We start from the raw sequence: 57,281 nt of genomic DNA, 5'->3' as shown, positions 1-57,281 counted from the left end.
GCTGCCATCCGGTCGCGATTGCCTTGGAGACGTTGAGTTCGAGCGAGCCGATCAGGCTGTCATGTGTGTCCTGCCGGCCGAGCAGACCGAACAACGTGCCCAGCAATTCGGGCGACATGCCGAACAGCCGCGGGCTTTTGCCGGAGGCTTTCGCCAGGCGCTCGATGAATTCGGGCGTCGAGACTTGCTCCCTGTCGGCCACAAGAAATATATCAAAATTGCTCGCGGGATCCGGATGGGCCAGCCGGCGCAGGATGAAGGACGAGAGATTCTGCACGGCCAGGAAAGCGCGGTGGTTGCGGATCGCGGCAAAGGGCAGCGGCACCCCCAAATTCACCGCGCGCGTCAGCAGCGCGAAATTTCCCTTGGCGCCCGCGCCGTAGACCAGCGGAGGCCTGACCACCGAAATCTTCATGTCGCTGTCGCGCGCCAGTGTCCGCAGGCCCGCCTCGGCCGCCGCCTTGGACATGCCGTAGAGGCCGCGCGGCGTAAGGACGTCGTCCTCGCTGAACGGCGCGCGGCCTTCATTGCTGCGGCCATGCACGAGAACGGTGCTGACGAAGATGAATTGGCCCACGCCGGCGGTCGCCGCAGCGCGTGCCAGATGCAGCGTGCCGGCGATGTTGACGTTGCGATAGAGCTGGACCGCGTGCTCCTCGTGCTTGTGATGCACGCGCGCGGCGAGATGAACAATGGCGTCGACGCCCTCGAGCGCGGCACTCCAATCGGTGTCCGGGCCGATCGTCTCGATGACGACCTCGTCATCGAGACCTTCCGGGCTGCGGACCGCCCGGCGAACCGACCATCCCTCGCGCACCAGGTCAGGCACGAGGTGACGGCCGACAAAACCGCTCGCTCCCGTGACCAGCACCACCCGCTTGTTCTCGCTCATCGTTGCTCCCTGAGGTTAGGGTTGCGCAACAATTCGTCGATCAGGGCGGCATAGGCGTTCATCGCAACGCTGCGATCGAACCTCGATGCCGCCTTCACCGCACGTTCGGCAAAAGCGCCGTCGCGGGACGTGGACGCCGCACGAATCGCCGCGGCGAGCTGATCGGCTCGGCCCGGCGTCACAACCCAGCCGAGCCCGTTCTCCACCACCGTCATGGCAGCCTCGGCCTGAGGCTCGGAGACCAGCACGACCGGGCGGCCGACGGCCAGCAGATTATAGAACCGACTCGGCACCGACACTCCGGCGACGTCCTTTCGGTACGGGATGATCCAGAGGTCGGCGGCAGTCAGGAACGCCTCGAGCTCGGCATCCTCGACCCGCGCCACGAAGGAGACATTGGGCAGGTTCGCATCCGCCTGCAACTGTCTCAGCCGATCAAAGCCGATACCCCAGCCCGAGAGCAGGAAGTGAGTGTCCGGCTCGTCCTTGAGCAGGCGTGCCGCTTCGAACACGATCTCGGGATCGTGGGTGAAACCGAGATTGCCTGATAGCCCGACGACGAAGCGCGCTGCGATGGTCTTGCGGAACGGATTGTCCGATGTCACCGGCCGAGCCGCGGGCACCAGTGTCGCATAGTTCGGGATGAAGCGGATCTTGTTTCGTGTCATGCCGGAATAGCTGAGCAGCGGCGGCTCGGCATCGCGGCCGATGGTAACAACGGCATTGAGCGCGCGGAACATCAGGCTGTTGGCAGCGCGCATCACGCGCGTCACGATCGAGCGCGGCTTCAGCAGGCCTGCCGTCACCAGCACGTCGGGGAACAGATCGTGCATGATCAGCGCCGAGCGCGCGCCCTTTAGCCACGCTGCGGCCGCCACTGCATAAGGCAGCACGAACGGCGCCGTAACGGTGAGCACGACGTCACCACGCCGCAAGCGCCGCAACAGTGCGACGAAGATGCGCAGCACGAACAGCAACTCGGAGAGGCCGCGCTGGACCAGCGCAGCCTTTCCCGCCATGCGGTTCTTGATGGAGATTACGCGCGGTTTGTCGGGTCCAATCTGCGAGGCCGGCAACGCGCCTGGTGAGCCCGACAGCACCATGACCTCATGTTCCCTGGCCAGACGGCAGGCGATCTCGGCCATGATCGCGGCGGTCGTGCTCGGGTCCGGCGGGTAATGCTGGCTCGCGACGACGATCTTGCCTCGAGGCTGCATGGTCAGGCCGCAGTCGACCCAAACTCAGGGACCGCATCTTTCAGGATGGTCCTGATGGTCGCCCGGTCGTCGCGCGCGATAGCCTGATCGAGCGCCGTGATCCATTTGCGCAGCGTTTGCATCGGGGGCTCGTTCGGCTGGGCGGCCATGATGCCGGCAACGCCGATCTCGCGAGTCGGCTCTTCGGAAGCAAACAGGATTTCGTGCAGGCGCTCGCCCGGCCGCATCCCCGTGAACACGATTTCGATGTCGTAGCCGGGTTGCAGGCCCGAGAGACGGATCATGCGCTCGGCGAGATCGACGATCTTTACCGGCTGGCCCATGTTGAGCACGTAGACGGAGACGTCAGGACGCTGCGTTCCCAGCGCATGCGTCGCAGCCGTGATCACGAGGTCGCAGGCCTCACGGATGGTCATGAAGTAGCGGACCATGTCGGGATGCGTCACCGTCACCGGGCCGCCGGCCTCGATCTGGGCCTTGAACTTCGGCACCACCGAGCCGTTCGAGGCCAGCACATTGCCGAACCGGACCGAAATCAGCCGCATCGGCGGCTTGCCGGCGCCGCCCCCTGCCGCAAGGTCATGGTCGAGCGCCTGGCAGTACATCTCGGCGAAACGCTTGGTCAGACCCAGCATCGACACCGGTTCGATCGCCTTGTCCGTGGAGATCATCACCATGGCTTCCGCGCCGGCGGCCAACGCCGCATCGGCGACATTGATTGAGCCGAAGATGTTGGTCTTGACGCCCTCACTCCAGTCGCGCTCGAGGATCGGCACGTGCTTGAGCGCCGCCGCGTGAAACACGATGTCGGGCTTGAACTCGGCCATCAGGCGCATGACGCGCTCGCGATCGCGGATGTCGGCGATCCGGCCCTCGATCGTGGCCCCCGTATCCCGCGCGGAGAGCACCTCGGTGACGGCGTAGAGTGCCGGCTCGGAATTCTCCAGGATCAGCACGCGCGCGGCGCCGAAGGCCACAACACGCTCGCAGATCTCAGCGCCGATCGAACCGCCGCCGCCGGTTACGATCACTGCCTTGCCCTTGATGAGAGTCTCGAGGCGCGCATAGTCGATCTTCTCGCTCGGCCGCAGCAGGAGATCTTCGACCGCGACGGCCGTCAACCGCGGCGTATCGCCGCTCTCGAGCGAGGGCATCCGGTTGACGATCACACCCAGCTTACGCGCCCGCATCAGGATCTGCTCAGGATGGACCTCCGGCTCGAACGCGGACGGCGTCATCACCACGCGCACGATCGCCTTGCCGCGCTTGGCGAAGTCGGCGACGACGTCCTCGATGTCGTCGATGCCGCCCAGCACCGGCACGTTGCGGATCGACTGGCCACGATCGGAGCCCGACGGCGACAGCACGCCGACCGGCCAGATTCGCTTGATGGCGCCGCTCTCGATGCCGCGCAGCAGCACCTCGGCATCCGCGGCGCGACCGATCAGCAGCGTCGGGGCGGCATCCTCGGTGCGGGCATGGCGTCGCACCCGCGTGTAGCGGAAGTAGCGATAGGCGACCCGCAAGGCGCTGAGCGCGAATATCTCGAGGAACCAGTAGAGGACGATCGTCACCTTGCCGAGGAAGAAGGCTCCGCGGACATTGGGGGCGACAAAAATGTAGTCAAGTGCCAACAACGCAACTGTAAGCACGGTCGCGACGCGGATGATGTTCATCGCGTCAGGCAGCGAGATGAAGCGCCATTTCGTCGTGGTCAGATTGAAGATGAAGAACACGACCACGCTGAAGGCGAGGAAATAAGGCAGGATCTGATACAACAGCGGCAGGCGGTCGTAGAAGCCGTCGCCACCCTCGAAACGCAGATAGAAAGCCACGAACAGCGCCGCTGTCGTCGCCAGCAGGTCGTGGAGCGCAATCATGAAATTACGCAAAGTGAGATGCGAAAGACGCGTCATCCGCCGACCGATAAAAGCCCCGTGAGTGCAATCTGTCCGCGCTGATAGCCCATCTCAATCAGACATGCCAGCCACGCGGCCGTTCAGGAACCGACTTCCCCCACCTTCGCCTCGGCCCGTTGTGCCCGGATCACGATGCCGCCGGCGACGCCAACGCCGATCACATACATCCAGCCCTCGTGGAAGTCGAACAGATGGGAGTTGAACATCGAGGTGAAGACGTTCTGTACCACCACCAGGAGGCCGATCCATTTCGCAAATCCTTCGCCGCGAAACATCAGAAAATGAGAGATCCAGATCGCATAGAGAACGACGATGCCGACGATGCCCCACTGGATGGCGACATGCAGCGTCTGGTTATGCGGATTCGGAAACACCCTGACGCCCGGAACCCATGAGGGGTCCTTCGCGGCTTTCTCGAACAGCGCTTGCGAGGAGCCGGTACCATGCCCCACAAGCGGTGCTTGCACAAAAAACCGAACGGCGTGCCGCCAATATTCGAGACGTTCGCCCATGGACGTCGGGACGTTCTCCTGAGTGTAAAGCTGGTAGTCCCGCGAAAACGTGTTGGCGGTCTTGCGCAATTGCGGCGACGCCTGCCAGGCGATGGCGGCGCAGGCAATCAGCGCGGCGGAGATGATCGCGATACTGCGCCACTGCAAATGAAGCAGCGCGAAGACGCCGAGCATGATGGGTACCGTGACCAGCGCGGTGCGCGACACCACCACAAAGGCCATGTTAACCAGAAAGCTAAGCGCGAGCGCGGACAGCAGCCCGGCGAACAGATAGCGCTTCTCGCGCAACAGCATCATCACGGGATAGGCAAGCGCGACCGCGCATAGCGCGAATTCCTGGCTCTGGTCGATGTAGTTCTTGACGAAGATGCCGCGTTCGAGCGGATCATAAGGCTTCAGCGACAGGCCGGGATAAAAAGCAACCAGCCACGACATCACCGACAGCAGCGCGCACGACACCAGGAAGGCGATGAACATCCAGTGCCCGCGCGGCGAGCGCTCGAAATGGTAGAGCAGTACGGGAAGCACGAGCAGCTTGACGGTGGGACTGAGCGCATAGAGGCGCGCGCCCCAGGCCGCGTCCGACCACAATGTCCCCACCACCGCGAGCAGCACGAGCGCGATCGGTGCCGCGCAGATCGGACGCGTCAGCGATTGCAGGAATGCCCTGATGTCGAGGAACGGCACCATGCAGACCAGGAGGATGGCGTTGAAGATCGCCGTGAGCGACGTGGACCACGGCAGCGAGGCCACCGTGAGGATCGCGAACAGGTCGACCGTCTCGCCCCAGGCTGTCGGGCTGCGGAAACGCCGCCACAGCATCTGCGCAGTCGTCTCCTGCGCAAGTGCCGTCACTTGATCTCCCCCCGCGCGCGATGAACCAGCGCCGTCGTGCTGAAGCCCTTGAGGATGTCGATCAGCACGACCACCCCGCCCGCGGCCTCGACGATCTCGTGGCCGACCACCTGCTCGCGGGTGTAATCGCCTCCCTTCACCAGCACGCTCGGCGTGATGCGCGTGATCAGGTTGATCGGCGTATCCTCCTCGAAGATGACGACGAGATCGACGGCTTCGAGCGCGGCCAGCACCTCCGCGCGCGCCCGTTCATCCTGAACCGGGCGGTCCGCGCCCTTCAGCCGCCGCACCGAGGCGTCGCTGTTCAACCCGACGATCAGGCGGTCACAGGCCGCACGCGCCGCGGTCAGCACCTTGACGTGACCGGGATGCAGGATGTCGAAGCAGCCATTGGTGAAGCCGACGCGCAACCCTTCCCGCTTCCATTCGGCGAGTTGGGCCTCGAGCGCGTCGGGCGCGTTCACAACCTTCTCCTCGGCCGCAAGAGTGGCATGCGGCAGGATTTTTCGACGCAGCTCATCCGCGCTCACGCTGGCGGTGCCCTGCTTGCCGACGGCGACCGCGGCGGCCGCGCTTGCCATGCGCAACGCCGTGTCCCAATCCGCACCCGCCGCGAGCGACACCGCGAGCGCGGCGGCGACCGTATCACCGGCGCCGGAGACGTCGCGCACCTTCACGGGGAAGGCGGGAACATGGACGGGCTCGCCCTTGCGCGGCACCAGCGTCATGCCGTGCTCGCCTTGCGTCACCAAAATAGCTTCGCAATCGGCGAGCCGCAGCACGTCCTCGCTGGCATCGACGATGCTCTGCGGCGTGTCGGCGCGGCTGCGGGTCGCTTCCGCAAATTCCTTGCGATTGGGCGTGAGCAGCGTCGCGCCGCGATAGATCGCCCAGTTCAGGCTCTTGGGATCGACGATCACGGGCTTGCCGAGCTTTCGCACGGCATCGATGGTGTGGCGGATCACGCGGGCCGTCAGCACGCCCTTGGCGTAGTCGGACAGCAGCACGATATCGGCGCGCGCGATCTGCGGCAGGATCGCCTCGATCAGCCTGGTCTCGACCTCGTCGGACGCCGCTACCGCCTGCTCCCAATCCGCGCGCAGCATATGCGTGGAGAAATGCTCGGAGACGAAGCGGACTTTTCGCGTGGTAGGGCGCGACGGGTCGCACACCAGCGCGCTTTCGATGCCGGGATGGTCCGCCAGCGCGGCCTTGAGCCGCGCGCCTGCATCGTCTTCGCCGACAAGGCCGACGAAGACGCAGCGCGCACCGAGCGAAGCGATGTTGCGCGCGACGTTGCCGGCGCCGCCGATATGGATCTCGCTGCGCCGGGCCGCGATGACCGGGGTCGGCGCCTCGGGCGAGATCCGCGACACCTCGCCATAGACGAACTCGTCCAGCATGATGTCGCCGACGCAGAGCACCGTGCGGCCGGAGATGGTTTGCGCGAGAGCGTCGAAATCGAGAATGGGCGTCGGCATGGTGTTGTGGCCTTAGCGGAAGCGGTCGGGCCGGTCGAGATAATCCCCGACATAGGCCTTCACCGCGTCCTCGAGCGTCGTGAAGCCCCCGTTATAGCCAGCGCTGTGGAGACGATCGACCTTGCTCTCGGTGAAATACTGGTAACTGCCGCGGATCTGCTCGGGCATGTCGATGTATTCGACGTTGGATTTCGTGCCGAGCGCGGCATAGGCAGCCAGCATCAGTTCCCGGAAGCTCCGCGCCTTGCCGGTGCCGACGTTGAACAGGCCGGACACCGCGGGCGTCGCCAGCAGCCAGGTGATGACGCGCACGACGTCGTCGACATAGATGAAATCACGGCGCTGATCCCCGTCGGCGATGCCGTCGCGATGCGACTTGAACAGCTGCACGACCCGGCCCGCCTTGACGTCGTCGAAGCGGCGCGCCAGCACGCTCATCATCGTGCCCTTGTGGTATTCGTTCGGGCCGAACACGTTGAAGAATTTCAACCCAGCCCATTGCGGCGGCAGCGGATCGCCGTTCGCTGCGCGCCCGGCGACCGCGAGATCGAACAGCTGCTTGCTCCAGCCGTAGAGATTCATCGGCCGCAGCTTCTTCAGCGCCGTCAGCGAGGCATCGTCGTCAAAACCTTCCGCGCCGTCGCCATAGGTCGCGGCCGAGGACGCGTAGATCAGCGGCGCGGCGTTGGCCGTGCACCAGTCGAGCAGGCGCATCGAAAAGCGGAAGTTGGTCTCGATCACGAGATCGCCATCGGTTGCGGTGGTCTCGGAAATCGCCCCGAGATGGATCACGGCGTCGAGCTTGCGGCCCTTCAGCCAGCCGGGCAGCTCAGCCGGCGGGACGATATCCACAAGTTGACGCTTGGCGAGATTGCGCCATTTGCCGTCGCTGCCGAGCAGGTCGCAGACCACGACGTCGCTCCGGCCCGAATCATTGAGCGCGGCGACGACATTCGATCCGATAAAACCGGCCCCGCCGGTCACCAGCAACATTCCAACCACCCTGCCCGATTTTTGCGGCCCAATACCTGCCGTAGCGCATCATTTGCCAAAGTGTAAGCGGTTTTGGCCCCTGCGCGCGTCTCCCCATCTCATTGGTGGAACTTAGAGGTACCGCCATTCACCAGAGCGTGTATTGTCGAGTGATGTTTATTATTCAGACCGGGCGAGCGAAGCGGCTTCGCAAATACTCGATCGCTTCTGCGATTATCCTGGCGCTGTCCGGGGCCTTCTCAGCTCTTCTAACGCTGCATTGGTACGTGGCCCCGCCTAAGAGATAACTCTCCCTGAGGTGCTGGCCCTCCGTCGCCGCTTTTGAGAGAGCTTCTGCCAGCTTTACCTATGGGCCGAGAGCGGCTAACCGAACCGCCAGATCAGCACGCTCCGGTCCCATTGACGAATGAATCAAGATTCACAATCTAGCGGAAGCCAGGACCGGGACGATACGCGCCCGATCCTGATCGTTCCCTATATGTGGATCGGCGATTTCGTCCGGAATCACACCGTTGTGCGGGTCCTGAAGGAGCGCTGGCCGAATCGGCCGGTCGATCTCCTGACGACATCCCTCTGCGCTCCGCTTGTCGATTACATGCCGGGGGTGCGGGAAGGCATCGTCTGGGACCTGCCCCGCGGCCGTCTCGCCGTGGGCCGCCAGTTCGGCCTGGCGAAGCTCCTGCGCGCGCGGAACTACGGCACGGCGCTGGTGCTGCCCCGGACCTGGAAGGCCGCCATTGCGCCCGCGCTGGCCGGCATCCCCGAACGGGTCGGCTTCGTCGGCGAGTTCCGCTTCGGCCTGCTCAATCGCTGGCGCTGGGGCGAGAAGAAACTGCCCCGCTTCATCGACAAGAACGCCGCGCTGGCCCAACCCGATGGCGCCCCCCTTCCCCCGGAATGGCCAGTGCCGCAATTGCGCGTCCCGGCCGACGAGATCGCCCGCTGGCGCAAGGCCAACGGGCTGAGCGCCGGCGCCGCCGTGGCGCTCGCCCCCGGCTCGGTCGGGGCGTCGAAGCGCTGGACCTACTATCCCGAGGCCGCCCGCCTGCTGGCCGAGCGCGGGCTCGAGGTGTGGGTGGTCGGCGGCCCCGCGGAAAAAGGCCTCGCCCAGGAGATCGTCGCCGCCGGTGGCCCCGGGGTGCGGGACCTCACCGGCAACGATCTGCGCAACGGCGTCCTCGCCATGGCTGCAGCCGGCGTCGCGATCTCGAACGACTCAGGCCTGATGCACATCGCGGCCGCACTGGGCACGCCCACCATGGGCATCTTCGGCCCGACCAGCCCCTATCTCTGGGCCCCCCTCAACGGCCTCGCCGCGACCGTGGTCCAGACCAAGAGCGTGCTCTCCTGCCAGCCCTGCCAGAGCACGATCTGCAAGATGAACGACCACCGCTGCATGCGGGATATCGCGGCACAGGACGTGGTCGAGATCGCAAGAGATGTGCTCGCCAGGACGCAGGGGCTCGCAAATGTCTGACGGCCGTGCGGCCAAGCCCGCGGCATTCCTCGATCGCGACGGCGTCATCAATCACGACGACAGCTATATCGGCACGCGCGACCGCATCCGCTGGATGCCCAACGTCGCCAGCGCCATTCGCCGCCTCAACGAGGCAGGCTATTTCGTGTTCGTCTTCACCAACCAGTCCGGCGTCGCGCGCGGCCTCTTCACCGAGGACGATGTGAACACGCTGCACGGCTGGATGCGCGAGGAACTCGCCCGCGACGGCGCGCGGATCGATGACGTCCGCTTCTGTCCGTATCATCCGCAGGGAACGGTCGCCGGCTACATCGGGGAGCATGACTGGCGCAAGCCCGCGCCCGGCATGTTGCGCGATCTCATCCAGCACTGGCCCGTGCAGCTCGAGGGCAGCTTCGTGATCGGGGATCAGGCCAGGGACATCGAGGCCGGCAAGGCGCTCGGGCTGCCGGGCTTTCTCTTTTCAGGCGGCGACCTCGACGCGTTCGTGACCGAGGTGCTGGCGCAGATCAGGCGACGGTAGGGGCTGCGATCCGAAAACGCGAAAACAACCCCATGCACAGTAGCCCGCGGCAGTGAAATCAAGGGCTTGGCGGAGACAACGCGCATTCAGAGCAGCGGACGATAGACCTCGCCGATTCGCGCCGCCTCGGCATCAAGACTGAATTTTTCAAGCACGCGCTCGCGACCGCGCTGGCCCATCGCAGTCGCCGCAGAGACATCGCGCATCAGCGGCTCGAGCGCGGCCGCCAGCGCCTCCGCATCACCGGTCGGGATCAGCACGCCGGACACGCCGTCCTCGACTACGAGCTCGGCCGCGCCCGCTCGCGCGGCAACCAATGCGCTGCCGGCGGCCATCGCCTCGATCAGCGTCAGGCCAAAGCCCTCGTTGCGCGAGGTGAAGGCATAGATGGTCAGCCGCTGATACCAGCGCTGCACCTGCTCGATCGGGAGTTCGCCGGTGATGACGATGCGCGATTGCAGGCCCGCGGCGTCGATGCGCTTCTTCAGCTCGTTCGCAAACGGCGTCTGCTCGGCCGTGACCTGTCCGACGATGACGGCGGTGAAATCCGGATAGCGCGGCAGCAGGCGGCACATCGCATCGACGAACACGTCAGTGCCCTTCTGTGCGCGCACGCGGCCGAAGCAACCGATCGCATAACGGCCCGGCAAGCCGCTTTCCGCGAAGGCCGCGGCGCGATCGAGCGGCGGCGCATAGACGTCGGTGTCGACGCCATGCGGGATCACCGTCGCTTTCACTTTCAGGAACGAGGCCGAGATGTCCGATGTCGCGATGATCGCGTCCATCTGCCGGATCAGCCAGCGCGTGATCCAGCTGTGATGGCGTTGCGCCGCAGAGGTGAACACGAGCTTGAGCGGCCAGCCGAGCGCGCGCAGCAGCACGCCTGCGATCATCTCGTTGTTGCGGCGCGCATGCCAGATCAAGGGTGTCTTGCGGCGCCATAATTTCAGGACATCGGCGACGCCGAGCCCTGCGATCCCCTCCGGCGCGTCCGAACCAAACCACGCGGCGCGATAGAGCTTTGCCAGCCGTGGCGCCACCATCCGGTTGGTCGCGGTGACCCCGGAATAGCGCCTGTGCAGATTTGGCACGATCACTTCGAGATCGCCGCGGGAATTCGCCACGTCATGCTCCGTTTCGAAAACCCCCTATACGCAACATTAAGCATAGTGACCAGTTCAGCCGCGCCGATACCCCCTCTTCACCACGCAAACGTTAGCTTGGTGCGTTGATCGAAGACGGGTGAGATCATGACTGTGCTAGTCACCGGCGGCGCCGGCTATATCGGAAGTCACACGGTTCTGGCGCTGGCGGAAGCCGGCGAGGACGTCGTCGTGATCGACGATCTCTCCACTGGTTTCTCGGCTTATCTGCCCGAGGGCGTGCCGCTGTTCATTGGCGACGCCGGCGACGAGAACCTGCTCGAAGGCGTGATCGCCCAGCACAACATCGAAAGCATCATCCATTTTGCCGGCTCCGTCGTCGTGCCGGATTCGATGCGCGATCCGCTCGGCTATTATCGCAATAATTTCACGACCGCCCGCAACCTGCTCAACGTCGCCGTGAAGCGCGGCATCAGCCGCTTCATCTTCTCCTCGACCGCCGCCGTCTACGGCAATCCGGACCAGGTGCCGGTGCCCGAGCACGCGCCGACGCGGCCGCTGTCGCCTTACGGCTCGTCGAAGCTGATGACCGAGATCATGCTGCACGACGTCGCCGCCGCCTATGGCATGCAGTACGTGACGCTCCGCTATTTCAACGTCGCCGGTGCAGACCCGCAGGCGCGCATCGGCCTCGCCACCGTTGGCGCCACGCATCTGCTCAAGATCGCGGTGGAAGCAGCGACCGGCCAACGTGCCAAGATCGACGTGTTCGGCACTGATTACCCGACCCAGGACGGCAGCTGCATCCGCGACTTCATCCACGTCACGGATCTCTCGCAGGCGCATCGCTCGGCCCTCGCTTACCTCCGCAATGGCGGCGCCTCGACGACGCTGAATTGCGGCTATGGCCGCGGCTATTCGGTGCTGGAAACCATCGATGCCGTGCGCCGGGTCTCCGGCCGCAGCTTCGCCGTGCAGTACGCCCCGCGACGGCCCGGCGACATCATGACCATGGTCGCCGACACCAGCCGCATCCGCGGCCTGCTCGACTGGAAGCCGCAATACGAGGACCTCGAGACCATCGCGGCGCACGCGCTGGCCTGGGAGGACAAGCTGTTCCGCGAGCGCCACGGCGAGCTTCGCCACGCCGCCTCGGCCTAGATTCCATCCGGACGCAAGCCCTTAATTGGGCTTGAAAAGCCTCGCTTTAGCGGGCACAGAGGCCCTTCGATCCCTGACGCGCGGGCAGGCTTTTCCCTGTGCCGTCAATGGACTACGGATGGCCCAGTTTCCAAAGAAAATCACCGACGATCCCTATGCGGCAATGGTCCTCATTCGCCGCCTGGTCCTGGAACAGGGCGTCGTCTACTGGCGGCGCTACCTCGTTGCCTTCGCGCTGATGGCGGCCGCTGCAGGCTCAACCGCAGGCGCCACCTACGTGCTCGGCCAGGTCATCAACCAGGCCTATGTCGACAAGAACATCCCGGGCATCGCGATGTTCTCCGGCATCACGGTGATTCTGCTCTTCATCAAGGGCGTGGCGACCTACGGCCACATGGTGATCCTGACCAAGATCAGCAACGCCATCCTTGCGACCAACCAGCGCCAGCTGTTCGCAAAACTGATGCGCGAGAGCGTCGGCTTTTTCTCCGAGCGGCATTCGTCCGAGTTTTTGGCGCGGCTGACCGCCGGCGCCAAATCCATCACCGACGTCCTCAACATGCTGGTCAACGCCGTCGGGCGCGACCTCATGATGCTGCTCGCCATGATCGGCGTGATGGTGTGGCAGGATCCGCTGATGTCGCTGATCGGCCTCGTCGCGGTACCGCCGGCCATGCTGGTGCTGCGCAAGCTGGTCAAGCGCATCAAGGGTCTCGCCTACAACCAGTTCACCGGCACGGCAGACATCCTGGAGACGATGCAGGAATCGCTGCAAGGCATCCGCACCGTGAAGGCATTCACGCTCGAAGACGCCATGCAGGACCGCATCGACGAGAACATCGCCATCGTCGAGCGCAACGCCAACAAGATGGCCCGCGTCGCCAACCGTTCCAACCCGTTGATGGAAATGCTCGGCGGCTTCGCAGTCGCCGGCTGCCTGATGTACGGCGGCTATGCGGTGGTCGCGCTCAACGCCACGCCCGGCGCGTTCTTCTCCTTCATGACCGCGTTCCTGATGGCGACCGAACCGGCCAAGCGGCTGGCGCGGCTCAACATCGATCTCAACAGCCAGCTCGTCGGCGCACGCATGCTGCTCGAGGTCGTCGACAGTCCGGCTAGCGAGCATTCCGACGACGACAAGCCGGCGCTGAAATTGTCCGACGCACGGATCGAACTGCGCGACGTCAGCTTCTCCTATCGCGCCAATGAGACCGTGCTCAACCGCATGAGCTTCACGGCCGAGCCCGGCAAGGTCACCGCGCTGGTCGGGCCGTCCGGCGGCGGCAAGTCGACCGTGCTGGCGCTGCTGCTGCGCTTCTACGAGGTGACGCAAGGCGACATCGTGATCGACGGCCAGTCGATCGGCGCCATCTCGCGCAAGTCGCTGCGCGCGCAGACCGCCTATGTCGGCCAGGACGTCTATCTGTTCCGCGACACCATCCGCAACAACATCGCCTTCGGCAAGCCGGCTGCGAGCGAGAACGAGATCATCGAGGCGGCGAAAGCGGCCTGCGCGCATGATTTCATCATGAGCTTCCCGCTTGGTTACGACACGCCCGTCGGCGAGCACGGCACGCAGCTTTCCGGCGGCCAGCGCCAGCGCATCGCGGTCGCGCGCGCGCTGATCAAGAACGCGCCGGTCATCCTGCTGGATGAAGCCACCGCCGCGCTGGATTCCGAGTCCGAGCGGCAGGTGCAGGAGGCGATCGAGCATCTCTGCCAGAACCGCACCACCATCGTGATCGCGCATCGCCTGCACACCATCATGCACGCAGACAGCATCCTGGTGGTCGAGGGCGGCGAGATCGTCGAGCAGGGCCGTCATGACGAGCTGCTGCGCCGCGGCGGCCGTTACGCTTCCTTCTTCCGCCTGCAACATTACGACACCGGCGCTCTGGCGCCGATCAGCGCAACCGCATAGAGTTCCGTATCAACCCAAGAGCAGCGAGACCGCTTCATGAACGCCGCCTCCTACGTCATCCCCCTTCCGCCCCAGGCTTCGCTCCCCGTCGTCGGCGAGACCGGCCGCTATCCGGTGCGGCGCATCTGGTGCGTCGGCCGCAACTATCTCGAGCATATCCGGGAGATGGGCAATGACGAGCGCGCGCCGCCGTTCTTCTTCGCCAAGCACGCCGACATGCTGGTGCCCGATGGCGCCACCATTCCCTATCCGCCGCTGACCAAGGATCTGCATCACGAGGTCGAGTTGATCGTCGCGTTGAAGAGCGGCGGCCTCAACATTCCCGCCGAGAAGGCGCTCGACCATGTCTACGGCTATGCCGTCGGCATCGACCTCACCCGCCGCGACCTCCAGATCGCTTCGCGCAAGAAGGAGCGTCCGTGGGAGATCGGCAAGTCGTTCGACGGTTCGGCCCCTGCCTCCGCAATCCAGCCCGCCTCGAAGATCGGCCATCCCTCCAAAGGCAAGATCTGGCTCACGGTCAATGGCAAGGAAGCCCAGACGGGCGACCTCGAGCAGATGATCTGGAACGTGCCCGAGACGATCTGGCAGCTCTCCCAGCAGGTGAAGCTCGCCGCCGGCGACATCATCATGACCGGCACCCCGGCCGGCGTGTCGCAGCTCCAGCCCGGCGACAAGCTCGAATGCGGCGTCGACGGCATCGGCACGCTAAAGGTCTCTATCGGCAAGCCGGAATAGCCGGCTCGGCATCCCGAACATCAAGGCCCCGGACGTAACGTCCGGGGCTTTTTTTGTTGCGAAGACCCGCTCGATCTCACGCCCGCGAGGCGTGCGCATCCACAGCGTTGATGTCCTTGCCGGTGTAGTCGGTCATCAGCGCGGTGGCGACCAGACTGATGATCGAACATGCCGCGATATAGCCCGCGATCGCCGTCGCTGAGTGGAACGTGCCGAACAGCCAGGCCGCAATCAACGGCGCGGGACCACCGGCGATCACGGACGCAAACTGATAGCCCAGCGAAGCACCGCTGTAGCGTAGGCGTCCGGTAAAGCTCTCGGCAATCAATGCGGCTTGTGGCCCATACATCATGTCGTGCGGAATCAGCGACAGGACGATCGCGAGGAAGACGACCACCTCCGATCCGGTGCCGAGCATCGCGTAATAGACGAAGCCGAAGATGCCGGTGAGAAGCGCACCAAGCATGTACATGTTCTTGCGGCCGATCTGGTCGGAGAGATGACCACAAACCGGAATCGTCACGAACGACAGCACCGAGGCCGCCAACACCGCCGTCAGCAGGAAATCGCGCGAGAAGTGCAGCGTGCCGATGCCATAGGAAAAGACAAACGCGGTGAAGATGTAGAATGGGGCCTGCTCGGCCATGCGTGCGAAGGCCGAGAGCAGGATCTCCTTCGGATGCTCCTTGATCACCGTCAGCATCGGCGTGCGATCGAGCCGACGCTCCGCCAGCAGTTTGGAGAAGACCGGCGTTTCGAGGATGCCGAGCCGGATGTAAAGGCCAACGCCGACCAGGATGAGGCTCAGCGCAAACGGGATGCGCCAGCCCCAGGCGAGGAAGCGGTCGCCACCGGCCATCTGGCTGAAGGCCAAGACGGCGAGGTTGGCAAGGAACAGACCACAAGGCACGCCGAATTGCGGCCAGGACGCGATGAATCCGCGCGAGCGGTCATTGCGCGCCCATTCCATCGACATCAGGACCGAGCCGCCCCATTCGCCGCCGACGCCAACGCCCTGGATGAAGCGGAGCACGGTCAGGATCACCGCGCCCCAAATGCCGATGCTCGAATAGGTCGGCACCGCGGCCACCGCCGCAGTCGCCAGTCCCATTAACAGCAACGTCGCGATCAGCGTCGATTTGCGGCCGATGCGATCGCCGTAATGTCCGAAGATCGCGGCGCCGATCGGACGCGCGATGAAGCCGACCGCATAGATGGCGAAGGCCTCGAGCGTACCGACCCACGGATCGGAATGCGGGAAGAACAGCTTTGCGAAGACCAGGCCCGTCACCGTGCTGTAGAGGAAAAAATCATACCATTCGATCGCCGTTCCGATCGTGGAGGCGATGATGGCGCGGCGAAGCTGGAGCTGATGCTCGGACGGGGTCAGTTGAGCGGCGTCGAGGCCGAGCGTTGTCATGGGAGCGTCTCCTTCTGACGCGCCCCCCTGATGGTCGTTTGAGCACAAACAATCCTGCGCGTCCGAGGGTTCCTGCGGACACCTTGAACTATCGTAGGAGTTCCTACCTGGCCTTCACCGGCCGATTGGCGTGACTTGTCTGCGGCACACCGCGGTTGAGCGACATGTGTGAGTGCACACACAGCCAGCCGTCGGCACTTCTCGAAAAGATCATGGTCGCGCGGCCCGGGCGCGGAAACGTGTTGCCATCGGGATGATAGCCCGTGCTCGTCCACGGCGCGATCACGGTTGCCATCGCGCCGTCGGGCGATGCCAGAACCGAGGTCTGGTCGAGCACGAAGCGAAAGTCGGCCGTCCGGGGCCAGACGTTGTCCCATTGGGTGGTGACCCATTGGTCGAGGCCGGGGATGACGTCGTTGTGTGTGCCGAAGGCGAGCACATCAGGATGAAACAGCGGCCGCGCCGAGGCGTAATCGACCTCGCGGACGTAGCCCGAGAAGGTCTCCAGCCACTGGCGGAAGAATTGCACGATCTCGGTGTTTGCAAGGGGCAACGGGGCCATTGCCTGCTCCATGTTTGGCGGCTAAATCGCTGCGAGCTTGTTGCCACGGACCGACGCGTGCAGCAAGATTCGGTCCGCCGCAGAGACTGCGTCAAAAAACGAGAGGATGTCTCGGATGTCGAACACGATCACGGAGCTCGAAGGGCTGCTGATGCAGCGCTCGCTCACCGACCCCCAGCTCGTAGCCGCAGCGGAGAAAGCTTCGGACTTCCGCATCCTGCCGGATGCGACGGTCATCAAGATCGGCGGCCAGAGCATGATCGATCGCGGCCGCGCCGCGGTCTATCCGGTGGTCGAGGAAATCGTCGCCGCCCGCAAGACGAACAAGCTGCTGATCGGGACCGGCGCCGGCACCCGCGCGCGGCACCTCTATTCGATCGCCGCCGGCCTTCGCCTGCCGGCCGGCGTGCTGTCGCAGCTCGGCGCCTCCGTGGCCGACCAGAACGCCGCAATGCTGGGTCAGTTGCTGGCCAAGCACGGCATCTCCGCAGTCAGCAGCGCCGGGCTTCATCCGTGCCGCTGTTCCTCGCCGAGGTGAGCGCAGTGATCTTCAGCGGCATGCCGCCCTATAGCCTGTGGATGCGGCCCGCGGCCGAAGGCGTGATTCCGCCCTATCGCACCGATGCCGGCTGCTTCCTCGTCGCCGAGCAATTCGGCTGCAAGGCGATGATCTATGTGAAGGATGAGAACGGCCTCTACACCGCGAACCCGAAGACGTCGAAGAACGCAACCTTCATCCCGAAAATCTCCGTAGCGGAGATGAAGGCCAAGGGCTTGCAGGACTCGATCCTGGAATTCCCGGTGCTCGATCTGCTCAACGCCGCGCGTCACGTCCGCGAAGTGCAGATCATCAACGGTCTCGTCCCCGGCAATCTCACCCGCGCGCTCGCGGGCGAGCATGTCGGCACCATCATCACCGCGAGCTGAAGAGCATCCCGTCATGGCTGACACCAACCAGATCAAGCACGTCGCCTCGCCGCTCGCACGCCAGACTCTCCTGGACAGCGACCTCACCCGCCCCGTTGCCGGCAACCGCCCGATCAAGCTGCTGCCCTGGCTGCAAGTGATCAAGATCGGCGGCCGCATCATGGATCGCGGCCACGAAGCGATCCTCCCGCTCGTCGATGAATTGCGCGCGCTGCTGCCCGAGCATCGGCTGCTGATCCTGACCGGCGCCGGCATCCGCGCCCGCCATCTCTACAGCGTCGGTCTCGACCTCGGCCTGCCGGTCGGCTCGCTGGCGCCGCTCGCTGCCAGCGAGGCAGGCCAGAACGGCCACATCCTCGCAAGCCTGCTGGCACCGGAAGGCGTCTCCTATATCGAGCACGGCACCATCGCGAGCCAGCTCGCGATCCACCTCCAGGCCGCGCGCGCGGTCGTCGGCAGCGCCTTCCCGCCCTACCACCATCACGAATTCCCGACCTCGCGCATCCCGCTGCATCGCGCCGACACCGGCGCCTTCCTGCTTGCCGATGCACTCGGAGCTGCAGCCCTCACGATCGTTGAGGACGTCGATGGCGTCTACACCACCGATCCCAGCGGCGCCGATGGCAAGAAGGCGGAGCTGCTGAAGGAGACCAGCTTCTCCGACCTTGCGAAGCTGAAGGGCACACTGCCGTTCGATCCCGCGCTGCTCGAGGTGATGGCGAACGCACGGCATCTCGCGCGTGTGCAGGTGGTGAACGGCCTGGTTCCGGGCCGGATCAGCGCGGCGCTGCGCGGGCAGCATGTCGGGTCGATCATCAAGACCGGTGCCAAGCCAGCGTAGCCCTCGGCCGAGTTCACAAACAACAAGCCCCGGAGATCACTCCGGGGCTTTTGACTCTGTGCTCGCAGGGCGGATGAGCGAAGCTAAACCACCCTGCACATTCGCACCTAGCGCAGCGCCGAAAACACGATGAGGCCAAGGATCAGCGCCGTCAGCGAGTACTTCAGCGTGTAGTAGACGTTGCGGTTCCACTCCTTGACCTTGCGGCTGCCGAGATGGATCTCATAGAGCTTGCCGAACACCTTGTTGAGCGCACCGACGTGCTCGCCGTCGACGTTCTGGGTCGCCGATGCCTTGACGATGTGATGGCTGACCCAGCGATTGACCGCGGTCATGAAGCCGTACTTCATGGGACGCTCGACGTCGCAGAACAGGATGATGCGGTTGACGTCAGTCTGATTCTCGGCACTGTGGATGAAGGTCTCGTCGAACATGAAGGCCTCGCCGTCGCGCCAGACGCATTCGACGCCGTCGACGAGGATCCGGCACTTGTTCGAGTTCGGCGTGACCAGGCCGAGGTGATAGCGCAGCGAGCCAGCGAAGGGATCGCGGTGCGCCCCCAGCTTGCCGCCCGGCGGCAGCATCGCGAACATCGCGCCGTGCACGCTCGGGATCGACTTGAGCAGCTCCACCGTCTTCGGACACAGCGTGTTCGCCGAGGGCAGGAAATCGTCGTACCATTTCAGGTAAAAGCGCTTCCAGCCGCTCTTGAAGAACGAGTAGAAGCCCCAGTCGTTATTCTTCGCTGCCGCGCGGATGAAACCTTCGTCGAACAGGCGTACCGCCTCGTCGCGGATGGTCTCCCAGTTCTCGCTCAGCGGCTTCAGCTCCGGAAACTGCTCGACCGAGATCACCGGCCGGTTCGGCACGGCCGAGCCGGCATACATCAGCACGTTGTAGGGTGCGAGATAGGTCGAGTGATCCCCGAGCTGCCGCGCGAAGCGCAGCCGCTGCTTGCCGCGAAAGTGAACGTAAAGCGTCGAGGCCGCGAGCACATACAGAATGACGAGTTGCGGCGCAAAAAGCTGTTTCAGCATTTCCCCAGTCCCAAGTGATCCAGCCGGGCTGTCGTGTAACCCGACACAGGCCCAGCGGCAAGATATTCGCCGGTGGGTTGCAATCAAGTTGGGGCATTGGAACCCGGGGACGAAATTGGCCGAAACGAGCCGAATTGCGTTTTCGGCAGGACTGGAAACCTCCGAAAGGTCAGGCGTTTGGAATCAGCGACACCGGCGAAGGCCCTGACCACCGGGGCAGAATCCGCAACGCACCGCATTGGCAGCCACGCCGTTCAGCGTGCCTTAAGGCTCTTCTTGAGCTGGGCAAAATGCTTCTTCAGCCGCGGCACGGCGAAATCGGTGAAGGCTCGCACCTTGGGCACCGTGAGCCGGCCCTGCGGAGCGATCAGGTGTGCCGGCATCTCCGGATCCTCGTCGCCGGCCAGCACGATCTCGAGCTCGCCGCGCGTGACCTGCTCGGCCACCTGATACGAATACATCCGCGCAACGCCGCGCCCGGCGACGGCCGAGGCTACAGCCGCGTAGGTGCTGTTGGCCGTGAAACGCGGCGTGAACTGGACCGTTCGCGGCACCGACGAGCCCGCCAGTGGCGCAAAGGTCCAGGAATGCGGCAGATGCGCCATCGCCACGATCTGGTGCTTTGCGAGATCGCCGGGTTCGTTGATGCGTGGATGCTGCTTGAGATAACGCGGTGCGGCCACCACGACACGGCTGATCTCGCCGACCCGCATCGCCACCATCGTCGAATCCGCAAGGGGGCCGATGCGAAGCGCGATATCGACGCCCTCCTCGATCAGATTGACGGCGCGGTCGAACAGCAGGAGCTTGGCCGACACCGTCGGATAAGCGTCGAGAAACCCGTCGAGGATCGGCCGGAGCACCATCTCGCCGGAGACCACCGGAGCCGTGATCGTGAGCAGGCCGCGTGGCGCGGTGCGCGGCCCAGCCGCGATGTCGTCGGCTTCTTCCAGCTCGGTCAGGACACGGCGGCAAATCGCGACATAGCGCTCGCCCTCCTCGCTCAGCTTGATCGAGCGCGTGGTCCGGTGCAGCAGTTCGGCCCCGACCCGCTCCTCAAGAAAGGCAATCGCGCGGCTGACGGCCGCAGGCGACCGGCCGAGCTTGCGCCCTGCAGCCGCCAGACTGCCCTCGTCCACCGCAAGGACAAACACCTTCATCGCATCCAGACGATCCATGCCTTCCCGTCGCCCTTTCAAATTCCACTGACAAATTAGGCGCTTGACCGAACCACGACAACTGCCGCCAGGCGCCGATCCGGCATTCATACGCGCGGCGAAAGAGTGTCTGCCGGGCAGCGCGTATTCGCGGCTGCGCCGTCGCGGCGTATTTCAGCGGGCACGCCAGCAAGCGCTGGCACCGATCAACAACGGGAGCCCGCCATGGGTATCGAGCAGAAGGTTGCCATCATCACCGGTGCATCGCAGGGCATTGGCGCGGCGCTGGTCCAGGGTTTTCGCGATCGCAATTATCGCGTGGTCGCCACGGCACGCTCTGTCAAGCCGTCGGGCGATGATGACGTTCTCGCCGTTGCCGGCGACATCGCCGACCGGAAGACTGCCGAGCGCGTGGTCGCGCAGGCCGTCGCCCGCTTCGGCCGTGTCGACACGCTGGTCAACAATGCCGGCATCTTCCTGGCAAAGCCGTTCACGCAATACACGGCCGAGGACTATGCGGCGGTGATGGGCACCAACGTCGCCGGCTTCTTCAACATCACGCAACTCGCCATTGCCGAGATGGAGAAGCAGAGGTCCGGCCACGTCGTCCAGATCACGACCACGCTGGTCGATCAAGCCAACTCGAACGTTCCCTCGGTGCTGGCCTCGTTGAGCAAGGGCGGTCTGAACGCCGCGACCAGGTCGCTCGCGATCGAATATGCAAAGCGCGGCATTCGCGTGAACGCGGTGGCGCCGGGGATCATCAAATCGCCGATGCATCCGGTGTCGACGCATGCCCAACTCGGCGCGATGCACCCGGTCGGCCACATGGGCGAGATGTCCGACATCGTCGATGCCGTACTTTACCTGGAGCAGGCGAGCTTCGTCACCGGCGAGATCCTGCATGTCGATGGCGGCCAGAGCGCCGGCCATTGAGGGCACGCCGGGCAAGGCAAATACGCAGGAGATCGACATGACCGATACGAATGCAGACACCAGGCCTCGAGCCCCGGCCCGGCCGCATCAGCGATCGGGCTCAACATGGCGATACGCCGTGGCGGGACTGTCGGCCTCATTGGTCGGGCTTGGCCTTGCCCGCTTTTCCTACACACCACTGATCCCGGCCTTGATCGCGGCAAAGTGGTTCAGCGCATCCGACGTGGTCTATCTCGGCGCGGCCAACCTCGCCGGCTATCTCGCCGGCGCACTGGCGGCGCGAACCGTCGCCACACGCATCGGCGCGGTCCACGCGCTGCGGGCGATGATGGGGCTTGCCACTCTCTCCTTCTTTGCAAGCTCAGCCCCGGTGTCCTTCATCTGGTTCTTCGCCTGGCGTTTCCTCTCCGGCCTCACCGGCGGTATCATCATGGTGCTGGCCGCTTCGGTCGTTCTTCCGCACACTTCGGCCGCGCGGCGCGGCATCGTCGGCGGCGTGATCTTTGCCGGCGTCGGCCTCGGCGTCGCGGCATCGGGCACGCTGGTGCCGCTGCTGCTGCAACAGGGCTTGCAACAGAGCTGGTATGGCCTCGGTGTGTTCTCGGCCGCGCTGACGCTCGCAAGCTGGTGGAACTGGCCTGCGGAAGCAAAGACTGATGCTGCGCCCTCGCACCAAGCGAAGCCGCATCACGCCTCGCCCGCCACGCTTGCGTTGCTGATTCAGTACGGCCTCAACGCGGTCGCGCTGGTGCCGCACATGGTCTTCATCGTTGATTTCGTGGCGCGAGGTCTCGGCCAGGGGATTGCTGCGGGATCACACTATTGGGTGCTCTATGGTCTCGGTGCGATCGTCGGCCCTCTCGTTACCGGCCATCTGGGCGATCGCTCGGGTTTTGGACCGGCGTTGCGTGCAGCCTTTCTGATCGAGGCTGCTGCCGTGCTGCTTCCCACTGTCAGCACTGCGCCCGCTTCGCTGATCGTGTCGAGCATCGTGGTCGGCGGCTTCACGCCGGGTATCGTGCCGCTGGTGCTCGGGCGTATCCATGAGCTGGTTCCGCACTCGAACGAGCAGCAGCGTGCGACCTGGAGCCACGCCACCACGAGCTTCGCGCTGTTCCAGACAGCAGCCGCTTACGGCTTCTCCTGGATCTACGCGAACACCGGCGGCGATTATCTGGTGCTGTTTGCCCTCGGCGGCGGCGCAGCCGTGCTGGCGCTCGCGATCGACATCGGTCTCTCGCTCACCGCGCGCAAGGCATGACTGCAGACGGCGGCGTGATCAGGAATACCGCATCACCCCGTCATCGATCCGGCCGAAGCGCAGCGAGACGATATCGAAGGCGTAGTTCTGGTACAGCCGCCACGGCTGCTTCGAGCCCTGCTTGGGCATTTTCGCGACCGATCGCTGCACATAGCCCGAGGTGAAATCGAGCGAGGGCTGCGCGGTGATCTCCGGGTCGTCATTGTGCGGCATGCACTGGCGGAAATTGTGCCGGTCCATGCAGTTGATGAGCCGACAGACATATTCGCAGGTGAGATCGCATTTCAGCGTCCAGGACGCATTGGTGTAACCGAAAGCCGACGCCATGTTCGGCACATCGGCATACATCATGCCCTTGTAGGTCAGCGTGTTCGCGAAATCGACGGCGCGGCCGTCGACGCTGACCTCGAGGCCGCCGACGACCTGGAGCACGAGGCCCGTCGCCGTCACGATGATGTCGGCGGGAAGCTCGCTGCCGTCCTTCAGGCGGATGCCGTCGCGGGTAAAGCTGTCGATCTCGCTGGTGACGACGGCGGCGCGCTTTTCGCGGATCGCCTTGAAGAGGTCGCCATCAGGCACGAGGCATAGCCGCTGGTCCCAAGGATTGTAGCGCGGCGTGAAATGGGTGGCGACGTCGTAGTCCGGACCGAGCGCCATCCGCACGCCACCGAGGATCAGGTTCTTCACCTTGTCCGGCCGCCGCCGGCTGAGCTGGAAGAAGAACATTCCCCACATCACGTTGCGCCAGCGGATGACGTGATAGGCCAGCCGCGTCGGCAAATTCCGGCGCAGCTTGTTGGCGACGGGATCCTGCGCCGGTCGCGACACCACGTAGGTCGGCGAACGCTGCAGCATCGTGACCTGCGCCGCGGTCTTGGCGAGTTCCGGCACCAGCGTCACCGCGGTCGCGCCCGAGCCGATCACGACGACGCGTTTTCCAGCGTAGTCGATGTCCTCGGTCCATTTCTGCGGATGCACGATGCGGCCGGCGAAATCAGCCGCGCCATTGAACTCCGGCGTGTAGCCCGCCTCGTATCTGTAATATCCCGCGCACATGAACAGGAAATTGCAGGTGAAGCGCACCAGCTCGGTCGCGCCCTCTCCTGCCGTACGCTCGGCTTCGACGGTCCAGCGCGCGTCGGGCGTCGACCACGCCGCGCGCTTGACGCGATGGCGGAAGCGGATGTGCTTCTCGATGCCGTTCTCGGTCGCGGTCTCGCGCACGTAGTTCAGGATCTGCGGCCCGTCGGCGATCGCCTTCGGATCGGTCCACGGCTTGAAGGAATAGCCGAGCGTGAACATGTCGCTGTCGGAGCGGATGCCTGGATAGCGAAACAGATCCCAGGTGCCGCCGATGCAGTCGCGGCCCTCAAGGATGACGTAGCTTTTGCCCGGGCACTTGGTCTGGAGATGATAGCCCGCGCCGATGCCGGACAAGCCGGCGCCGACGATCAGCACGTCGAAATGTTCTTGTTGCATGGTTTCCTCCGCCGGCGGGGATAGTCCGACCGCAAGCCCGGGCCGTCAATCCGCAACAACCGAACCGGGAAGCGAATTTTTGCACCGGCGCCGCCGCCTCCCGCCGCGCGGACAAAGCAAAAGGCCCCGGATCACCCCGGGGCCTTCGCGCGTTCTGAACGGATCGAACTCAGTAGCGGTAGTGATCCGACTTGTACGGACCTTCCTGCTTCACGCCGATGTAGTCGGCCTGGTCCTTGCGCAGCTCGGTGAGCTTGACGCCGATCTTGGCGAGGTGCAGACGCGCGACCTTCTCGTCGAGCGACTTCGGCAGCACGTAGACTTCCTTCTTGTACTTGCCGTCCTTGTTGTTGGCGTAAAGCTCGATCTGCGCCAGCGTCTGGTTGGTGAAGGACGCCGACATCACGAAGGACGGATGGCCCATCGCGTTGCCGAGGTTCACGAGGCGGCCTTCCGACAGCATGATGATGCGGTGCTTGTCGGGGAATTCGATCTCGTCGACCTGCGGCTTGATGTTGGTCCACTTCAGGTTACGCAGACCCGCGATCTGGATCTCGTTGTCGAAATGGCCGATGTTGCAGACGATGGCACGATCCTTCATCGCGCGCATGTGCTCGATGGTGATGATGTCCTTGTTGCCGGTCGCGGTGACGAAGATGTCGGCGCGGGGCGCGGCATCTTCCATGGTCACGACCTCGTAGCCTTCCATCGCGGCCTGCAGCGCGCAGATCGGATCGACTTCCGACACCATCACGCGGCAGCCGGCCTGGCGCAGCGAGGCGGCCGAACCCTTGCCGACGTCGCCGAAGCCCGCGACCATCGCGACCTTGCCCGACATCATGACGTCGGTGCCGCGGCGGATACCGTCGACCAGCGATTCACGGCAGCCATAGAGGTTGTCGAACTTCGACTTGGTGACGCTGTCGTTGACGTTGATCGCCGGCCACAGCAGCGTGCCGGCCTTCTGCATGTCGTAGAGACGATGCACGCCCGTGGTGGTCTCTTCGGAAACGCCCTTGATGCTCTTGGCGATCCCGGCGAAGTAGCCCTTCGGCTTTTCCTTGAGCTGCTTCTTCAGAAGCGCGAAGAACACTTCCTCTTCTTCCGAACCCGGCTTGTCCAGGAAGGCGGCGTCGCCGTTCTCGGCGCGCAGGCCGAGATGGACGTACATGGTGGCGTCGCCACCATCGTCGAGGATCATGTTCGGGTGACCGCCGCCGTGCCAGTCGAACAGCTTTGCGGTGTAGTCCCAGTATTCAGTCAGGCTCTCGCCCTTGACCGCGAACACCGGAATGCCGGCGGCCGCGATCGCGGCTGCGGCGTGGTCCTGCGTCGAATAGATGTTGCAGGAGACCCAGCGGATGTCGGCGCCGAGCGCTGCCAGCGTCTCGATCAGCACGCCGGTCTGGATCGTCATGTGCAGCGAGCCGGCGATGCGCGCGCCCTTGAGCGGCTGCTTCGGGCCGAACTCCTCGCGGGTGGCCATCAGGCCGGGCATCTCGGTCTCGGCGAGCGAGAGCTCCTTGCGGCCGAAATCGGCGAGCGAAATGTCCTTGACGATGTAATCGGTGAAGCCGGGCTTCGCGTTCATGGCAGGTTCCTGTTTGTTTGGCTCGTCATTCCGGGCGCTCGCGAAACGACCGAACCCGGAATCCAGCAGTTCGAGATTCCGGGGTCGCCGCTGTTGCGGCGCCCCGAAATGACGCAAGAGAATCAGACGGCGCGCTTGAGCGCTTCGACGAGATCGGTCTTCTCCCAGGAGAAGCCGCCCTCGTTGTCCGGCGTGCGACCGAAATGGCCGTAGGCCGAGGTGCGCGCGTAGATCGGGCGGTTGAGGTCGAGATGGCTGCGGATGCCGCGCGGGGTCAGGTCCATCGCCTTGGCGGCGGCCTTCTCGAGCTGATCCTCGGACACCTTTCCGGTGCCGTGGGTGTCGATGTAGATCGACAGCGGACGCGCCACGCCGATGGCGTAGGCGAGCTGCAGCGTACAGCGATCTGCAAGACCGGCGGCAACGATGTTCTTGGCGACGTAGCGCGCAGCATAGGCTGCCGAGCGGTCGACCTTGGTCGGATCCTTGCCGGAGAACGCGCCGCCGCCGTGCGGGGCCGCACCGCCGTAGGTGTCGACGATGATCTTGCGGCCGGTCAGGCCGGAGTCACCATCGGGACCGCCGATGTAGAACTTGCCGGTCGGGTTGATGTGCCAGATCGTCTTCGGCGTGATCCAGTCCTTCGGCAGCGCTTCGCGGACATAGGGCTCGACGATATCGCGGATCTGCTTCGACGAGATGTCCTCGACCAGATGCTGGTGCGACACCACGATCTCGCGCACGGCGACCGGCTTGCCGTTCTCGTACTGCACGGTGACCTGGCTCTTGGAATCAGGACCGAGCACCTTCTCCTTGCCGGAGTGGCGGGCTTCGGAGATGAGACGGAGGATCTTGTGGGCGTAGAAGATCGGCGCCGGCATCAGGTCGGGCGTCTCATTGGTGGCGTAACCGAACATGATGCCCTGGTCGCCGGCGCCCTCTTCCTTGACTTCGCCCGGCTGGAGCGCGTCAACGCCCTGCGCGATGTCGGCCGATTGCGGATGCAGCAGGATCTCGATGTCGGCCTTCTGCCAGTGGAAGCCGTCCTGCTCGTAGCCGATGTCCTTGATCGCCTCGCGCACGACGCTTTCGATCTGCTCGTTGGTGACCGACTTCGGACCGCGGGTCTCGCCGGCGATCACGACCTTGTTGGTGGTCGCCAGCGTCTCGCAGGCGGCGCGGATCTGCCAGGGATCGATGCCGGCCTTCGGCCCTTCGCGGTAGAACAGGTCGACGATTTCATCGGAGATCCGGTCACAGACCTTGTCCGGATGGCCTTCGGACACGGACTCGCTGGTGAAGAGATAGGACGCGCGCATCAAGAAACCCCTTGTTCCACCGCTATCGGCGGACGTTTGCGATGTTTACAGTTGGATGATGTCAATCACGCCGGCGCGAGATGACGTAGGATTCGTCGAGAAACCAGAGCCCGTTGTACTTTCGCAGCACATCCCTGGCGGCATCCAGGGTGCGGCCGTTTTGAGTCATATCTGTCAACCGGTCGTCCTCAATCTGAGCGACATACACCGCCGCATTCCAGGCTGCAAAGGCTGTCGAGGTTCCGATGGTACCCGTCACCTCGTTGGGCAGCGCTTCCATATCATACCTGAAGATCGAACGGTTATCCGCGTAGGCATTAAAATTCAGGTCGCGGCCCAACGATCCCAGCTCGTACTTTACGGCGCGCAATAGCTCATGACGGCTCACCGAGAAAGGATTTTCTCCGGGCCAGATCGCCTGGATCATTTCCATGCCGGGATCGTGACCATGGGAGTGGATTCCGATCAGGCGGCCGCCCGGCCGTAGCGCCCGCGCCAGCGGTGCAATGATCCGCTTGGCGCGGAAATTGACCGAAGACAGGGCCCGGTATGGCTGGGATGCGATGACGAGGTCGAAATTGGCCTCGGTCTGGCCCGGCCGCGGAATGGTCGAATCCAGCAGAAACCTGTGGTCCTCGCGGTAAAGCACCAGCACGACCGGCCGCTCGTACAGCGGCATGGCCGTACGCGGGCTGATCGCGGCCCGCCAGTTCTGCTCCAGGAACGGCCGCAGTTCGGCAATCTGCTGCTCGAATTCGCCTGACGAGGCGCCCCGCAGCGGGACTTCGTGCCAAACGGTCGCAGCCGCCGCCGCGGGCGACGCCGGCGTGAGCCAGGGCGCCTCCGAATAGAACATGTTGGTGAAGACGAAAACCGACGCCGGATGCTCGAAAATGCGGTCCGGCACCTTCTCCAGCGTGAGGCGCAGATCCTCGAGACTGAGCTCCTTGCCGGCCACGTAGAACGGCATATGCGGGTAGCGCTGATGGGTGGCGCGCAGCACCCGCGCCAGCACCGTGCCGTCGCCAACGCCGGCATCGAAAATGCGCAGCGCCGGCGGACGCGGATGGATGGTCGAAAGCTCCAGCGCCACCCGGTCGGCGATCACCCGCTTCTCGCTGCACGTATGCACGAACAGCAGGTATTTCTGCCGGTTCTCGAAGAAGCGGAAATTGCCGCGCGGATCGCGCTTTTCCGGAGGCACCTGAAGCCCCCGCGGCGGCGGCAGGCCGCCGGTCGTCGATGCCGCGATATAGGCCTGGATCCGCTCCAGCGTATCGATGGTGATGCGCTTGCCCTCGCGCAGGCGGTGCACGAGCTTCCCATCGTTCACAGCACGCCGGCCGAACGTCGATTCCGCCATGTCCGCCTTGCGGCAGAACTCGGTGATTTGGCTGAGGATTTCGTCGTTCTTCATCGGATGGGACGGAGGTGGGCAGAGGAGTTGGGACATGTCTCCTAGCAGATCCTGCCCACTCAGGGAATACGGCAATCCGCTTTACCCCAGATACGATGGCGCCCGCGTGAACCGCAGTGGGCCACCGGACAACAAACAAGCACTTCTCCTGAAGGAATCTCCGCCATGCGCTGCCTGCTCGTCGCGCTCGCTCTGCTCGCCGCACCCCTGTGGTCGGCACCCGCATCAGCCCAGTCGCGCAGCCAGCTCGGGCCGCTCTGCACCACCGACACCACGCCGGCGGACCAGATGGTCGACGCCTGCTCCAAGATCATTGCCCTGAAGGCTTTCAAGGGCGAGCAGCTCGCGACTGTGTATTTCTGGCGCGCGGTGGGCTGGAACAAGAAAGGCGACTACGCCAAGGTCATTGCCGACACCACCGAGGCGATCCGGCTGCAGCCGAGCCAGGCGGTCTACAACTTGCGGGGCTCGGCCTATTACGACAAGGGCGACTACGACATCGCCATCGCCGATTTCGACGATGCGCTGAAGCTTGGGCCGGCGAGCGGCATCATCTTCCACAACCGCGGCAATGCCTGGCGCGGCAAGGGCGACTACCCCAAGGCGATCGCCGACTACGACCTCTCGATCAAGGCCGATCCAAGATCGGCATTCTCGTTCCAGAACCGCGGCATCGCCAAGGAAGCGCTCGGCGATCTCGACGGCGCGCTCGCCGACATCAACCAGGCGATCCGGCTCGATCCGACACTGCCGCAGCCGCTGATCAACCGCACCGCGATCTGGCGCGCGAAGAACGATCTCGATCGCGCCATTGCCGACGGCAGCGAGGCGATCCGGCTCGCCAAAGACAAGCCGCCGGTCAACATCATGACGCCGCCGAACAGCGTGCTGATCTCCGCCTATACCCATCGCGCGCTGGCCTATGAGGCCAAGGGCGATTACGCGCGCGCGAAGGACGATTATAACGCCACGCTTGCGATCGTGGCCTCGGACGCCGGCAGCAAGGCCAATCAGGCCACCGCAAAGGTGCGGCTGTCGCTGGTGACGGATGCAGCCGCGCCGATCCCGCGCGAAGCGCCTCCGCCGACGACGCAGCCGACAGCGGCCCCTGCCCCGCAGCAGGCAGGCGCAGCACCAGTTTCGCCAGCACCCTCGCCGGCACCGGCCACTCGCGGCACCCGCATGGCGCTGGTGATCGGCAACGGTGCCTATGCGCATGTGAAGGCGTTGCCCAATCCCCCCAACGACGCGCGCGCTGTCGCCAAGAGCCTGCGCGACATCGGCTTCACGGTGTCGGAGGGCGTCGATCTCGACCGCGCCGCGATGCAGAAGATGACGCGCGAGTTTCTGCGTGCGGCGGCACGGGCGCAGGTCGCGCTCGTCTACTACGCCGGTCACGGCGTGCAGATCGACGGCCGCAACTACCTCATTCCCGTCGATGTCGAGCTCAAGCCGGGCACCCGCATGACCGACGCGATGATCGACATGGATACGATCACGGCCGGCCTCGACGACCAGGTTCGCACCAACATTTTGATCTTGGATGCGTGCCGCAACAATCCGATGGCACAGCAGACTGCAAGCGCCGGCAGCAGCCGCGGCATCGAGGGCGCGTCCGGCCTCGCAGCTCCAGCGAGCCTAGGCTCCGGCGCGACGCTGGGGGCAGGCACGCTGATTGCGTTCGCGACCGCGCCGGGCCAGGTGGCGCTCGACGGCGAAGGCGCCAACTCACCATTCTCCGCCGCGCTGTCCCGCCACCTCGGAACGCCGGGGCTCGAGGTTCAGCAGATGCTGACGCGGGTGCGGGCGGAGGTGGTCTCGACCACGAAGAACAAGCAAGTGCCGTGGTCGAACTCATCGTTGCTGGGCGAGGTCTATCTGGCGGAAAAATAATCAGGCGGCTTGCGAGAGATTTCCCTTCGCGCTGTCGGCAATTTGCCGTGCTTCGATGCTGATTTCCCGCAGCTGTCCCGTGGGCACAGTGATCTGTCCGCAGAAATAAAGCCCCGGTTCGGCGCTCGGCTTTCCCGTCACACGCGGCATGCCGTGATCGTCGAAGACGCCAGCAACATCCGGGATCAGGGTCCGCAGGTCGGGGCGAAAGCCCGTGGCAAGAATCACGGCGTCGAATGTCTCCATCGTGTCGTCGGTGAACACGACACCGTCGGCGGTGAAGCGATCGATTCCGGGACGCACGGCGATTGCGCCGCTCCTGATTTTCGCGAGCGTGCCGATGTCGATCAGCGGCACGCGCCCGTCCTCTTCGACCATCTGTCGTGGTCCCTTTGCCGCACGACGCAAGCCGAGCTTTTCGAAATTGCCGATGGCAAGCCGCAGTATCGGCGCGTTGATCGCATCGACGAGGCGCGCCGGCAGCCGACGGTACAAGATCACCCAAGACAGGATTGGAAGGCCGAGCAGATTGCGCGGAATGATCTGAACCGGATTGCGCACCGCGAGCCCAACCGAAACACCGGCATTGGCAAGGTCGAGCGCGATCTCACCACCTGAATTGCCGAAGCCGACCACGAGCACACGACGACCGGCGTAGGGCTCAGGGTTGCGATAGCGGCTGCTGTGGAGAAGCTCGCCGGAAAAAAAGTCCATGCCCGGCCATTTGGGACGATACGGCGCATCTGCGATGCCGGTGGCGATCACCACGACCGGCGCGACGAACTCACCCTGTCGAGATTCGACACGCCATTGCGGCCCTTCGCGCCTGATACGCGAAACCTCCGCACCGAATACGGGATTGATCTCGAAGCGCGCCGCGTAGCTCTCGAGATAAGCGACCATCTGCGCGCGCGATGGATAGAGCGGATAGCTCGACGGCATCGGCATGCCGGGGAGGCCGGAACGGTTGCGGTCGGTGTGCAGATGCAGCCGGTCGTAATGGCGACGCCAGACCGCACCGACTTCAGTGGCCTTCTCCAGCACGGTGGCCCTGAGGCCTGCCGCGCGCAGCGTCGCGGCACAGGCGAGCCCCGCAGGGCCCGCTCCGACGACAATCGCATCAGGGTTCGGATCCATGTCTCCTCCCCCTGAGATGCTAAGGGCTTATTTGCCCCAGACTTCGTTGGCGATCTCGACTGCGAGGCTCAGCTTGGCCCACTGCTCTTCTTCGGAAAGGATATTGCCCTCTTCCGTCGAAGCAAAGCCGCACTGCGGCGACAGCGCGAGCTGCTCCAGCGGCGCGAACTTGGCGGCTTCCTCCAGGCGGCGCTTGATGTCGTCCTTCTTCTCGAGCTCGCCGAACTTCGAGGTGATGACGCCGACCACGACGACCTTGTTGCCCTTGGGCAGGAAGCGCAGCGGCTCGAAGCCGCCGGCACGGTCGCTGTCGTATTCGAGGAAATAGCCGTCGTAATTGGTACCGGCGAGCATGGTCTCGGCCACCGGCTCGTAGCCACCCGAGGAGATCCAGGTCGAACGGAAATTGCCGCGGCAGACATGCGTGGTCACGATCATGTCGGCCGGTTTCTCAGCCAGCGCGTAGTTGATGACGCGCGCGTAGATCTGCTGCAGGCCTTCCGGATTATCGCCGCGCTCGCGCGCCTTCTGCAATTCGTCCGGCGAGCAGAGATAGGCCCACACGGTGTCGTCGAACTGGAGATAGCGGCAGCCGGCGTCGTAGAACGCCTTGACGGCCTTGCGGTAGGTCTTGCCGAGATCCTCGTAGAACGCGTCGAGATCGGGATAGACGTCCTTGGAGATCGACTTGCGACCGCCGCGGAAGTGCAGCACGGCCGGCGACGGGATCGTCATCTTGGCGGTGACGTGCGCCTGGTCTGCGTTCTTCTTGAGGAAGCGGAAGTGATCCAGCATCGGGTGGTTGTCGGGGAAGTCGAGCTTGCCGATCACGCGCACCGCCTCGTGACGGGTCTGCACGCCCGCGAACTGGATACCGGAATCGGGATGAAACAGCTCGCAGCCGGTGAGCTTGGCCAGGAAGTCGAAATGCCACCAGGAGCGGCGGAACTCACCGTCGGTCGCGAGCTTCAGGCCGACCGAAGCCTGCTTGTGCACGACCTTCTCGATCTCCATGTCCTCGATCTTGCGCAGATCGTCGGCCGAGATCTCGCCCTTCTCGAGCTTCGCGCGGGCGTCCTTGATCTTGGCGGGGCGCAGAAGGCTGCCGACCTCGTCGGCGCGGAAGGGGGCTTTGGTTCGCTGCATTTCTTAAACTCCCGAGATATTTCCTAGTGGGCCGCCGCCCCTGCAACACCAAGGTGGCGCTCCAGGACCGACGGGTCGGCCTTCAGCGCGGCGCTCGGCGCGTCGTGGACGATCGTTCCGCGCTCCAATATCACAACGCGGTCGGCAAGCCCCAGAATCTTTTGGGCATTCTGCTCGACGATGATCGAGCAGATGCCGCCGGCCCGGGTAATGGCCCCGATCGCCTTGAGCAGCTCCTCGACGATGATCGGGGCCAGGCCTTCGGTCGGCTCGTCCAGCAGCAGGACCTTTGGGTTGAGGGTCAGCGCGCGGCCGATCGCCAGCATCTGCTGCTCGCCGCCGGAGAGTTGGTTGCCGAAATTGCTGCGGCGTTCCTTCAGCCGCGGGAACATCTCGTAGACCTTCTCGACGGTCCAGGGGCCGGGCTGCGCCACCGCCGTCATGTTCTCTTCCACCGTGAGCGAACGAAAGATGTTGCGCTCCTGCGGGACCCAGCCGATGCCGGCGCGTGCCCGCTGGTCCGGCCGCAGGGTCGTGACGTCGGTGCCGGCAAGCCCGACCGTGCCTGAGAAGCGACGGGTGACGCCGACGATGGAGTTGATCAGCGTGGTCTTGCCGGTGCCGTTGCGCCCGAGCAATGCCAGCACCTGCCCCTCGGCAAGGCGCAGCGACATGTTGGGCAGCACCACCGCCTCGCCATAGCCGGCGCGCAGGGACTCGATAGCGAGCAGGTCAGACATTGACCGCCTCCTCGCCCAGATAGACGGCCTTCACCTGCGGATCGCGCGCAACCTGATCGGGCGGACCTTCGGTCAGCAGTGCGCCCGAGACTAGCACCGAGATGCGATCGGCAAAGGAGAAGACCAGATCCATGTCGTGCTCAATCAGGAGCACGGTGACGTCGCGCGGCAGCGCGCCGACCACCGCCAGAATATCGTGGCGTTCGCTCTCGGGGACGCCCGCGGCCGGCTCGTCGAGCAGCAGCACGCGCGGTTTGCCGGCAATGGCGACCGCGATCTCGAGCAGCCGTTGCTTGCCGTAGGGCAGCGTCACGGTCTGTTCGTTCATGACGTCGAGCAGGTGGAAGCGCGTCAGGAGATCGGCGATCTCGTCATTGACATCGCTGCGCGTGCCCATCCGCCGCCACCAGTCGCCGCCATGGCCGAGGCGTTCGGAGACGGCGAGGCCGATGGTCTCCAGCGGGGTCAGCTCGGGATAAAGCTGGTTGATCTGGAACGTGCGGGAGAGACCGCGCAGCACGCGCTTGTGCACGGGCAGATCGGTGATGTCCTGGCCTTCGAGCAGGATGCGGCCGGAGTTCGGCTTGAGCACGCCGGTGAGCTGGTTGATCACCGTGGTCTTGCCGGCGCCGTTCGGACCGATCAGCGCATGGCGGGCGCCCTGCTCGATCTTGAGCGACAAATCGCGGGTGACACGCAGGCCGCCAAAAGTCTTTTCGAGGCTCTGGGTTTCGAGCGCGATGGTCATGCCTCGCTCTCCGGCACGGCGACGACGGCCTTGCGTCCGGCGATCCGCCTGATCACGAGGTTGGGCAGGAACAGCACGCCGTAGTGCAGGCGCTGGCGACCGACCAGCACGATCACGACCAGCACGAGGCCGATCCAGAACTGCCAGTATTGCGGGGTGATGGTGGAAAACACTTCCTGGAGCATGCGGAAGATCACGGCACCGATCAGGCCGCCATAGAGATAACCGGTGCCGCCGATGACGAGCACCAGCATCAAATCGGCGGAGCGGTCGAAGGCGAACACGTCGAGCGAGGCAATCGCAGTGGTCTGGGTAAACAGCGCGCCCGCGATGCCGGCATAGAACGCCGCGAGCGAGTAGATCGCGATCAGGCGGCGGTTGACGGGAATGCCGATGGCGGCCGCACGCAGCGGATTGTTCCTGATCGCGCGCAGCGACAGGCCGAACGGCGAATGCACGATGCGGCGGGCGAGCAGGAACAGCACGAACAGCACGACCAGCGAATAGAAGAAGCCGGCCTTGCCGAACATGTCGAACGGGACTTGGCCGAGAATCGGCTGCATCTCGATGCCCTGCAGGCCGTCGGTGCCGCCGGTGATGTTGGAAAACCGTTCGGCGAGCGCCTCCAGCAGCAGCGCGATGCCGAGCGTCACCATCAGCCGGGTCAGGTCGACGCCGCGGATCACCAGGAAGCTGGTGGCAAAGCCCAGCACCATCGCTGCGAGGCCCGCCGCGATCAACGCCAGCACCGGCTCGTTGACGATGCCATGCAGCGCCAGCAATCCCGCGGCATAGGCGCCGACGCCGAAGAAGGCAGCGTGACCGAGCGAGACGATGCCGGCATAGCCGAGGATGAGATCGAGCGACATCGCAAACAGCGCCAGCCGCAGGATGTCGGTCATGATCAGATAACGCGTGGGAAACAGAAAGCCGCAGGCGAGCACGACGAGCCAGAAGGCGGCCTCGCCATAGTGCCAGCGCGCCTGCCGCTGGGCGTGATAACCGACGTCGGAAGAAGCGCTCATCGACAAGCTCAACGCGCGGCCGTGCGGCCGAACAGGCCGTTCGGGCGCCAGATCAGGATCACGATCATCATGGTATAGATCACGAAGGGTCCCATCTTCGGCACGTAATATTTGCCGGCGACGTCGCCGATGCCGAGCAGAAGCGAGGCCAGGAATGGTCCGGTGATCGAGGACGAGCCGCCGACCGTCACCACGATCAGGAAGTAGATCATGAACTTCAGCGGGAAATAGGGATCAAGACCGAGGATCTCGGCGCTCAGCGCGCCGCCGAGACCGGCGAGCCCGCATCCAAAAGCAAAGGTGAAGGCGAACACCTGCGGCACGTTGATGCCGAGGCCGCTGGCGGCACGCGGGTCGTCGACCGCGGCGCGCAGGCGGCTGCCGAAACGGGTCTTGGCCAGCACCATCTGGAGACCGATGGTGAGCAGGCCGCAGATCACGATGATCATCAGCCGGTAACGGCCGATGCCGACGCCGAACACGTCGAACTGGCCCTCGAGCGCGGCCGGCAGGTTGATGAAGACGCGCGAGGAGCCCTGGACGTAATCGACGGCCGCGACCGACATGAAGGTCAGGCCGATGGTGAACAGCACCTGATCGAGATGGCTGCGCGCATAGAGATGACGATAGAGCGTGCGCTCGAGCACAATGCCGATCGCGGCCGCCGAGACGAAGGCGAGCGGCAGCGCAGCGAAGAACGGCCAGCCGTGCTGGTTCACCAGCAGCATGCAGACATAGCCGCCTGCCATGGCGAAAGCGCCGTGGGCGAGGTTGACGAAGTTCATCAGGCCAAGCGTGACCGCGAGCCCGCAGGCGAGCACGAACAGCAACATGCCGTAGGCAACGCCATCGAACAGATTGGTGAGGATTGAGGTCATCGTCTCAGCTTGGGTTGGGTGTCATGGCCGGGCGCAAGCACGAAGTGCGTCTTCGAACATACATCCCGGCCATCCACGTTCTTGTCTGGGCTCTCACGTGGATGCCCGGGTCAAGCCCGGGCATGACGTTGGAGCGGTTGGCGAGATCCCGGGTTCGCGCCAATGCGCGCCCCGGGATGACGCGCTTTCGCGCGTCACTTCTTGGTCTTGCCGAGATCCTTGACGCCTTCGAAAGTCTGGAATTCGACATTGTACAGTTCGCCGTCGACCTTCTCGACCTTGCGGATGTAGACGTTCTGGATGATGTCGCGCGTTTCCGGATCGATCGAGATCGGGCCGCGCGGACTCTCCCACTTCTGACCCTTCATGGCTTCGACCAGCTTGGTGCCGTCGGTGTCACCGTTGGTCTTCTTCAGCGCCTCGTAGATCAGGTGGATGCCGTCATAGCCGCTCACCGCCATGAAGCCGGGACGCGTGCCGAACGCCTTTTTGTAGGCGGCGACGAAGTCCTTGTTCATCTGCGAGGGATGCGCCGCCGAATAGATGTGCGCGGTCACGGTCCCGAGCACGGCGTCGCCCATATTGTTGAGCAGGTCGTCGTCGGTGACGTCGCCCGGTCCGATCACCTTGATGCCGGCCTTGTCGAGGCCGCGCTCGGCATATTGCTTCATGAAGTTGCCGCCCTGGCCCGCCGGCACGAACACGAAGATCGCGTCGGGCTTGGCATCCTTCATGCGCTGAAGGAACGGCGCGAAGTCGGGGTTGGCGAGCGGCGTCTTGACCTCTTCGACCACCTGGCCGCCGCCGGCGGTGAAATGCTCCTTGAAGAAGTTGAGCGCATCATTGCCCGGCGCGTAGTCCGAGGTCAGCGTTGCCACCTTCTTGATGCCGTTCTTCGCCGCCCAGTCGCCAATGATGGTCGAGGACTGCGCGAGCGTGAAGCTGGTGCGCACGATATAGGGCGAGCGCTCGGTGATGATCGAGGTGCCGGCCGCCATCACGACTTCCGGGATCTTGGCCTGGGTCGCGAGCGGGGCAGCGGCGAGCGCGGCCGGCGTCACGCCGAAGCCGCCGATGAAACTGACCTTGTCGTTGACGATCAGCTCCTGCGCGGCGGTCTTGGTCTTGTCCGGGATCGCAGCATCGTCCTTGACGATGATCTCGATCTTCTTGCCGGCGACGGTGTCGCCCTTCTGCTGCATGTAGAGCTTGATCGCGTTCTCGATCTGCTTGCCGGTCGAGGCCTGGCCGCCGGTCATCGGCAGGATCATGCCGATCTTGACGGTGTCTTCCGCCTTGGCCGGTGCGAGGCCGGCAAGGCCCGCGATGGCGGCAAGAACGGCCGTCCGAGAAATCTGTTTGCGTTCGAACATCAGGTGTCCCTCCCCTTCATTCCTTAATTCTCGTGCGCCGGACCGAGTGCCCGGTCCTTGCTTCACCTTAATCTACGCGAGCGAAGTCGCGCGTCACATGGCGTCTTTCGCGCCCTCATTGTCAATCGGACGTTTGGCGACCATTCGGCGCAAGCCGCACGTTCCGATTGTCGACGGCGGGAAGCGACATCGTGGTTACGCGGGGGTAACCCGAGCACCTCGATCCTGGCCACGTCCATTTGTACGATTGTACAAATAAAATGGACCTGTCAACGAAAAAGCCCAGCTGCGGTGGAAGCCAGATTGTCGCGCGATCACGACAGTCCAGGAATGCGCCCGCACGCAGGGACGGAGATTTCGTCATTCATCTGCAGAATTCAGAGATCAACGACGAGGCAAATCCCTGATATTAGGTATTTTTGTACCTACCTCGAATAAGCCAATTTTACCTTGTTGAAGGCTACCGTTCCGCAGCGCCGGTCGACCGGCGTTCGGCCCCCTCGTCCCGATTGCAGTACATCCGAAGATGCCCAGACGTTTCCGCTCCATCGTGTCCCTGCTCGCGCTCGCCGCGGGGCTGGCTGGATGCGGCACTGTCAATGAGAAGCTTTCGGCGGGCATGGGCGACTATGTCCCGCAATGGGCCGGCGGACTGCCGGCGGACGCGCCGCCGCGGCCGGGTACGCCGCAATACGATGCCTATATGAAGGAGCGCGAGCGCAAGCGGCTGATGCCCGCGGCGGATCGCGAGAAGGAAGAGCAGGCGCAGAAGGGCGTGACCGGGTCGACTTCGAGCGACGCGGTGCGGTAGGACCACGCGTTCCCTCGCCCCCGCTTCAACTCAGTCCACGAACACCACGGTCTTGCGGCCGTTGAGGATCACGCGGTCGTCGAGGTGATAACGGATCGCGCGCGCCAGCACGCGCCGCTCGATGTCGCGGCCCTTGCGGACGAGATCTTCGGGCGTGTCGCGATGGCTGATGCGCTCGACGTCCTGATCGATGATCGGACCTTCGTCGAGATCGCGCGTGACGTAATGGGCGGTGGCGCCGATCAGCTTCACGCCGCGCTCATGGGCCTGGTGATAGGGCTTCGCGCCCTTGAAGCCCGGCAGGAACGAGTGGTGGATGTTGATGCAGCGGCCGGACAGGCTGGCCGAGAGGTTGTCCGAGAGGATCTGCATGTAGCGGGCGAGCACCACGAGATCGGTGCCGGTGTTGGCCACGAGATCGAGGATCTGCGCCTCCTGCTCGCTCTTCGTTTCCTTCGTGACAGGCAGATAGTGGAACGGGATGCCGCCGAAATCGAGCCCGGCATAGACCTCGCGCGGATGGTTGGAGACGATCGCGGCCAGGGTCATCGGCAATTCGCCGGTGCGCCAGCGATAGAGGATGTCGACCAGGCAATGGTCGGACTTCGACACCAGCAGCATCACCTTGCGATGCGCGGCGCGGTCGCGCATCTGCCACGCCATGCCGAAGCGCTCGGCGATCGCGGCAAAGCCGGTCTGGAGCGCCGCCAGTTCCACGGCAAGATCGGCCGCGGTGAACACCACGCGCATGAAGAACTTCCTGGTCTCGACATCGTCGAACTGCTGGGCGTCGAGAATGTTCTGTCCGGAGTTCGCCAGGAAGGTGGACACTGCGGAGACGATGCCGGGACGATCCGGACAGGACAGGGTCAGAACGTATTGATGATCGGGCATGGCTGTTGAAGAAATGGCTCTCGATGAAGGTTTGGGCAGGCCCGCGAAACGACCCGCGATTTGCGCCCTGCTCTAGCACCGAGGCGACCCTTGCGCCAATCCCGACGACGGAGTCAGGATGAATGGACGATTGCGATTTTGACTGGGAGTACGCCATGGCCGACCGCTTGAACGGCACCCGCATCCTGATCCTGGAGGCCCGCGAGGAGGCGCAGTTCTCGAAGCTCCTGGTCGAGCAAGGCGCCGAGGTCGTGCAATGCCCGATGTTCACCATCGTGGATGCGCCGGACCCCGCTCCGGTCGAAGCCTGGATCCGCCGCGCCATAGACAAGCCGTTCGACGACCTCGTGCTGATGACCGGCGAAGGCCTGCGGCGGATCATGAAGCTCGCGCGCGCACGCGGGCTCGACCAGGCTCTGGTCGCAGCGCTGGCCAGATCGCGAAAATTCACCCGCGGCCCGAAGCCCGGCAAGGCGCTGCGCGAACTCTCGCTCGAGGCGCAACAGACCACGGAGAAGCCGACCACTGATGGCGTGATCGAGATGCTGGGCAAGCTCGATTTGAAGGGGCATCGCCTCGGCCTCCAGCTTTATCCGGACAAGGACCACAGCGCACTGACCGGCGCGTTGGCCGCGCAAGGTGCAGAGGTCGATACCGTGCTGCCCTATGCCTATGACTCCAAGGCAGCGGATGCCAACATCGTCGCTGCCATCGACGACATGGCAGAGGGACGAATCGATTCCGTCGCGCTGACCAATCTCGGGCAGGTCCGCCGGCTGATCGAGGCGGCCCGAGCGCATGGCAGCGAGGCGAAGCTGCGCGCGGGATTCGAGCGGACTCTGATCGCCTCGGTCGGACCATCAGTCTCGGCCGAACTCGCCGCGCATGGTTTGCGTATCGACATCTCGCCCCCGGATGATGCCTATTTCATGCGTCCGCTGATCTCGGCGATGGCTGCGGCGCTCGCCGGGAAACGACCGAAGGCTGCGGGCGGATAGCCGGGCAGGCGATACCTAGCCCGTCACCTGTGAAGCGGCCGACATCAACTCCTGCGGGCTCGGCGCGCCGAACATGCGCCGACCCCCGTCTGGAACCTCGGTGAAGGTCCAGCGTACGATCCCCTCCCGATCGAGAAGGAACTGGCCGAACAGTTGGCCCGAGCCAGCCGCCGCCATGCGCTGATCGGCTTCCGTCATCTCGTAGCCGTCCTTGCTGTTGAGCTGCTCGGAAGCCGCCAAACGATTCATGGGCCCCGATAATTCTCCGGGAATCTCCACCTGCATACTCATCACCACATCCATGCCGACCTTGCGCGGCCACTCGGTCTCGTCTTGCGTGAACTCGAGAGTGGGCAGGCCAAATGCGCGGTGCGAGACCCGATCGGGGTCAGAGGCCGCGAGCAGATTGGGCAGTGGATGATAGCGGAAATAGAGCCGTGCCCGGTCGATCGGCGTATTGACGATCGTCAGGCTCTCGATGCCCTTCCCGCGCAGCGCACCGTCAAGCTGCGCCTGCGCCGCGATGTGGCGGCGGCAGAACGGGCAGTGCAGACCACGATACAGGCCGACCAATATCGGGCTATGTCCGCGATAATCCTCGAGCGCGATCTTGCCTTCGCGCGTAATGGCATCCAGGACGATGTTCGGTGCAAGATCGCCCGGTTGAAGCGGCACATCGACTTGACGGTCTGACATGGTTGAACTCCCTCGAATTGGCTAGTCGAGAAACGGCAGTACGATCAGCCCGGCAGGATCGAGCCCGTGCCGGGCGCAGACATCATGGGCCAGCGCGAAATACCGCTCGGCCTCGGGCATGTCGCCTCGATCAAGGCTCAACGTCGCGAGGCCATCATAGCACGGAAATAGCTGTTGCGGCTCACCGGTCTCGCTCGCGACCTCGATGGCCTCGTTGTAGCAGCGCGCGGCCAGATCGGGGCGGAAGTGACATTGATGGATTTGTCCGAGCACGATCAAGGGTACCGGGAGATGCTCGCGCTGATCGAGCGCGCGATCGATCTCGATCGCTTTTTCGGCGGCCGGCACGCCTTCCTCGGTACATCTGTCCGTGAACGTACAGCAGGCGACGGCAAGGTTCGCAAGAAGGCGCGCCTGGAAGCCGAGATCCCCGGTTCGACGCGCGACGTCGAGTCCACGCCGGCAGACTTCGACGGCTTTCGCCGGATCGACAATCGTGTAGAGCACGCCGAGGTTGGTGTAGCCGCGACACGCGACGTTGAGCAGACCAGCCGCATCGGCTGCCGCGACACTTTGCTCCACCTCGCCTATCGCCTCGTGATGTCGCCCGAGCCGCGCCAGCGCAACCGCCTTGGTATTGAGGGCCTCCGCAATCGCACGCGCCGCTTCGAGCCCGGCCTGCTCGTCTGTGTCTCCCGGTACGGATCGCGCATGGCTGAGTGCCTCATCCGCCCATCTTGCTGCGGCTCCGTGATCGCCTACGCGAAAGGCCAGACGGCCCCGCTCCTGCAGGAGGTGCGCCCATTCGATCGGCGCGCTGATCCCGCCAAGCCGTCCAGCCGCGTCGGCATAGTGCGCCTCTGCGCTGATGCGTTTGCCGGCGTCCCAGCACAATCGGCCGAGCTTGCGAGCAATTCGCGCCTCACCGACGCGGTCTCCGGCCGCGCGGTGGCCCTCCAGCGCACACCGATAGTGCTCCTCGGCTGTGCTCCGGCGGCCAGCCACGCGACAAAGATCTGCAATGCACTCGTACAGGATGAGGCGTTCCGGCTGCCCTCCGTCGCCAGTCGACAGCACGGCGAGGGACTGCTGGTAGAAGCGGAGGGCGTCATCGTTGGCATAGCTGGCGCGTGCGCGATCGCCGGCCGCGCGCAGATGACGCGCCCCCTTCGGCTTGCTCGCGCTCAGACTGAAGTGATGTCCGAGCAGTATGAGATCTTCAAGACGCTCGGGCTCATTGCCATAGAGCCTCTCCAGCCCAGCACCAATCCGTCCATGAAGCTCGACCCGTCGCTGCAGAAGCAGGTTTTGGTAGATCACATCCTGAAGCATCGTTTGCGTGAAGCGGTAAGTCCGCAGCGAAATCGAGTTCGAGCCGGCGATCTCCTCGATGATCTCCGCGTCGCACAGAAGTTCGAGCCCTGCTTCGACCCTCGCCGGCTCAGTTGCAGCCACCCCGAGAGTAGCCGCATCGAAACGTGGACCGATTACCGCAGCCTCCTGCGCCAGGTGGCGCGCCTGATGCGGCAACCGGTCGAGGCGCGCCAGCAGCAACGCCTGAATGTTCGCCGGAATATCCGCCGTGGCTTCATCCGATTTCATCCGCCATTGCGTACCGTCGCGTTCCAGGGCGCCGGCCTCGATGAGACCGCGGATGATCTCTTCGAGGAAAAGCGGATTGCCGCCGGCGCGATCGAGGATTCGACCGAACAGGCGTCCCGGCGGTTCACGCCACCCCCGGCTGAAATACGCAGCAAGCAGCCTTTGTCCGTGCGCATCATCAAGCGGGGGCAGCCGAATGGTCGTGTGACTGATCCTGCTCGAACCGAACAGGTCCAGGTCCAGTGCTGGTCGATGCGTAAACAGCAGCATCAGCCGCGTCCGCTCCAACCGGTCCATCAGGAACCGCAAGGCTTCGAGCGACACCGCGTCGGCCCAATGCAGGTCCTCGACGATGATCAGAAGCGGCGACAACGCCAGGCGGCGTTCGAAGACAGTACGGATCGCGAAGAATATCTGCCGGCGGAGTTGCTCGGGCTCGACATGCTTGAGCACGCCTTCGGGATCACCGAGCCCGAGGACGTGCAGGTAGAGCGGCATCAGGCGATTGACTTCGTCACTCGCGAGGCCAAGCTCCGACAGTGCTTCCGCGACTTTCGCCTCTGCCTCCCTGCCGCCAGCCTTCTGCGCGATGCCGTAGGCACTGCGCAGCACGGCAGCGAGTGTGCCGTAGGATTGTTCGCCGAGCGGCGAGCAGGCCGCTTGTCTGATCGCCACCCCTGCGAAGCGATCCTCGTCGCGGATTCGGGTGGCGAATTCGCTGACCAGGCGCGTTTTCCCGATGCCAGCTTCACCGACCAGCCTTACCAGTTGGGCGGCACCGTTACAGGCAAGATCAAGGCTGCCGACCATGCGTGCAAGTTCGGCGTCACGTCCAATCAGCGGCGCGTCGAGGCCCAGCGTGTCGAGACCTCGCGCCGCACGGGGTGTGTCGAGCGGCTCTCTTAGGCGATGGACCAATACGCTTCCCATCTTGCCCTTGAGCGAGACCTCGCCAAGCGAGTCATAGGAGAACGCATGTCGCGTCAGACGATGAGTCAAGGACCCAACCAGCACCTCGCCCGGAGCCGCCATCGACTGCAATCGCTGGGCTGTATTCACCGTGTCGCCGGTCACCGAATAGGATTTGGCAACGCCCACGCCAAGCCCACCCGCAACGACATGCCCGGTATTGATGCCCACATGGAGCAGCAGCGGTGAGCCGGCATACGGCTCCGTGCGTTGGCTAAGAAGCGCCGTCCGGCCGATCATGTCGAGAGCAGCGCGTACGGCTCGCTCGGGATCGTCCTCGTGCGCCGCCGGCGCACCGAACAGCGCAAGCAGCGCATCGCCGATGAATTTGTCCACGAAGCCGCCAAAACTCTGGACCGCGGCCGTCAACTCCTCGAACAATTGGTTCTGAAGCGTCTGCATGATCTCAGGGTCGAGCCGCTCGCTCATCGCCGTGAAGCCGCTGAGATCGGCAAACAGCACAGTGATGGTGCGGCGGTTTGCTTCTCCGTCGACGTTGTCAGATTGCGGTCGAAACGCGTGTTGAGGCGTCTGCGGAAATGATGGTGAGGACGACCTGATTGGGAGAGGCGCCGGACTCGTCTGCGCCGATCCCTGCCCGTGATCATTCCTGGTCCCGCCGACCAGGACGCCGCACTTTGGGCAATAGACGAAATCCGGAGCGCACGGAAAGCCGCAGCCTGGGCACGCCTGCGGCTGCTTCGTGCCGCACTTCGGGCAGAAAGCAAAGCCGCTCTGAACCTCGAAACCGCAATCGGAGCAGTTCATGGCTCAAGACCTCGCGGAAGCCGCGATGGTGTGATCTGCTGGCCCTACTCGATTGGCCCCAGGATACAGACCAGAATGGGCTTTGCACGCCGGAAGAGCAAGCGCCGGCTGGTCACCGTATTGGCCCGGATAGCGAAGCGATGCTGCGGGCGCGCTGATGCACCGCACGTCGTGCGCCAAACATGGCGGCATGCGGTAGCGTCAATTGACAGGCGTATCCCCGGGGCTACCTTGCCGAGCAGAAGAACTAATAACCAAGGGCCGGGAATCGTCGTGAAACCCGTCGACGCATCTTGAGCAACCCCAAAAGACCTTCTGCGCTCGCGCCATTCCGCATCCGCAATTATCGTTTCCAGTGGCCGTCCGACCTTCTCACCTCCTGGGCATTCGAGATCGAAACTCTCGTGCTCGGCTGGTACATCCTGGTCGAGACAGGCTCGGTGCTGCTGCTTACCATTCTCGCGTCGCTGCAATATGTCGGAACCCTGATCGCTCCGGTGCTCGGGATGGTCGGTGATCGCATGGGTCACCGCGATCTTCTTGTCGTGCTGCGTCTCGCCTATACGGTCCTCGCTTCGACCATCATGGTTCTCGCGCTGACCGGCCATCTGACGCCGCTCAAGGTGATGATCATCGTGACGATCATGGGCCTGATCCGCTCTTCGGATCTCGGCCTTCGCAGCGCGCTTCTCGCCGACATCATGCCGACCGAGTTGCTGGTGGGGGCGATCAGCCTGTCACGCACGACCCAGGACAGCGCGCGCATCGCCGGGGCGCTGACGGGAGCCGGACTGTTCGCGATTTTCGGTATCGGCAAAGTGTATGCAGTCATCGCATGTCTTTATTTTGGGGCCGCTGGTCTGATGCTGTGCCTGACCCGACCGGCGAAGTCCGCCGAGCATCGCTTGATGGAATCCCATTCCGGCTCGCGGTTGCTGCGCGATCTCAAGGAAGGCATCGTGTATTCCTGGAACGGGCCGGCAATGCTGGCAGCGCTTTGCGTCGCCTTCCTCGTCAATCTCACCGCGTTTCCGCTGACGAATGGATTGCTGCCTTACATCGCGCGCGACATCTTTCACACCGACCAGACCGGCCTCGGTTATCTCTCGGCGAGCTTCGCCTCGGGCTCGCTGATCGGCTCCGTCACGCTCAGCCTGGTTGGCGGCCTGCGCATTGCCCGGCTCCTGATCGGCGCCACGCTGGCATGGTACACGCTGCTGCTGGTGTTCGTCGAAATCAGGACCATGCCGGTCGCGATGGCCTGCCTCGTGCTGGCCGGCATCGCGCAGAGCATCTCGATGATTTCGGCCGCGGTGATCCTGATGCGGACGGCCAGCGCACATCTGCGTGGTCGCGTGATGGGGGTGCGGATGATGGTGATCTACGGCCTGCCGATCGGATTGCTCGCGGCCGGCAGCCTGATCGACCTCATCGGCTATTCGGCGACGGGGTCGCTCTACGCCGCTGCCGGCTTCGTTGCGATGCTGGCCATCGCCATCCGCTGGCGCGCCGACCTCTGGCCGGTGCACGCGCCCGCGAACGCGCGCTAGAATCCCGCTCCGATGAATCGGAACGGGTTCTAGATTCTTGTTTTGACGCGTTTTCTTAACGCGAACCGGTCTCCACTTCGCTCGAAAACGCGCTAGTCCCCGTATCCGCGCAGCCGCTCGACATTGAGGATCGTGACACCGCCGTATTCCAACCGCAGCAGGCCCTCTTTCTCCAGCCGGTTCAATGCGCGGTTGGCATTCTGGCGCGACATGCCGGAGAGCGCACCGATCTCCTCCTGGGTAATCTCCAGGTGTGCAGTCGATTCCGGATAGAGGATCGGGTTGAACAGCGAGGCGATGCTCCGGGCCAGCCGGGCGGTGGCATCCAGCGTACGGTTGACCTCGAGCATGCCGATGAACTGGCCGAGCCGCTCGTTGAGCTGGCGCACCAGGAAGCGGTTGAAGCCCACGCTGTTCTCGAACAGCCACATGAAGGCGCTGCGCTCCATCAACGCGACGCGGCTGTCGCGCAGGGCGACCACATCGTAGCGGCGCAGCTCGTTCTTGAGCACGCTGCCCTCGCCGAACCAGGCGCCTGCCGTGAGCCCGGCAAGGCTGGTCTCCTTGCCGTCGCGTGACACGCCGCCCATGCGGGCCAAGCCGCTCACCATGCCGGCCCAATAATCGAATTTGTCACCGCGCATGAACACGGTCTCGCCGGTGCCGTAGGCCCGCTCCGTGATCCCGGCGCGGGCGACCTCGATCTCCGCTGGCGTGAGCTCGCGCGACCAGGCGGCGACTCGCTTGAGTTGATCCTCTGAAATCATGATCGAGAGGCCAGCCGCACCGTTTCGTCACTCCATCCTTCTGTTGCACCGCAACACAATCATTCCCGCCCACCATCCGACGAAAGATGGAGGCCGCAGCCGCCCCAAAAACTTTGTCGCAGAATTGTCAGGCCGGAGACATTTCAAAATAGCGCTTTCCCCTATTGAGGACCACCTCGGGCGATGCGGCTTTTGATCCCAAACGGGAGGGAAAGCGGCGCGGCTCCCGCCGGGACCATGTGCTGCATGGCCTGACCGGGACGACCGTACTAGGATCGCCCGGGAGGAACCGACGAAGAGCGCCGCTGAACGCGCCATCACCGGGAGGGATTTGTTTGGTGGCTACCAGTCTCGAAGTGCGCGGCGTGTCCTTGCGATTCGGCGGCGTTCGCGCGCTGACGGACGTCAGCTTCGCCATCAACGAGGGCGAGCTGTTCTCGATCATCGGTCCCAACGGAGCCGGCAAGACCTCGATCGTGAACTGCATTTCCGGCCGCTATAAGCCGACCGAAGGCCAGCTGTTCTACCAGGGCCGCGACATCACCGGCCTGACGCCGAATGCGCGTCCCAAGCTCGGCATCGGCCGTACCTTCCAGAATCTCGCGCTGTTCCACCATATGAGCGTGCTCGACAACATCATGGTCGGGCGCCATCACCTGCTGACGAACAACTTCCTCACGGGATCGCTGTACTGGCTCACCGGCGCGCGCAAGGAAGAGCTCGAACACCGCCGCAAGGTCGAAGAGATCATCGACTTCCTCGATCTCCAATCGGTGCGCAAGGCGACCGCCGGCACCCTCCCCTATGGCCTGCGCAAGCGCGTCGAGCTCGCCCGCGCCATGGCGCTGGAGCCGCGCCTCATCCTCCTCGACGAGCCGATGGCCGGCATGAACTTCGAAGAGAAGGAAGACATGGCCCGCTACATCGTCGACCTCAACGAGGAGTTCGGCATGACGGTGGTCATGATCGAGCACGACATGGGCGTGGTGATGGACATTTCCCACCGCGTCATGGTGCTGGATTTCGGCCGCAAGATCGCCGAGGGCGACCCCGCCGCCGTGCTCGCGGATCCCCACGTCCGGCGCGCCTATCTCGGTGAAGAAGACGAAGCGCTGGTCGATCCTGACGATGCTCCGCCGGCGCAGGAGAGCGCGGCATGATGGATTACGCAGGGCGCGTCGCCCAGGCCGACACCTATCCGAAGATGCTCCGGCTCAATGCGAAGGAGCATGGCAACGAGATCGCGCTGCGCGAAAAGGATCTCGGCCTCTGGCGTCCGTTCACCTGGAACGACTACCAGACCCGCGTGCGCGACTTCGCGCTCGGCCTGATCGAGCTCGGGCTCGGCCGCGGCGACGTCATCGGCATCATCGGCGATAACCGGCCGGATTGGGTTGCGGCGGAAGTGGCCGCCCACGCGATCGGCGGAATGAGCCTCGGGCTCTATCGCGACGTGCTGGATGAAGAGGCCTCCTATCTCCTCAATTACGGCGAAGCGCAGCTCGTGTTCGCCGAGGACGAGGAGCAGGTCGACAAGCTGCTGGCGCTGGCCGAGCGCGTGCCTGATCTCAGGCACATCATCTATTCCGATCCGCGCGGCATGCGGAAATATGACGATCCGCGCCTGATGTCGGCGGAAAAATTTGCCGAGCTCGGCCGTGCCCGGGCAGCGCGCGAGCCAGAGCTCTACGATCGGCTCGTCGATGCCACCAAGGGCGAGGACGTTGCTATCCTCTGCACGACGTCGGGCACCACCTCGCACCCGAAGCTCGCGATGCTCGCTGCCGGCCGCGTGCTCGGCCATTGCGCCACTTATCTCGCCTTCGATCCGAAAGGCCCGGACGACGAATACGTTTCAGTGCTGCCGCTGCCCTGGATCATGGAGCAGGTCTACGTGCTCGGCAAAGGCCTGCTGTGCCGGATGAAGATCAACTTCGTCGAAGAGCCCGATACGATGATGAACGATCTGCGCGAAATCGCGCCGACCTTCGTGCTCTTCGCCCCGCGCGTCTGGGAATCCATCGCCGCCGACGTCCGCGCCAAGGTGATGGATGCGACGCCCTTCAAGCAGCGCCTCTTCGACATCGGGATGAAGTCGGGCCTCGCCGCGCTCGCCGAAGGCAAGCGCTCCGGCTTTGCCGATGCGGTCCTGTTCCGCGCGCTGCGCGACCGCCTCGGCTTCACCCGCCTGCGCTCGGCCGCCACCGGTGGCGCGGCGTTGGGTCCCGAGACCTTCAAGTTCTTCCAGGCCATGGGCGTGCCGCTGCGCACGCTCTACGGCCAGACTGAACTGCTTGGCGCCTACACGCTGCATCCCGAGGGGAAGGTCGATCCTGACACGACAGGCGTGCCGATGGCCGACAGCGTCGAGATCCGCATCGACAATGCCGACGTCCACGGCGTCGGCGAGATCGTGGTGCGGCATCCCAACATGTTCCTCGGCTATTACAAGAACCCGGAAGCAAGCATCGCCGACATCAGGGACGGCTGGATGCTGTCGGGCGATGCCGGCTATTTCAACGACAACAAGCAACTCGTCGTCATCGACCGGATCAAGGATCTCGCCGAGACCTCGCGCGGCGAGCGCTTCTCGCCGCAATTCATCGAGAACAAGCTGAAATTCTCGCCCTATATCGCGGAGGCCGTGGTGCTCGGCGCCGGCCGCGATGCGCTCGCGGCGATGATCTGCATCCGCTATTCCATCATCTCGAAATGGGCGGAGAAGAACCGGCTCTCGTTCACGACCTACAGCGACCTTGCCTCCCGGCCCGAGGTCTACAGGCTGCTGCAGAAGGAGGTCGAGACCGTCAACGCCACGCTGCCGCCGGCACAGCGCATCTCGCGCTTCCTGCTGCTCTACAAGGAGCTCGACGCCGACGACGGCGAGCTCACCCGCACGAGAAAGGTGCGCCGCGGCGTCATCAACGAGAAATACGCCGGAATCATCGACGCCATCTACCGCGGCGATGCCGACATCCCCGTCGACACCGTGATCCGCTTCCAGGACGGCACCACACAGCGCGTGCGCACGACGCTGCGCGTGGTGGACCTCGGCGGACAAGGCCCCATGGCGGAGGCTGCGGAGTGAAACAGGTGTTCGTCGCGGACGATGCTGCCCTTCGCCTCTCCCCGCTTGCGGGGAGAGGCCGGAGCGCGTCAGCGATCCGGGTGAGGGGGAGCCTCCGCAAGGGAGGTGACAATCATTTCGAGAACGCCGACCGGATTGCTCAACACATCGTTGTTCCAGAACCGCAGTATCCGATAGTTTCGATCGGCCAGCCATTTGTCGCGCACGGCGTCGCGCCGGCTGTCGGCGTGCTGGCCACCATCGACCTCGACGATCAACCGCGCCTCGCGGCAAATAAAGTCGACCGTGTATGGGCCGATCGGCTCCTGCCGAACGAATTTGTATCCGCCCAGCCTGCGGGCGCGCAAGCGATACCAGAGTTTTCCTTCCGCATCCGTCAACGCCGTTCGCAAGTGTCTGGCGCGCTCGGTCTTGGATTCATCAGCACCTCGCATGCGGAGACTCCCCCTCACCCGCCGCGCGTTCCGCGCGTCGGCCTCTCCCCGCAAGCGGGGAGAGGCGAAGATAACACGGAACCAGCATGAACACCGCTTTCCTCATCCAGCTTCTGGTCAACGGCCTCGTGGTCGGCACGCTCTACGGCGTGGTCGCGATGTCGTTTGTGCTGATCTACAAGGCGACGCAGGTCGTCAATTTCGCGCAAGGCGAGTTACTGCTGGTCGGCGCCTGGGTGTGCTGGGCGCTGCTCGCAAAGTACCAGGTGCCGTTCTGGATCGGCATGCCGATGACGCTGGTGTTCATGTTCGTGTTCGGCATCGCGATCCAGGTCCTGATCCTCAGGCCGATGATCGGTGAGCCCATCATTTCCGTGATCATGGTGACGATCGGCCTCTCCACCGTGCTCCAGGCGACGCTGAAATGGATGTTCGGCGTCAATCCGCAGCCGTTCCCGCGCGTGTTCGAGAGCCAGTCCGTCGGACTGTTCGGGCTCCAGATCCAGACCGTCTATGTCATGAGCCTCGTGGTTTCGGTCGCGATGATGATCGGCATGGCCTGGTTCTTTCGCGCCTCGAAATACGGCCTCGCGATGCGTGCCACCGCATTCAACCAGCAGGTGGCGCAGTCGCTCGGCATTTCCGTGAAGAGTGTTTTTGCGATGGCGTGGGCGATCTCGGCGACTGTCTCGGCAGTCGCGGGCGTGGTGGTCGCCGTGGTCAACGGCGTGTCCTCGGGCCTCGCCGCCTACGGCATCAAGGTGTTTCCGGCGGCGATCCTCGGCGGGCTCGATTCCGTCGGCGGCGCCGTGCTCGGCGGCATCATCATCGGCCTGCTCGAGAACGTCGCGCAATATGTCGACAGCGAGTATCTGCACTGGGGCAATCTCTACGAGATCGCGCCGTTCTACGTCCTCATCATCGTGCTGATGATCAAGCCCTACGGCCTGTTCGGCACCCACGACATCGAGCGGATCTGACCCATGGCCGGCCCTGCCCTCATCCCTGCTGGTGATTTCCGCACCTCCTATGCGGCCGACACCACGATCTTCCCGACCACGACCAGCCGCAACTTCGCAATTGCCGGCGTGCTGCTGCTCTGCCTTGTGCCGCAAGTCCTCGGAGGATACTGGCTCAGCATTTTGATCCAGATCGGCATTTTCTCGATCGCGGCGCTGGGGCTGAACATCCTGGTCGGTTTCACCGGCCAGATCTCGATCGGCCACGCTGCCTTCTTCCTGCTCGGCGCCTTCTCCTCCGCCTACATCTCCAACAACGCACCGATCCCGGTGTTCTTCGCGATCCCGCTCGCGGGTGTCGTCACCGCGCTGGTCGGGTTGATCTTCGGCATCCCGGCGGCGCGGCTCAAGGGTCTCTACCTCGTCATCGCCACGCTCGCCGCGCAATATATCCTGCTCGACTTCTTCTCGCGCGCCGAATGGTTTTCCGGCGGATCGGTGCCCGCCAGCGCAAATCCGTTCTCGATCTTCGGCTACACGCTGCGCGGCGACCGGCAGTATTTCTATGTCGTGCTGGCCTATGTGCTGGCGAGCTACATCCTCGTCACCAATCTGATGCGCACGCGCGACGGTCGTGCGCTGGTGGCGATCCGCGACCATTATCTCTCCGCCGAGATCATGGGCATCAATCTGACCAAATACCGCACGCTGTCGTTCGGGCTCGCCGCCTTCTTCGCCGGCATCGCCGGCGCGCTTTATGCGCACTACCAGCTCGTGGTCTCGCAGGAGGGTTTCGGCATCGAGCGCTCGATCCTGTTCCTCGCCATGATCATCATCGGCGGCACCGGCTCGATCATGGGCACGCTGATGGGCACGGCCTTCGTGGTGTTGCTGCCGGAATCGATCGAATTGCTCAGCCTGTACCTGAAGGGCGGCGCGATCGACAAGGCGCTGGCACTCAACAACAACATCACCTTCCTGCGAGAGATCACCATCGGACTGATCATCATCGCATTCCTGATGTTCGAGCCTGATGGCCTTGCGCATCGCTGGCGACAGATCAAGGCATACTGGAAGCTCTACCCGTTCTCGCACTGAGCGCGGCAACTGCACTTAAACAATAAACCGGAGGAACCGACCCATGAAGATGAAGGCCCTTTTGAGCACCGCATCGCTCGCGATTGCGATCGCCACATTCTCGGCCAGCGCGCAGGCGCAGATCGCGATCGGCCATCTCGCCGATTATTCCGGCGGCACCTCCGACGTCGGCACGCCCTACGGCCAGGCGGTCGCCGACACGTTTGCCTGGGTCAACAAGAACGGCGGCGTCGGCGGCAAGCAGCTCAACGTCGACACCAACGATTACGGCTATCAGGTGCCGAAGGCGATCGCGCTTTACAAGAAGTGGTCCGCTCCCGACAGCAAAGTCGCGGCCATCATGGGCTGGGGCACCGCGGATACCGAGGCGCTGACCGGCTTCCTCGCCCAGGACAAGATCCCTGATCTCTCCGGCTCCTACGCGGCCGCACTCACCGATCCCGAAGGCGTCAGCGGAAAGGCGAAGCCCGCTCCCTACAATTTCTTCTACGGTCCGAGCTATTCGGACTCGCTGCGCGCGATGCTGATCTGGGCGGCCGAGGACTGGAAGGCCAAGGGCAAGCCCGGCAAGCCGAAATTCGTGCACATGGGCGCCAACCATCCCTATCCGAACGCGCCGAAGGCCGCCGGCGAAGCCATGGCGCAGGAACTCGGCTTCGAGGTGCTGCCGCCGCTGGTGTTCGCGCTCGCACCGGGTGACTACAGCGCACAGTGCCTGAGCCTGAAATCGTCGGGCGCCAACTACGCCTATCTCGGCAACACCGCGGCTTCCAACATCTCGGTGATGAAGGCCTGCAAGACCGCAGGCGTCGAGATCCAGTTCATGGGCAACGTCTGGGGCATGGATGAGAACGCCGCCAAGACGGCCGGCGATGCCGCCAACGGCGTGATCTTCCCGCTGCGCACCGCAGTGAGCTGGGGCGGCGATGCACCCGGCATGAAGACGGTGATGGAGATATCCAAGATGTCCGACCCCACCGGCAAGGTCTATCGCCCCGTGCACTACATCGCCGCCGTTTGCTCGGCACTGTACATGAAGGAGGCGCTCGACTGGGCCGTCAAGAACGGCGGCGCCACCGGCGACAACGTCGCGAAGGGCTTCTACCAGAAGAAGGACTGGGTGCCGGCTGGCATGGAGGGCGTCTGCAATCCCTCGACCTGGACCGACAAGGACCATCGCGGCACGCTGAAGGTCGACCTCTATCGTACCAAGATCACAGGCGCGACCGACGGCGATCTCAACGATCTCATGGCCAAGGGCACGATCAAGCTCGAGAAGGTCAAGACCGTCGAGCTGCCGCGCAAGCCGGAACTGCTGGGCTGGTGAGCCTAATTGTTTCCTCACACACAACTGTCATCCCCCGCCTTGTGCCCAGCGCGCACTGGAGCGGGGGATCCAGTACGCCACGGCTTCTCAGTAAATCTCAGGCGTCTCTGGAATACTGGATCGCCCGGTCGAGCCGGGCGACGACGGCGGAGATTGATCAAGCATGACCGACACCCTCGAAGCATCCCGCGCCAAGCCCACTGCCGTGGCCCCCGCCCCCCTCCTCGCCGTGCGCAACATCGAGGTCGTCTATGACGACGTCATCCTGGTGCTGCGCGGCCTCAGCCTTGACGTGCCCAAGGGCGCGATCGTGGCGCTGCTCGGGGCCAACGGCGCCGGCAAGTCGACCACGCTGAAGGCGATCTCGGGGCTGCTCAAGACCGAGGACGGCGAGGTCACGCGTGGCGAGATCCTGTTCGAGGGCGAGCCGATCGCCGGTATCGATCCTGACAAGATCGTCCGCCGCGGCATCTTCCAGGTAATGGAGGGTCGCCGCATCGTCGCCGACATGACGTCGCTGGAAAACCTCAGGCTCGGTGCTTTCACCCGCAAAGACCGCGAGGTCGACGCCGATCTCGACATGGTCTTCAACTATTTCCCGCGCCTGAAGGAGCGCACGGGCCTCGCCGGCTATCTCTCCGGCGGCGAGCAGCAGATGCTCGCGATCGGCCGCGCGCTGATGGCGCGTCCGAAGATGATCTTGATGGACGAGCCGTCGATGGGCCTGTCGCCGCTGCTGGTGAAGGAGGTGTTCTCGATCATCCAGAAGATCAACCGAGACCTCGGCGTCACCATCCTGCTGGTCGAGCAGAACGCGCGCGCCGCACTGTCGGTGGCAAGCCACGGCTACATCATGGAGCAGGGCAAGGTCGTGCTCGACGGCACCGCGGACGAACTGCGCGACAACGAGGACGTCAAGGAATTCTACCTCGGCGGCGCCGGCGACCAGCGCAAGAGCTTCAAGAATCTCAAGAGCTTCAAGCGGCGCAAGCGGTGGCTTTAATTTTCAAGAACCTGCTCCGCTTCCGTGACCGCACAGAGAACATGATAGAACGACGACGCAGGAATGGTGTCGATCAGCGATTTGCCGTCGCTGTCGAACTGGTCGTACCAGCCGCCCCGCACGGGATGGCTGAGGTAATGCCGTTCGAGCCGCACCAGCGCCGCCCGCGCCTCCTCCGCCGCGCCCGCCTCACCGGATTCGGCCTGCGCAATCCACGCTTTTGCGATCTCGGTCTGCGGCCACAGCCGGCGCGTCGCGCGGCGGATGTTGCCGGCATCGTCGCCCTCGTCGACGAGACAGCCGGTGGCCGCGTCGCGATGGCGCAGCGCGGTCGCAAGCAGCTCGGCACGCCGAGTCCCGGTCGGGCAGCCCGTGATGCGTTCGAACCCTTTCAGCAGCCAGACCCATTCCGCCTGGTGACCGGCCTCGACGCTGACCGGCTCGATCTTCGACCAGTCCTCCTCGAAATATTCGCCGAGGGCACATTTCCGCTTGTCGTAGAGATTGGCGAGGAACAGCGCAAAGAATTCCCCGGCGCGGTTCTGGAACGACAAATCGTGGGTCGCGTCGAAACAGGCGATCATCGCCTCGAACAGATGCATGTGCGGATTCTGCCGGCGCGGCAGCGACACCGGCAGGCTTTCATGCACGCCGCCGTGCGGCGAACGCAGATGACCGTCGAGGAAGGCGAGCAGCGCATCGATCTCGCCGCGGATCTGCGCGTCCTGGTCGAGCGCGTAGACCGTCGCCAGTGCGGACAGGATGAAGGCGTGGTCGTAGGCGTCGCGCCGCGAATCCAGCGCGGCGCCGTCAGGCGTCAGCCGGTGCACATAGCCGGGCTTGCCGTCGGGCGCCTTCGCTTTGGCGAGCAGATGCTCGAGCCCCTTCAACGCGATGGCACGCCCTTGCGGATACCAGCCCATCTGCGCCGCCTTGGCGTAGCACCAGATCTGGCGCGCCTGCACGAACACGCGCCGCGGCGCGGCCGTATCGGCGGTGCCGTCACGATGCAGCCGGTCGATGAAGCCGCCCGAGGCGCTGTCCCAGCCGACGCTGGACCACAGCGGGAACGCATCCTCGATCATGCGGGCCTTCAGGCGCGCGACGACGCCAGTCGTCTCGTCCGCCTGAATGATGTTCTCGTCCGCCATTGCGTCCTCTCCACGGTCCGCCAGTGGCCGTCTGATACCCATGCAGGCGGCGGCGCGCAACGGATGCCAACCCGGAAAGACCTGTCATGAAAGAACTGCCATGAAAGAACTGCCATGACCGCCCATTACGACGCCCTCGAGACGCGCGAGCAAGCGGCGCGCGAGGCCGACCTGTTCGCCCGCCTGCCGGACGTGCTGCGCTGCGCGATGAGGGCGCCGGCCTATGCCGAGCGGCTGAAGGGGATCGATCCGGCCTCGATGACGTCCAGGACGGCGCTGACGGGCCTTCCGGTGCTACGCAAGTCGGAACTGCCGGCCCTGCACAAAGCCTCGGCGCCCTTCGGCGGCTTCGTGGCAGCTGCTCCCGGTTCGTTCGCTCGCCTCTTCACCTCGCCGGGCCCGATCTTCGAGCCGGAGGGACGCCAGGCCGATCCCTGGCGCGGCGCACGTGCCCTGTTCGCGGCCGGGTTCCGTCCCGACGACATCGTGCTCAATACCTTCAGCTACCACCTCACCCCCGGCGGCTTCATCTTCGATGCCTCGGCGCGCGCGCTGGGCTGCGCGGTGATCCCGGCAGGCCCCGGCAATACCGAACAGCAGTTCGAGCTGATCGAAGCCTACCGTCCGGTCGGCTATAGCGGCACACCGGATTTCCTGAAGATCCTGCTCGATGCCGCCGCGACAGCGGGCCGCGACGTCTCCTCGATCAAGCGCGCGCTGGTTTCGGGCGCGGCGTTCCCGCCCTCGCTCCAGGCCGAGATCAAGGCGCGCGGCATCGATGCCTACCAGGCGTTCGGCACCGCCGATCTCGGCCTCATCGCGTTCGAGACCGAGGCGCGCGATGGCATGGTCGTGACCGAGGATCTGATCATGGAGATCGTCAAGCCTGGCACCGGCGACCCGGTGGTGCCGGGCGACGTCGGCGAGATCGTGGTGACCTCGCTCGATCCGCACCATCCCTGGATCCGGCTCGCGCTCGGCGACCTCACGGCAGCGCTGCCCGGCCCCAGCAAATGCGGCCGCACCAACATGCGCATCAAGGGCTGGATGGGCCGTGCCGACCAGACCACCAAGGTCAAGGGCATGTTCGTCCGCCCCGAACAGGTCGCCGAGATCGGCAAGCGCCATCCCGCGCTCGGCCGACTGCGGCTCGTCGTCACCCGCCAGGGCGAGGCCGATGCGATGACGCTGAAGGCGGAAGCAGCAGCCGCCAGCGATGCGCTGCGTGACGAGATCGCGAGCACACTGCGCGCCGTGACGAAACTCGGCGGCGCGGTCGAGCTGGTCAGCCCGGGCGCGCTGCCGAACGACGGCAAGGTGATTGCGGACGAGCGATAAGCATCCCGCTATTCCGACTCAGGACTGTTCGGCCGATCGGCGATACGCCTCGTAGGCGCGCTGCAGGCCGTCCCGAAGCGACGTCGTCGCGCGCCAGCCGAGCTTGTCGAGCCTGCTGACATCGAGCAGCTTGCGCGGCGTACCGTCGG

At 64.3% G+C, this 57,281-nt stretch carries 47 protein-coding genes and 2 pseudogenes (1 of these 49 running past the window's edge); 20 read left to right on the top strand and 29 right to left on the bottom strand.

From position 1 onward, the window contains the following. From JQ631_RS30300 to rfaD, 6 genes are all read right to left on the bottom strand, one after another. Positions 1 to 892: the 5' portion of an NAD-dependent epimerase/dehydratase family protein gene (locus tag JQ631_RS30300; protein ID WP_212333223.1), read on the bottom strand. Its footprint begins 56 nt before the window's first position; only the first 892 of its 948 coding nucleotides appear in the window; the start codon lies at positions 890 to 892; its stop codon lies off the left edge, out of view. Then, positions 889 to 2,109 carry a glycosyltransferase family 4 protein gene (locus JQ631_RS30295; protein ID WP_212333221.1) on the bottom strand — a complete coding sequence of 407 codons (1,221 nt, stop codon included), beginning with the start codon at positions 2,107 to 2,109 and terminating at the stop codon, positions 889 to 891. The genes JQ631_RS30300 and JQ631_RS30295 overlap by 4 nt, the downstream gene beginning before the upstream one ends. Positions 2,110 to 2,111: 2 nt before the next feature. Continuing rightward, complete coding sequence (locus JQ631_RS30290; protein WP_212333219.1) at positions 2,112 to 4,025, bottom strand: nucleoside-diphosphate sugar epimerase/dehydratase; 1,914 nt, start codon at positions 4,023 to 4,025, stop codon at positions 2,112 to 2,114. 83 nt (positions 4,026 to 4,108) lie between these two features. Then, positions 4,109 to 5,395 carry an O-antigen ligase family protein gene (locus tag JQ631_RS30285; protein WP_349645031.1) on the bottom strand — a complete coding sequence of 429 codons (1,287 nt, stop codon included), beginning with the start codon at positions 5,393 to 5,395 and terminating at the stop codon, positions 4,109 to 4,111. Further along, positions 5,392 to 6,876, bottom strand: coding sequence for a D-glycero-beta-D-manno-heptose-7-phosphate kinase (gene rfaE1, locus JQ631_RS30280; protein ID WP_212333217.1), 1,485 nt, complete (start codon positions 6,874 to 6,876; stop codon positions 5,392 to 5,394). Before rfaE1 ends, JQ631_RS30285 begins: the two co-directional genes overlap by 4 nt. Positions 6,877 to 6,888: 12 nt before the next feature. Then, entirely contained in the window at positions 6,889 to 7,869 is a 981-nt protein-coding gene (gene rfaD / locus JQ631_RS30275; RefSeq protein WP_212333215.1) for an ADP-glyceromanno-heptose 6-epimerase, read from the bottom strand. A 406-nt stretch (positions 7,870 to 8,275) separates the two neighbouring features. Between rfaD and waaF the strand changes: the two genes are divergently transcribed. Together waaF and JQ631_RS30265 are read left to right on the top strand one after the other, a co-directional pair. Next, a complete protein-coding gene (gene waaF, locus JQ631_RS30270) occupies positions 8,276 to 9,346 on the top strand; it encodes a lipopolysaccharide heptosyltransferase II (RefSeq protein WP_212333214.1) in 1,071 nt (356 codons plus the stop codon). Further along, positions 9,339 to 9,869 carry a D-glycero-alpha-D-manno-heptose-1,7-bisphosphate 7-phosphatase gene (locus JQ631_RS30265; protein WP_212333213.1) on the top strand — a complete coding sequence of 177 codons (531 nt, stop codon included), beginning with the start codon at positions 9,339 to 9,341 and terminating at the stop codon, positions 9,867 to 9,869. Before waaF ends, JQ631_RS30265 begins: the two co-directional genes overlap by 8 nt. An 86-nt stretch (positions 9,870 to 9,955) precedes the next feature. On the opposite strand, the gene JQ631_RS30260 is transcribed toward JQ631_RS30265, so the two are convergent. Next, positions 9,956 to 10,993, bottom strand: a complete 1,038-nt coding sequence (locus tag JQ631_RS30260; RefSeq protein WP_212333212.1) for a glycosyltransferase family 4 protein — start codon at positions 10,991 to 10,993, stop codon at positions 9,956 to 9,958. Positions 10,994 to 11,119: 126 nt separating this feature from the next. Here JQ631_RS30260 and galE point away from each other — a divergent pair, with 126 nt between their 5' ends. The 3 genes from galE (at position 11,120) to JQ631_RS30245 (ending at position 14,792) form a co-directional block, all read left to right on the top strand. Next, positions 11,120 to 12,133: a UDP-glucose 4-epimerase GalE gene (gene galE / locus JQ631_RS30255; protein WP_212333211.1), complete on the top strand. Its 1,014-nt coding sequence runs from the start codon at positions 11,120 to 11,122 to the stop codon at positions 12,131 to 12,133. Between the two features lie 118 nt (positions 12,134 to 12,251). Continuing rightward, complete coding sequence (locus JQ631_RS30250) at positions 12,252 to 14,054, top strand: ABC transporter ATP-binding protein (protein ID WP_212333210.1); 1,803 nt, start codon at positions 12,252 to 12,254, stop codon at positions 14,052 to 14,054. Between the two features lie 36 nt (positions 14,055 to 14,090). After that, on the top strand, positions 14,091 to 14,792 hold the full coding sequence (locus JQ631_RS30245) for a fumarylacetoacetate hydrolase family protein (protein ID WP_212333208.1): 702 nt from the start codon (positions 14,091 to 14,093) through the stop codon (positions 14,790 to 14,792). A gap of 76 nt (positions 14,793 to 14,868) precedes the next feature. Here JQ631_RS30245 and JQ631_RS30240 read toward each other — a convergent pair whose 3' ends face one another. Continuing rightward, entirely contained in the window at positions 14,869 to 16,212 is a 1,344-nt protein-coding gene (locus JQ631_RS30240; RefSeq protein WP_212333205.1) for an MFS transporter, read from the bottom strand. A gap of 103 nt (positions 16,213 to 16,315) precedes the next feature. After that, positions 16,316 to 16,774, bottom strand: a complete 459-nt coding sequence (locus JQ631_RS30235) for a YybH family protein (RefSeq protein ID WP_212333203.1) — start codon at positions 16,772 to 16,774, stop codon at positions 16,316 to 16,318. A 115-nt stretch (positions 16,775 to 16,889) separates the two neighbouring features. Between JQ631_RS30235 and JQ631_RS30230 the strand changes: the two are divergent. After that, positions 16,890 to 17,701 (top strand): annotated as a pseudogene (locus JQ631_RS30230) (amino acid kinase family protein). A gap of 13 nt (positions 17,702 to 17,714) precedes the next feature. Further along, positions 17,715 to 18,542: an amino acid kinase family protein gene (locus tag JQ631_RS30225; protein WP_212333201.1), complete on the top strand. Its 828-nt coding sequence runs from the start codon at positions 17,715 to 17,717 to the stop codon at positions 18,540 to 18,542. Between the two features lie 107 nt (positions 18,543 to 18,649). Here JQ631_RS30225 and JQ631_RS30220 read toward each other — a convergent pair whose 3' ends face one another. Further along, positions 18,650 to 19,579 (bottom strand): aspartyl/asparaginyl beta-hydroxylase domain-containing protein, encoded by a 930-nt coding sequence (locus tag JQ631_RS30220; RefSeq protein WP_212333199.1) that lies wholly within the window; start codon positions 19,577 to 19,579, stop codon positions 18,650 to 18,652. A 254-nt stretch (positions 19,580 to 19,833) separates the two neighbouring features. Continuing rightward, on the bottom strand, positions 19,834 to 20,757 hold the full coding sequence (locus JQ631_RS30215; protein ID WP_212333198.1) for a LysR family transcriptional regulator: 924 nt from the start codon (positions 20,755 to 20,757) through the stop codon (positions 19,834 to 19,836). A 204-nt stretch (positions 20,758 to 20,961) separates the two neighbouring features. Between JQ631_RS30215 and JQ631_RS30210 the strand changes: the two genes are divergently transcribed. Next, on the top strand, positions 20,962 to 21,672 hold the full coding sequence (locus JQ631_RS30210; protein ID WP_212333197.1) for an SDR family NAD(P)-dependent oxidoreductase: 711 nt from the start codon (positions 20,962 to 20,964) through the stop codon (positions 21,670 to 21,672). Between the two features lie 37 nt (positions 21,673 to 21,709). Then, positions 21,710 to 22,933: a YbfB/YjiJ family MFS transporter gene (locus JQ631_RS30205; protein WP_212333196.1), complete on the top strand. Its 1,224-nt coding sequence runs from the start codon at positions 21,710 to 21,712 to the stop codon at positions 22,931 to 22,933. 18 nt (positions 22,934 to 22,951) lie between these two features. Here JQ631_RS30205 and JQ631_RS30200 read toward each other — a convergent pair whose 3' ends face one another. The 4 genes from JQ631_RS30200 to JQ631_RS30185 form a co-directional block, all read right to left on the bottom strand. Further along, positions 22,952 to 24,412 carry a flavin-containing monooxygenase gene (locus tag JQ631_RS30200; RefSeq protein ID WP_212333195.1) on the bottom strand — a complete coding sequence of 487 codons (1,461 nt, stop codon included), beginning with the start codon at positions 24,410 to 24,412 and terminating at the stop codon, positions 22,952 to 22,954. 169 nt (positions 24,413 to 24,581) lie between these two features. Continuing rightward, positions 24,582 to 26,003 carry an adenosylhomocysteinase gene (gene ahcY / locus JQ631_RS30195; RefSeq protein ID WP_212333194.1) on the bottom strand — a complete coding sequence of 474 codons (1,422 nt, stop codon included), beginning with the start codon at positions 26,001 to 26,003 and terminating at the stop codon, positions 24,582 to 24,584. Positions 26,004 to 26,125: 122 nt separating this feature from the next. Next, the gene (metK, locus tag JQ631_RS30190; RefSeq protein WP_212333193.1) at positions 26,126 to 27,322 is read right to left on the bottom strand and encodes a methionine adenosyltransferase; all 1,197 of its coding nucleotides are present in this window, start codon (positions 27,320 to 27,322) and stop codon (positions 26,126 to 26,128) included. Between the two features lie 61 nt (positions 27,323 to 27,383). Next, positions 27,384 to 28,739, bottom strand: a complete 1,356-nt coding sequence (locus tag JQ631_RS30185; protein WP_212301238.1) for a hypothetical protein — start codon at positions 28,737 to 28,739, stop codon at positions 27,384 to 27,386. A 165-nt stretch (positions 28,740 to 28,904) separates the two neighbouring features. On the opposite strand from JQ631_RS30185, the gene JQ631_RS30180 reads away from it, so the two are divergent. Continuing rightward, positions 28,905 to 30,632: a caspase family protein gene (locus JQ631_RS30180; RefSeq protein ID WP_212333191.1), complete on the top strand. Its 1,728-nt coding sequence runs from the start codon at positions 28,905 to 28,907 to the stop codon at positions 30,630 to 30,632. On the opposite strand, the gene JQ631_RS30175 is transcribed toward JQ631_RS30180, so the two are convergent. The 7 genes from JQ631_RS30175 to JQ631_RS30145 form a co-directional block, all read right to left on the bottom strand. Next, a complete protein-coding gene (locus JQ631_RS30175) occupies positions 30,633 to 31,769 on the bottom strand; it encodes a flavin-containing monooxygenase (RefSeq protein ID WP_212333189.1) in 1,137 nt (378 codons plus the stop codon). Positions 31,770 to 31,796: 27 nt separating this feature from the next. Continuing rightward, on the bottom strand, positions 31,797 to 32,915 hold the full coding sequence (locus tag JQ631_RS30170; protein ID WP_212333187.1) for a cobalamin-independent methionine synthase II family protein: 1,119 nt from the start codon (positions 32,913 to 32,915) through the stop codon (positions 31,797 to 31,799). Between the two features lie 23 nt (positions 32,916 to 32,938). After that, positions 32,939 to 33,655: an ABC transporter ATP-binding protein gene (locus JQ631_RS30165; protein ID WP_212333185.1), complete on the bottom strand. Its 717-nt coding sequence runs from the start codon at positions 33,653 to 33,655 to the stop codon at positions 32,939 to 32,941. Continuing rightward, complete coding sequence (locus JQ631_RS30160; RefSeq protein WP_212333183.1) at positions 33,648 to 34,403, bottom strand: ABC transporter ATP-binding protein; 756 nt, start codon at positions 34,401 to 34,403, stop codon at positions 33,648 to 33,650. The genes JQ631_RS30165 and JQ631_RS30160 overlap by 8 nt, the downstream gene beginning before the upstream one ends. After that, the gene (locus JQ631_RS30155) at positions 34,400 to 35,428 is read right to left on the bottom strand and encodes a branched-chain amino acid ABC transporter permease (protein WP_212333181.1); all 1,029 of its coding nucleotides are present in this window, start codon (positions 35,426 to 35,428) and stop codon (positions 34,400 to 34,402) included. Before JQ631_RS30155 ends, JQ631_RS30160 begins: the two co-directional genes overlap by 4 nt. A gap of 8 nt (positions 35,429 to 35,436) precedes the next feature. Further along, positions 35,437 to 36,306 carry a branched-chain amino acid ABC transporter permease gene (locus JQ631_RS30150; RefSeq protein ID WP_212333179.1) on the bottom strand — a complete coding sequence of 290 codons (870 nt, stop codon included), beginning with the start codon at positions 36,304 to 36,306 and terminating at the stop codon, positions 35,437 to 35,439. Positions 36,307 to 36,500: 194 nt separating this feature from the next. Further along, complete coding sequence (locus tag JQ631_RS30145) at positions 36,501 to 37,679, bottom strand: ABC transporter substrate-binding protein (RefSeq protein WP_212333177.1); 1,179 nt, start codon at positions 37,677 to 37,679, stop codon at positions 36,501 to 36,503. A 526-nt stretch (positions 37,680 to 38,205) separates the two neighbouring features. On the opposite strand from JQ631_RS30145, the gene JQ631_RS30140 reads away from it, so the two are divergent. Continuing rightward, the gene (locus JQ631_RS30140; RefSeq protein ID WP_212333176.1) at positions 38,206 to 38,490 is read left to right on the top strand and encodes a hypothetical protein; all 285 of its coding nucleotides are present in this window, start codon (positions 38,206 to 38,208) and stop codon (positions 38,488 to 38,490) included. Positions 38,491 to 38,520: 30 nt separating this feature from the next. On the opposite strand, the gene purU is transcribed toward JQ631_RS30140, so the two are convergent. Then, on the bottom strand, positions 38,521 to 39,384 hold the full coding sequence (purU, locus tag JQ631_RS30135; protein ID WP_212333175.1) for a formyltetrahydrofolate deformylase: 864 nt from the start codon (positions 39,382 to 39,384) through the stop codon (positions 38,521 to 38,523). 155 nt (positions 39,385 to 39,539) lie between these two features. Here purU and JQ631_RS30130 point away from each other — a divergent pair, with 155 nt between their 5' ends. Continuing rightward, positions 39,540 to 40,382 carry a uroporphyrinogen-III synthase gene (locus JQ631_RS30130; protein ID WP_212333174.1) on the top strand — a complete coding sequence of 281 codons (843 nt, stop codon included), beginning with the start codon at positions 39,540 to 39,542 and terminating at the stop codon, positions 40,380 to 40,382. A gap of 15 nt (positions 40,383 to 40,397) precedes the next feature. Here the strand turns inward: JQ631_RS30130 and JQ631_RS30125 are convergent, their stop codons facing one another. Both JQ631_RS30125 and JQ631_RS30120 read right to left on the bottom strand, forming a co-directional pair. After that, on the bottom strand, positions 40,398 to 41,078 hold the full coding sequence (locus JQ631_RS30125) for a redoxin domain-containing protein (RefSeq protein WP_212333173.1): 681 nt from the start codon (positions 41,076 to 41,078) through the stop codon (positions 40,398 to 40,400). A 21-nt stretch (positions 41,079 to 41,099) separates the two neighbouring features. Continuing rightward, the gene (locus JQ631_RS30120; RefSeq protein ID WP_212333172.1) at positions 41,100 to 44,417 is read right to left on the bottom strand and encodes an adenylate/guanylate cyclase domain-containing protein; all 3,318 of its coding nucleotides are present in this window, start codon (positions 44,415 to 44,417) and stop codon (positions 41,100 to 41,102) included. Positions 44,418 to 44,710: 293 nt separating this feature from the next. Here JQ631_RS30120 and JQ631_RS30115 point away from each other — a divergent pair, with 293 nt between their 5' ends. Next, complete coding sequence (locus tag JQ631_RS30115; RefSeq protein ID WP_212333171.1) at positions 44,711 to 45,967, top strand: MFS transporter; 1,257 nt, start codon at positions 44,711 to 44,713, stop codon at positions 45,965 to 45,967. 92 nt (positions 45,968 to 46,059) lie between these two features. On the opposite strand, the gene JQ631_RS30110 is transcribed toward JQ631_RS30115, so the two are convergent. Then, on the bottom strand, positions 46,060 to 46,734 hold the full coding sequence (locus JQ631_RS30110) for a Crp/Fnr family transcriptional regulator (RefSeq protein WP_212333169.1): 675 nt from the start codon (positions 46,732 to 46,734) through the stop codon (positions 46,060 to 46,062). Positions 46,735 to 47,072: 338 nt separating this feature from the next. Here JQ631_RS30110 and JQ631_RS30105 point away from each other — a divergent pair, with 338 nt between their 5' ends. Further along, entirely contained in the window at positions 47,073 to 47,894 is an 822-nt protein-coding gene (locus JQ631_RS30105; RefSeq protein ID WP_212333167.1) for an ABC transporter ATP-binding protein, read from the top strand. Beyond that, positions 47,891 to 49,822 carry a long-chain fatty acid--CoA ligase gene (locus JQ631_RS30100; protein ID WP_212333164.1) on the top strand — a complete coding sequence of 644 codons (1,932 nt, stop codon included), beginning with the start codon at positions 47,891 to 47,893 and terminating at the stop codon, positions 49,820 to 49,822. Before JQ631_RS30105 ends, JQ631_RS30100 begins: the two co-directional genes overlap by 4 nt. 68 nt (positions 49,823 to 49,890) lie before the next feature. Here JQ631_RS30100 and JQ631_RS30095 read toward each other — a convergent pair whose 3' ends face one another. Further along, the gene (locus JQ631_RS30095) at positions 49,891 to 50,256 is read right to left on the bottom strand and encodes an endonuclease domain-containing protein (protein ID WP_212333162.1); all 366 of its coding nucleotides are present in this window, start codon (positions 50,254 to 50,256) and stop codon (positions 49,891 to 49,893) included. A gap of 86 nt (positions 50,257 to 50,342) precedes the next feature. Between JQ631_RS30095 and JQ631_RS30090 the strand changes: the two genes are divergently transcribed. The 4 genes from JQ631_RS30090 to JQ631_RS30075 all read left to right on the top strand — a co-directional run bounded on the left by JQ631_RS30090 (position 50,343) and on the right by JQ631_RS30075 (position 54,643). Further along, positions 50,343 to 51,236 (top strand): branched-chain amino acid ABC transporter permease, encoded by an 894-nt coding sequence (locus tag JQ631_RS30090; RefSeq protein ID WP_212333160.1) that lies wholly within the window; start codon positions 50,343 to 50,345, stop codon positions 51,234 to 51,236. A gap of 3 nt (positions 51,237 to 51,239) precedes the next feature. After that, a complete protein-coding gene (locus JQ631_RS30085; protein ID WP_212333158.1) occupies positions 51,240 to 52,313 on the top strand; it encodes a branched-chain amino acid ABC transporter permease in 1,074 nt (357 codons plus the stop codon). 43 nt (positions 52,314 to 52,356) lie between these two features. Beyond that, the gene (locus JQ631_RS30080; RefSeq protein WP_212333156.1) at positions 52,357 to 53,640 is read left to right on the top strand and encodes an ABC transporter substrate-binding protein; all 1,284 of its coding nucleotides are present in this window, start codon (positions 52,357 to 52,359) and stop codon (positions 53,638 to 53,640) included. Between the two features lie 163 nt (positions 53,641 to 53,803). Further along, a complete protein-coding gene (locus JQ631_RS30075) occupies positions 53,804 to 54,643 on the top strand; it encodes an ABC transporter ATP-binding protein (RefSeq protein WP_212333154.1) in 840 nt (279 codons plus the stop codon). Here the strand turns inward: JQ631_RS30075 and JQ631_RS30070 are convergent. After that, positions 54,640 to 55,794: an AGE family epimerase/isomerase gene (locus JQ631_RS30070; RefSeq protein ID WP_212333153.1), complete on the bottom strand. Its 1,155-nt coding sequence runs from the start codon at positions 55,792 to 55,794 to the stop codon at positions 54,640 to 54,642. The genes JQ631_RS30075 and JQ631_RS30070 overlap by 4 nt on opposite strands. A 114-nt stretch (positions 55,795 to 55,908) precedes the next feature. On the opposite strand from JQ631_RS30070, the gene JQ631_RS30065 reads away from it, so the two are divergent. Continuing rightward, entirely contained in the window at positions 55,909 to 57,132 is a 1,224-nt protein-coding gene (locus JQ631_RS30065) for a phenylacetate--CoA ligase family protein (protein WP_212333152.1), read from the top strand. Positions 57,133 to 57,150: 18 nt separating this feature from the next. Here the strand turns inward: JQ631_RS30065 and JQ631_RS32420 are convergent. Further along, positions 57,151 to 57,281: pseudogene (locus JQ631_RS32420) on the bottom strand (GDP-L-fucose synthase); the annotation flags it as partial.

It is taken from the genome of Bradyrhizobium manausense, assembly GCF_018131105.1.
Lineage (GTDB): Bacteria > Pseudomonadota > Alphaproteobacteria > Rhizobiales > Xanthobacteraceae > Bradyrhizobium > Bradyrhizobium manausense_B.
The sequence above is the reverse complement of the archived record's forward strand: the minus strand, read 5'-3'. Positions and strand labels throughout refer to the sequence as shown.

What these genes read in the sequence shown, in the direction of transcription:
- JQ631_RS30130 (WP_212333174.1), top strand. Translation starts at nt 39,540, where the DNA reads ATGGCCGACCGCTTGAACGGCACCCGCATCCTGATCCTGGAGGCCCGC.
- JQ631_RS30165 (WP_212333185.1), bottom strand. Translation starts at nt 33,655, where the DNA reads ATGTCTGACCTGCTCGCTATCGAGTCCCTGCGCGCCGGCTATGGCGAG.
- waaF (WP_212333214.1), top strand. Translation starts at nt 8,276, where the DNA reads ATGAATCAAGATTCACAATCTAGCGGAAGCCAGGACCGGGACGATACG.
- JQ631_RS30080 (WP_212333156.1), top strand. Translation starts at nt 52,357, where the DNA reads ATGAAGATGAAGGCCCTTTTGAGCACCGCATCGCTCGCGATTGCGATC.
- JQ631_RS30120 (WP_212333172.1), bottom strand. Translation starts at nt 44,417, where the DNA reads ATGAACTGCTCCGATTGCGGTTTCGAGGTTCAGAGCGGCTTTGCTTTC.
- purU (WP_212333175.1), bottom strand. Translation starts at nt 39,384, where the DNA reads ATGCCCGATCATCAATACGTTCTGACCCTGTCCTGTCCGGATCGTCCC.
- JQ631_RS30140 (WP_212333176.1), top strand. Translation starts at nt 38,206, where the DNA reads ATGCCCAGACGTTTCCGCTCCATCGTGTCCCTGCTCGCGCTCGCCGCG.
- JQ631_RS30220 (WP_212333199.1), bottom strand. Translation starts at nt 19,579, where the DNA reads ATGCTGAAACAGCTTTTTGCGCCGCAACTCGTCATTCTGTATGTGCTC.
- JQ631_RS30145 (WP_212333177.1), bottom strand. Translation starts at nt 37,679, where the DNA reads ATGTTCGAACGCAAACAGATTTCTCGGACGGCCGTTCTTGCCGCCATC.
- JQ631_RS30245 (WP_212333208.1), top strand. Translation starts at nt 14,091, where the DNA reads ATGAACGCCGCCTCCTACGTCATCCCCCTTCCGCCCCAGGCTTCGCTC.
- JQ631_RS30265 (WP_212333213.1), top strand. Translation starts at nt 9,339, where the DNA reads ATGTCTGACGGCCGTGCGGCCAAGCCCGCGGCATTCCTCGATCGCGAC.
- JQ631_RS30225 (WP_212333201.1), top strand. Translation starts at nt 17,715, where the DNA reads ATGGCTGACACCAACCAGATCAAGCACGTCGCCTCGCCGCTCGCACGC.
- JQ631_RS30170 (WP_212333187.1), bottom strand. Translation starts at nt 32,915, where the DNA reads ATGCAGCGAACCAAAGCCCCCTTCCGCGCCGACGAGGTCGGCAGCCTT.
- JQ631_RS30180 (WP_212333191.1), top strand. Translation starts at nt 28,905, where the DNA reads ATGCGCTGCCTGCTCGTCGCGCTCGCTCTGCTCGCCGCACCCCTGTGG.
- JQ631_RS30240 (WP_212333205.1), bottom strand. Translation starts at nt 16,212, where the DNA reads ATGACAACGCTCGGCCTCGACGCCGCTCAACTGACCCCGTCCGAGCAT.
- JQ631_RS30185 (WP_212301238.1), bottom strand. Translation starts at nt 28,739, where the DNA reads ATGAAGAACGACGAAATCCTCAGCCAAATCACCGAGTTCTGCCGCAAG.
- galE (WP_212333211.1), top strand. Translation starts at nt 11,120, where the DNA reads ATGACTGTGCTAGTCACCGGCGGCGCCGGCTATATCGGAAGTCACACG.
- JQ631_RS30065 (WP_212333152.1), top strand. Translation starts at nt 55,909, where the DNA reads ATGACCGCCCATTACGACGCCCTCGAGACGCGCGAGCAAGCGGCGCGC.
- JQ631_RS30085 (WP_212333158.1), top strand. Translation starts at nt 51,240, where the DNA reads ATGGCCGGCCCTGCCCTCATCCCTGCTGGTGATTTCCGCACCTCCTAT.
- JQ631_RS30235 (WP_212333203.1), bottom strand. Translation starts at nt 16,774, where the DNA reads ATGGCCCCGTTGCCCCTTGCAAACACCGAGATCGTGCAATTCTTCCGC.
- JQ631_RS30075 (WP_212333154.1), top strand. Translation starts at nt 53,804, where the DNA reads ATGACCGACACCCTCGAAGCATCCCGCGCCAAGCCCACTGCCGTGGCC.
- JQ631_RS30090 (WP_212333160.1), top strand. Translation starts at nt 50,343, where the DNA reads ATGAACACCGCTTTCCTCATCCAGCTTCTGGTCAACGGCCTCGTGGTC.
- JQ631_RS30205 (WP_212333196.1), top strand. Translation starts at nt 21,710, where the DNA reads ATGACCGATACGAATGCAGACACCAGGCCTCGAGCCCCGGCCCGGCCG.
- JQ631_RS30150 (WP_212333179.1), bottom strand. Translation starts at nt 36,306, where the DNA reads ATGACCTCAATCCTCACCAATCTGTTCGATGGCGTTGCCTACGGCATG.
- JQ631_RS30290 (WP_212333219.1), bottom strand. Translation starts at nt 4,025, where the DNA reads ATGACGCGTCTTTCGCATCTCACTTTGCGTAATTTCATGATTGCGCTC.
- JQ631_RS30125 (WP_212333173.1), bottom strand. Translation starts at nt 41,078, where the DNA reads ATGTCAGACCGTCAAGTCGATGTGCCGCTTCAACCGGGCGATCTTGCA.
- rfaD (WP_212333215.1), bottom strand. Translation starts at nt 7,869, where the DNA reads ATGTTGCTGGTGACCGGCGGGGCCGGTTTTATCGGATCGAATGTCGTC.
- JQ631_RS30100 (WP_212333164.1), top strand. Translation starts at nt 47,891, where the DNA reads ATGATGGATTACGCAGGGCGCGTCGCCCAGGCCGACACCTATCCGAAG.
- ahcY (WP_212333194.1), bottom strand. Translation starts at nt 26,003, where the DNA reads ATGAACGCGAAGCCCGGCTTCACCGATTACATCGTCAAGGACATTTCG.
- JQ631_RS30295 (WP_212333221.1), bottom strand. Translation starts at nt 2,109, where the DNA reads ATGCAGCCTCGAGGCAAGATCGTCGTCGCGAGCCAGCATTACCCGCCG.
- JQ631_RS30070 (WP_212333153.1), bottom strand. Translation starts at nt 55,794, where the DNA reads ATGGCGGACGAGAACATCATTCAGGCGGACGAGACGACTGGCGTCGTC.
- rfaE1 (WP_212333217.1), bottom strand. Translation starts at nt 6,876, where the DNA reads ATGCCGACGCCCATTCTCGATTTCGACGCTCTCGCGCAAACCATCTCC.
- JQ631_RS30110 (WP_212333169.1), bottom strand. Translation starts at nt 46,734, where the DNA reads ATGATTTCAGAGGATCAACTCAAGCGAGTCGCCGCCTGGTCGCGCGAG.
- JQ631_RS30095 (WP_212333162.1), bottom strand. Translation starts at nt 50,256, where the DNA reads ATGCGAGGTGCTGATGAATCCAAGACCGAGCGCGCCAGACACTTGCGA.
- JQ631_RS30215 (WP_212333198.1), bottom strand. Translation starts at nt 20,757, where the DNA reads ATGGATCGTCTGGATGCGATGAAGGTGTTTGTCCTTGCGGTGGACGAG.
- JQ631_RS30160 (WP_212333183.1), bottom strand. Translation starts at nt 34,403, where the DNA reads ATGACCATCGCGCTCGAAACCCAGAGCCTCGAAAAGACTTTTGGCGGC.
- JQ631_RS30155 (WP_212333181.1), bottom strand. Translation starts at nt 35,428, where the DNA reads ATGAGCGCTTCTTCCGACGTCGGTTATCACGCCCAGCGGCAGGCGCGC.
- JQ631_RS30210 (WP_212333197.1), top strand. Translation starts at nt 20,962, where the DNA reads ATGGGTATCGAGCAGAAGGTTGCCATCATCACCGGTGCATCGCAGGGC.
- JQ631_RS30175 (WP_212333189.1), bottom strand. Translation starts at nt 31,769, where the DNA reads ATGGATCCGAACCCTGATGCGATTGTCGTCGGAGCGGGCCCTGCGGGG.
- JQ631_RS30200 (WP_212333195.1), bottom strand. Translation starts at nt 24,412, where the DNA reads ATGCAACAAGAACATTTCGACGTGCTGATCGTCGGCGCCGGCTTGTCC.
- JQ631_RS30250 (WP_212333210.1), top strand. Translation starts at nt 12,252, where the DNA reads ATGGCCCAGTTTCCAAAGAAAATCACCGACGATCCCTATGCGGCAATG.
- metK (WP_212333193.1), bottom strand. Translation starts at nt 27,322, where the DNA reads ATGCGCGCGTCCTATCTCTTCACCAGCGAGTCCGTGTCCGAAGGCCAT.